This is a genomic window from Pantoea sp. CFCC18177, from assembly GCF_059412425.1.
Genome location: NZ_JBNBPL010000023.1, coordinates 1 through 57,671, shown reverse-complemented (window position 1 = coordinate 57,671; position 57,671 = coordinate 1). Strand labels below are relative to the sequence as shown.

Below are 57,671 nucleotides of genomic sequence, written 5' to 3'. Positions count from 1 at the left end.
GCCCTTTCCTTGCCCGAACGCGAAAATCTCTGCCATGCTAATTTTGGACCTACTGCATGGCTATGCACGTATAGAAAAAAGGGCGGTCACAACAGATATTTTTTCGCCGATGCGGCATTTGAGGAATATATCCATCACGTGTTAAGTAATATGTGATTCGTCACTCCGCATCACTCTTATAAGACATCCTGGCACGGTAAAAAGTCGGCTGAGAGTGATGACATGTCGGTGCATGAGTAGAGAACTTAATACAGCCGACTGAACCAAATGATTTAGTTCTGTGTATCTGAAGCTGCGTGAAGGAAAACTAAAGCTGATGCGCGCACTTAATTCAAGTTCAGTAAAACTTATCCCCTCATTCTTATTGATATCCTTCGGGCTAGTATGTAAGTGTAAAAAAACACCCTGGCATAAGAACTGCCAGATCTGAGTCAATTTAGAAGATAGGTTTTATGGATGACGACAACGGATTGAGAGTTGCGCTATCGCCGGTGCAGATGGCTGCGGTTCTCTCAGACAGAACTGTTAGTGAAGGGGAAACCCTGAGTAATCGAATATACGGCGGCCTGAATCTTGCTGGTGGCGTTGTTGAAATGTTCGGTGCCGGTGCAATGTGTGTAGTGCCTGAACCCACAATGCTCTCCAAAGCTGGATGCATTTTCGTCGGTACGCACAGTCTGGATACCATACAGGCTTCAATCAGACAGGTCTGGACGGGGCGCAAGATAACGACGGACACCTATAATTCCACCGTCGAGCTTGCAGAGGAACTTGGCGCTGACACCAAAACCGCAATGAAAGTCGGTACAACAGTTGACCTAACGCTTCCCCTCGGCTTTGCATTAGCTGTGGGGGCCGTGCGCATCGTGTCAATCCGCTCCGGAAGTATCAGCCTGGCCGCGCATGAAGCTCTTTCTTCTGGGGCAACCGGCGGTCATACACTCGAACGCCATATTGGAAAATCTGCTGAGGAGCTTATTGCACGGCTGGAAAGGCGTCCTGCATTATCTGCGACAAGTAGCTTTCGTACCCAGCGCGAAGCTGAGCAGATAATAAGCCGCGTCATCAGAGATAATAAGAACCAAATTGAAATGTGGGTGAAGCATCTCCCGGCAGGCATGAACGCTAAAATGGAGCTGGAAAGCGTTTTTGCCGGGCAAACCGGGATAATGGTTCGCAGGGGCTCATCTGAGGTCATCCGTTGCTATCGCGTTCGGCTGGTACTGCGTTTTCAGAACTGGCACGGTAAACCCTATTTCGTACTCACCGCTTTTCCAAAGGCCTGATATGCACCGTTCCGATTTCAACGAGTTAAGCTGTTTCATTACAATATATTTCGGTCAGGACTACGACCTGATTGATGATACGGTTCAAGTTGAGCCGAAAATACGAATTTTTCTAGAACAAGAGCACCGGGCAAGCTGGTATGGACTTGTGGCCGATATAGAACTCTTTCTTAGCAAAAGTGATGCCCCTGGAGCATTGTTTAACCATTACTTCCGAGATGAATTTGCTCCGGAACTGTGGGGTACGACCGCAGAAGACTTTCTTCATTTGGTTCTCAGAATGGTTAACGATGCAATCAAAGAGTATGAGGATAATCAGGACCAATAATAATCCACTGAAAGCTGTACGCTTGAGTGCGGGGGGCAGCTATGAGCGATCAGCAGACTTTGGGTAAAACCTTAGGTACGGTGGGGGCACATTTTATAAAAATGTGATTAAAAGTTGCTGTTAAATGTTTCGATAACTTAAATTTTAATCATCGGCCTTTAACGATAGCCATTACGAAACCATCCCATCCTTTTTCACCTACAGTCTGCACCGCCGTAGCTTCAAGTAGCTCATTTTCAGAGAGCATCTGAATAAATTCTCGCAGACCTTTTATGTTTGGATCTTCACTACTGAAGTCGATTACGCCTCCTCCACGAACCGTATTATCTCCTACGATAACCGTTCCTTGTCTAGACAGTTTGATTGCCCATTCAAGATAGTGTGGATTATTCACCTTATCAGCATCGATAAAAATCAGGTCATAGGGAGCTTCAAGTGTCGGTAAGACATCAAGTGCAGCCCCCGTATGCAACGTAACACGCTCAGCAATCCCCGCATTAATAATATTCTGACGAGCAACCGCTGCATGGTGCTCGTTGAATTCAATGGTCGTTACAGTTCCATGGGGTGGTAATGCTTTAGCCATCCATATAGTGCTATAACCTCCAAGTGTGCCTATTTCAAGAACACGAACAGCACGTGACATTTGTATGAAAATGGCCAGCATTTTTCCCTGTAAAGAGGATACGTCATGCGTAGGCAAGCCTTGTTCTGAATTATTAACGAGAGCGAATTTTAAATCTGAATCTTCAGGGGCCAGTTTTTCAGAAAACCAAGCATCAACCTGTGCCCATTTTTCTGAATCTTGTGAGCGATAATCGGGGGTTCGCATATGAAATCTACTCTCCTTTAAATGTCATATAAAAAGTTTAAAAGTCATTTGTTACAGCTGTACCAGCACCACAGAAGGTCAGATCATTTATGTCCGCTTTTGGCACAGGCTGTGTGAAAACTGTTTTGGTCGCTTAATCTGCGTAAAACAGGGTTGAAAATAGCGATCATACGTAAAATTCGGCTCAACTAACCTGTCGATTAATTCCAGATTTTGCGTAGATGCGCGCACTTAAGTTTTAGGTCACAGTTTTCACACAGCCTGGGCACACAGCAGACATTGCCACGGCAATCCGCGGGCATTCCTGACATTGCCCTTTCATGACACAGGCCTTCAGAATTACTCATTTCACATTTAGGCAGCTTTACCACCTCCTTCAGCCCAATCCTCAAGCAATCCACAAATTCACTCATCCACTCTGCCACTTCTGAGTAAGTGCACCATTCTTGCCCTGCACCGGATCGCTCTCAGGAAAGGGAAGGTGGCGCATCCGCTGTATCATTGATGCCGTTGGCGCTTCGCGGCAGATATCCCATTGCTGGCCGGGCGGGTAAGCGCCGACCACCTGGAAATCATCGCTGCTTCCTTGGTTGCAGTGACCTGTGCCGGTGGGCAGCAGTGCCACATCTCCTGCGTTCAGGGTCACTATTTCTCCCCCCGGCCCACCCAACATCACTTTTGCGGTTCCGCTGACACACCCGAGCACCTCATGTGCGGTGCTGTGATAGTGGTGGTAGTTAAAGATGCTCGCCACCCACTGTGGCGGCCAGTTGTTCTTCTCAAACTGCGTTTCGGTGGAATCAGTCATATCAGAGCTGGGCATTAACGCGTGATGGTAAAAAATGACGGGAAGCTTTGGATTGTTGGGCACCCAACCATTTGGCTCCAGATGAAGTAGCTGGATATTCGATGTGGTCGCTGCCGTTGCCGATAAGTGCTCAAAGATAGCGGGCGCAGCGATTGAACAGGCTGAGACCCAGCGCATAAAGTGCCTACGTGACAGATTTCCCATGTCTACCCTCTGGAAATAATGAGATGTAGATCACATTATAGCCGCCACACCGATTGTGGTGGCGGCTACGGCCGCCTTATCAGCTGAACCAGCATCGCGTTCATCACAATCAATTACTTCTCCACCGAACTCTCCATCCCCGGTTCCGTCAGTGTCGCTCTCAGCCGCGGCAGGCTCTGTGGATAATTTTGCTGCACAAACTCAATCATCTTTTCGCGCACGTAGCAGCGTAAATCCCATGCGGTGGGGGAGTTTTGTGCTGTCATCAATAAGCGAATGGTCATGGTTTTATCCGTCGTATCGGTCACCTGCAGTACCTGGGTCTGTTGATCCCAAAGCTTGGTTTCACTGAGCACTTTTTCAAAATGCTTTCGCAGTGGCTCCAGTGGCATGGAGTAATCCAGGTAAAGAAATACCGAGCCTAATATCTGCGCGTTATTACGCGTCCAGTTCTGGAAGGCGTTTTCGGTAAAGTAGGTAATGGGCAGCACCAGACGTCGCAAATCCCAAATACGTACCACCACATAAGTCAGGTTTATCTCCTCAATCCAGCCCCACTCATTTTCCACCACCACCGCATCATCAATTTTAATCGGCTGCGTAAAGGCAATTTGTATGCCTGCAAACAGATTGACCAGCGACTTCTGCAAGGCAAAGCCGATGATGATGCCCGCCACGCCCGCACCGGCAAGGATAGTGGTGCCGAATTTTCGCACTCCAGGGAAGCTGAGTAGAATCAGAGTGAGACAGAATGAGACCAGTATGACAATCGCGACCTTTTTGACATAGATGATTTGCGTGCGAATTTTACGGGCGCGAAGATTATTCGACAGGTTGATATCATAGCGAATAAACAACATATCCTGTGCGACATTGGTCAGGCGAATTAAAATCGAACACAATGACAATATAGTAAAGATATTCAGCGTGGTGGTAATAAAGGAGAGCGAGTCCGGTCGGACATTAACGTAATTCACCCCAACATTGATCAACAGTAAAGGGATGAATAAAAACAGGGAGCCACGCAGGTGCTTTTCAAGTGATTTGAAGAGCTTTCGATCACGACTCTGCCAGTAGCGGATGAATCGGAGGAGTAAGAATCGGGCCAGGAAACCCACGGCTAATGAGAGGGTGACAAGCAATACAGCAGGCACCCACGATGGCGCGCCAGATAACTCATCAAATATCAACGGCATTATTTCCCCTTATATTAATCTCACAACCTAAAGTTGTCAGATAAGTCCCAAAAATCAGTCATCGATGTTTTCTCGTTTATCTGTGAATGACGGGATTCACATCTATTAGTTTATGAAAGATTGGGCTTATTGGTTTGATTCACGCGTAAATAATCTGCTGGGTGAGTGATTTTAATATTTAATGCCCTGATATATATAGAGTAAATAAAATTTGTGAGTAGGGCATTCGACTTTACGCTAACTTTTACTGACATCAGAACACGTCAAAATGGCCTGCCAGGTGCAGCAGGCCAATGTGCCTGAAGGATATTGTGCGCAGCGGCTTCGTTACGCGGAAGCGTTATTAAATTGTCGGTTCGTTCATCGTTAATGGCGTATACGCAGGGTAATCACTGTATCCTTTATCATCGCCTCCAAAGAAATGCTCCCGCTGATAAGCCGTTAAAGGGTAGCCATGACGAATGCGATGCGGCAAATCAGGATTCGATGTAAACAGGCGACCAAAGGCAATTAAATCGGCATCGCCATTTTGCAGCATGTTTTCTGCATCACCTGGCTTGAACCCGCCCGCTGCGATAATGGTCCCCTGATAAAATGCGCGCAAATCATGGCTGGCAACCGGCTCGTTATAATAGCCAGCCTCCCGATCTTCCGGCCCCACGATGCGCGGTTCAATAATATGCAGATAAGCCAGACCAAATGGGTTGAGCTGTTCTGCGAGATAACGGAATGTTGCGCCGGGATCGCTGTCATGCATATCGCCATAAATTCCGCTGGGCGAAATACGCACGGCAACGCGTCCTGTGCCCCAAATCTCCGTCAGCGCTTCAACCGACTCCAGCAAGAAGCGCGCCCGGTTTGCCAGGGAACCGCCATAGTTATCGGTGCGTGTATTACTGCCATCCAGCAGAAACTGCTCGGGTAAGTATCCATTGGCAGCATGCAGTTCGACACCATCAAAACCCGCCGATTTTGCGCGTAAGGCTGCCTGGCGTAACTCCGCCATCAGCCCCTCAATCTCACTGACATCCAAAGCGCGTGGAGTAGGGAACAGCTTACCCTCATAGGCACCTTGCGCGTTTTTGACAACGCCATAGGTCTCTCTGGCAATGAGTGCCGAAGGGGCAACAGGTTGGCGTCCAGATGACAGTTCAGGCAGTGACTGGCGGCCGGGGTGCCAGAGCTGAAGGATGATTTTGCTGCCGCGAGCGTGCACGGCGTCCACTACACGCTGCCAGCCTGCCTGTTGCTCGTCGGTAAAGATGCCGGGGGCATCCTGATACGCATTGGCGAAAGGCGAAACCGCTGTGGCTTCCGCGATAAGCAGGCCGCCTTGGCTCGCCCGCTGACGATAATACTCAATCATCAATTCGCCAGGCACGCCGCCTTGTTCGGTTCTCATGCGTGTAGTGGGCGCCATGACGACGCGATGAGCTAACTCTAATTTTCCTGCTGTAACCGGTGACATTAACGTTTGCATTCGCTTCTCCTGGTGGCCGCGCAGGAGCCCCTGGCGGCATCAATTTTTAGCAATCTAAGAGGGGATCACTGCGTGTTCATGGAGTGAGCAACCTGAGCAGCGCTAATGCCTTCCAGTGCAAGGCCGTAGCCAATCCCTTCGTCTAACAGACGTTTCAGGCGTTGAGTCAGCGCGATGCGGGTATAGCGAGAGGTCAATGGTGGCAGTGCAGCAATGCCGTCGGCAATTTCATGGGCACGACTCAGCAGTCTATCGGCTGGAACGATTTCGTTGACGACACCCCAGTCTTTCGCCGTCTGAGCATCCAGTTCCTGCCGGGTGAGCAGGAAGTAGCGACCGCGAATCGATCCGATTACCTCTGGCCACAAGATGTGCACACCATCACCGGGCACAATGCCGAATTCGAAATGCGGCTTGTCCTGGAAAACCGTTTCTGGCGTGGCGAGAATGATATCGGTCAACAGAGCATATTCGCTGTGCAGCAGAACCGGGCCGTTCAACGCGGTGATCATTGGGACTTCGATATCCAGAATATTGCTCAGCACTTTTCTGCCTTCGCGCAGAATTTTGTCGAAGCCTAATGGGCTGAAGAAATCGAAGCCTTCCGGGCTGATGGCGTCCATAAAGGCATCGCCTGAGCCGGTTAGGATCACTGCGCGGTTTTCACGATCTTCGCCAATCGCATGGAATAGGGCCACGAACTGTTCATGGGTGTGGCCATCAAACACCAGTTTCTCACCGGCGGTATGGAATTTGACTTCCAGCACACCGTTCGGTTTGCGGGTCAGGTGAGCGTTAGGGAAGCGATGACGATAAGTTTCGAACGTTGACATGGTGGCGATCCTTGTTGTTACCAGTCCGGAGTGGCTGGCCGTGAAACAACAATATTCCATTCCATTAAGAATGGGATCGCCGCGAAATTAGATAACGCCTATTCCGTTAAGGAATGGGGTGTTTTCACTGCTCCGCCATGACGTTTTCGACAAAGCCAGCGAACTGCCGTGCTTTAGCACTCGCCAGCCGGCCATGAGGAAACACGGCCCACAGATCGATGGCAGGCAGTTGCCATGACGTCAGGACTTTCTGCACCGTCCCGTTTTTTAACTCATCCGCAAACATCCAGTCGGAAGCAATACATAATCCCATATGGCTGAGGACGGCAGCGCGTTGTCCTTCTGCGGCGCTTACCCGAATGCGCCCTCGCAACGCCGTAGAGACCACCGCATCCTGACAGGTGAATGACCAGACGCTGGGCTGCGGGTTATACAGCACCGCCTCATGTTCGACTAAATCAGCCGGTTTTTTCGGCTCCCCTTTTATCGCGAGGTATTGCGGTGTCGCCATCACCGACCGCGGCCCCGTAGCCAACTTGCGTGCCACTACACCGGAGTCAGGTAAATTTCCCATGCGCAGTGACACATCGATACCTTCGGCAATCAGATCAATCACCCGATCATCAAGAATGACATCCACCTCCAGCTCCGGATGCTCCTCAAGAAACCGAGGGAGTTGAGGGATGATATGCAGCCTGGCAAAGGTTGTGGCGGCGGAAAGCCGTAATTTACCGGATAACCCTTTTCCGGCTCCTCTGGCGGCCAGTTCAGCTTCGTCGGCTTCCTGAAGGGCGGTAAGGGCGCGTTCGTAATAGCGTTGTCCGGCTTCGGTGGGGGTCAGACCATGGGTCGATCGGGTCAGTAAACGGGTTTGTAAGCGCGACTCCAGCTGAGCAACGATTTTAGATACCGCTGGCTGGCCGACATTAAGTTGTCTGGCCGCTGCAGAGAAGGAGCCGGTATCCACCACCCGGATATAGGTGGCCATGGCCTGAAAGCGATCCATATCATTCCTCAAAAGAATAGATGTTATCCCAGCAGCATATCTACCATTCCCAATGGGCGCCAGCCAATATCCGGATCACGTTGTCGGGGCTGGCCCGGCAAAATCTTGATAAGGGATTCACCATGATTGATGTCTATGCATTTGCCACGCCCAACAGCATTAAAGTGCCTGTCGCACTGGAAGAACTCGGTGTTGATTATGTTTTGCATGCGGTGAATGTGCGCAAAGGCGAACAGAAGTCAGCCGAATTTATTGCGTTGAACCCTAACGGAAAAGTCCCGGTATTGGTTGATAGCGAGGCTGCATCTGAACCTTTCGTTCTGACGGAATCAGCGGCCATTCTGGTTTATCTTGCCGAGAAAACTGGCAAGCTGTTGCCGACTTCTGGTGAGGCAAGGGCGCGCGTATTCGAACAACTGTTTTTCCATGCTTCAGGGTTGGGGCCAGCCTTTGGTCAGTCTGGTTTCTTTCAGCGTCAGGCATCCGAACCGCAGCCGCTGGCGATCCAGCGCTTTACCACCGAAGCGGCTCGTACTCTGAACGTGCTGGATAAGGTGCTGGCTGATCATCATTTTGTGGCGGGAGAAGAGATGACCATTGCGGATATTGCGCACTTTGGTTGGTTGTGGCGTCGTGAATTTGCCGGGGTAAGCTTTGAGCATGCCCCTAATGTGGCTCGATGGTTTGATGAGATGGCGGCCCGGCCTGCGGTTCAGCGCGCTATCGAACGCGTTAACGCGCTTGCTCCACAGTAAGTACTGTTAATCGGAGGACATGATGAAGAGAACGTTTTTAATTACGGGTGCCAGTAAAGGCATTGGCCTGGCGTTGGCGCATCGCCTCGCGAACGCGGGCCACCAGGTGGTGGGCATTGCCCGAGCAATCCGCGATGATTTTCCGGGTACCTTGATCAGCGCAGACCTGGCAGACACAAATAAAACGCAGAAGATGTTTGACCAGCTCAGTCAGCGTTTCACCTTTGATGGCATCGTGAACAATGTGGGATTGGTTAAACCGCAGCGGTTAGGCGAGGTTGATTTAGCCGCTTTCGAGGATGTGATGCGAGTGAATCTTTACCCGGCAATCCAGGGAACGCAGGCCATTCTCGCCGGTATGAGAGAGCGGGGCTGGGGACGCATCATCAATATTTCCAGCCTTACAGTGCTCGGCAGTGTTGAGCGAACCGCTTATGCAGCCGCTAAATCGGCTCTACTAAGCTTCACCCGTAACTGGGCGCTGGAACTCGCACAGACAGGGATTACCGTTAATGCGGTTGCGCCCGGGCCGACAGAAACGGAGTTATTCCGTGCTAATAATCCGCCGGGAAGTTCAGGTGAAGCGCGTTATCTGAAGAGCGTGCCAATGAATCGGTTTGGCAAACCGGATGAGATTGCCGCGACCATTGCTTTTCTGTTGTCTGAAGATGCCGCCTTCATGACCGGGCAAACATTGTATGTTGATGGCGGCGCATCGATAGGCAATCTTATTTTCTGAAAAGATAAAATGCGGGGGAATAGGGGATAAAGCGTTCCCCCGCTGGTCACTTCAGCACTTTTGGTCGCCATAAATAGCAGCAATAAAGTCTAACAACTGACTCGCCACCTTTTCTGGGGCCTCTAAAGGCAGGAGATGTCCAACACCGGGGATGATCTGCATAACAGCATGTGGAATGTGCGGCAGTAAATCGCTTTGCAATGTCGAGGGAGGATCGACGCGGTCCAGTTCCCCAGAAATGACCTTCACCGGAACCGTTATCGCAGCGACTTCCTTGCGAATATCATCGCTGATCGCCACGTTTGGCCAACCCTCTTTGGCCCCAGGGGAAGCGCTCAGGCTATCTTCAATAACCTGCTCACGCAGTGCAGGACTTAATGCGCCTACAGTCAGAACATTATCGATCACATAGCTGACCGATTCGCGGCTGCAATAGGCGCTGGCTAACGTCTCACGCTGTTCGGTGGTCAGGCGCATTGGCGCAGGTGGGGAAGGCGCGACCAGCATCAGGCCCTCAAGACCCGCAGGGCGACGCGACGCCATCAGTTGGGCCACTTTTCCTCCCATCGAATGACCCACCAATATGTATCGTTTTAGCTCAAGTGCTGAAATAACCCCTTCGGCATCCTGGGCAAGATCAGCAATCCGATATCCGGAGGACGGTGCGTCAGACTCGCCCCAGCCGCGGTGGTCGATAGCCACGGTGCGGTAACGATCGGGTAACTGATGTATCACTTTCTCCCAGGTACGGGACGAGCCCCCATAATAATGGAGAAACACCAGCGCTATTTCACCGCTGCCCTGCTGCTGCACGTTAATCCCAATCCCATTCACTACCATTTTCATCGTTCATACCTCTTCAGGAAATTGAGGTCATGGTAATTATGATTTCGGTGGATGATAATTAGCGAAAATGTATCGACAGACGATATCCAGAGTATCGAATGGTTGAGGTTAATGGACAGATTTACCAGCATGCAGATCTTTATCGCGGCAGTCGAGGAAGGCAGCTTTGCCGCCGCCGCCAGACGTTTTCAGCTTTCGCCTGCCATGGCAGGAAAGCATGTCAGCGCGATAGAGTCCGATTTAAATGTCCGGTTGCTACAGCGTTCGACCCGCCGTCTCAGCATGACCGATGCCGGTCAGCGATATTACGTTCGTTGCAAAGCGATTCTTGAGGCGATGGAAGAAGCGAACCGGGAAGCCAGCGATATTCAAACCACTCCACGAGGCTTGCTTCGCATCGCCGCGCCGGTCGCCTTCGGTGCCATGCATTTAGGCCAGATCGTCTCACGCTATCTTGAGCAATTTCCGCAAGTCACTCTGGATGTGGTACTGGATGACAAATACGCAGACCTGCTGGAAAACCGCATTGATGTGGCTATCCGGGTTGGGCGTCTTGATGATCCGTTGCTCGTTACGCGGCGGCTGGCACCTTGCAGGATGATGTTGTGTGCCTCACCCGCGTACTTGCAACAGCAGGGTACACCTGAGACGCCAGAGGAACTTTCCCGTGCGCCTCGTCTGGCGTTTAGTCAGGCGGTATCAACAGGCGACTGGACGATCTATGACACTCAAGGCCGGCCACACACTATTGAAGGCGCATGCCGTATGACGGCCAATAACATCCAGCTGCTGCTTGAAGCCGCGTTGGCTGGAACAGGCATTGCGTACGGCCCAAGCTTTGTGTTTGGCGAACATATAAAGCAGGGCAGGCTGATAACCCTTCTGCCTACATATCGCACCACTGAACTCACCCTGCAAGCGGTTTATCCCAGCGCGATTCGTATTCCATCTAAAGTGCGCAGCTTTGTGGATTTTATTGCTGAAGCCTTAGGTGATGCCCCGCTGTAACGTCATGGGTTTTAACGACAGCCGCTATTTTCAGGCAATGAATATCATGCAGTGGCGTTTGCCCCTCTGAATCTGTCGTGATGCTTTCACTCCCGTGCGGCATTCGGCGTTCTTTCTATATCCAGTCAATCACTGTCAAAAAGACAATGAGAATCATTAACTTCCACGTTTTTTCGTGAACGAAATGTAGTGAATTCACTGGGATAAATAGGATGGAATAGTGTTGCTACTTTCAACTTTGTAGAGGAGTGACGTCAAAGATTAATGCATTAATGACTGAAATTTAACGATTATATTTTTATGGATGGCACCGCTTTTTCCTGAATATTGATGACGCAAACCTGTAGTGTTAAGACCGACATTGCATATTTACTACTACATCAAATCATGATGAAATGATTATCACTTGCATTTGGATGTGCATTTTTTCGAAAAAAATACCGGACCTGCCGACCACGCTACCCCGCTCAATCACAGACGGAAGCATGACAGGATGGGGTCAAACCATAAAAAACAGTTTGTGTTAATTTCAGGGGATAAGAGTCAAGAATGAGCCAATATAAATCCGCTCAGCGCCGCAAGCATTCCATGGGGAAAATATGGCTTGCGGTTTACAGTGGTGCATTATTATCTTCAGCCAGCAGTTTTGCCGCTGATGATAATAATACCCTTACTGTTACCGCTGCTGAACCAACGGTACAAGCTGATAATGGATACTCCAGCCCGACCACCTCCGTCGCCAGTAAAACACCGACGTCGAAACTGAATGAAGCGCAGTCAGTCAGTGTCGTGACACAAAAACAGCTGCAAGATTATCAGTCTACTACTGTGTCCGACGCCATGCGTTTTGTTAGTGGTGCGTCGCAAGCGAATACATTGGGCCAGACAGAAGACGGCATTGTTCGTCGCGGCTTTGGTTCAAACTCTGATGGATCTGTTTTCCGTGACGGTATCCGTAGCAGCCAGGGGCTTAATCTTGATGCGACTACGGATCATGTCGAGGTATTAAAAGGATCCTCCTCGCTGTTATACGGTATCCTCAATCCCGGCGGGATGATTAATGTCGTCAGTAAAAAACCACAATATGACTGGCACACCATTGTCGGTGGGCATTACAACAGCACCGGCGGCGGGGCCGGAAATATTGATATTACGGGACCACTGGGCAATGGTTTTGCTTTTCGTCTGATTGCTGAGAAGCAAGCGCAGAACTACTGGCGTGGATACGGTAATGAAAAACACAATTTACTGGCGCCTTCATTACAATGGTATGGCGATAACGCCAGCTTTTATATCAGCTATGAAAGCTATCAATACGATATTCCGTACGACCGTGGTACGGCATTTATTGATGGAAAACCGATTGATATCGGCTACAAAACCCGTCTGGATGATTATTCGAACCGAGCGTGGGGGCGTAATCAGACATTTAATACCCATTGGGATTATCAGTTTAATGATACCTGGTCGACTCGCGTAACCTTGGGTATGAACCAACGTAAGTACAGCAGCAACACCATGACCACCACCGCCATTAATACTACTACCGGTGTTGTCACTCGGCGTCCGGATGCGTTCCGTGGCTTTAACCATAAAACAAAATATGTTTCCTGGGACGCCATTGGTACGCCAGAAATATTTGGCATGGTGCATAATCTGGTGGTCGGCACTGATTATGAAATGAACCAAACCTATCGTGCTCACGCTTATAACGGTACAAAGAATAACGACTTCACCCTGAGCAATCCGGTCTATGGCCTGGATACCATCACTGACAGCAGTACGGAGAAAACCGCTGACAGTAATCTGCTCAACCGCATTCACAATCGTTCCGTCTATTTTAAAGACAGTATTGACCTGACTTCGCAGTGGACTGCTGTCGCCGGTGCCCGTTATCAGCATTATGAGCAACGTGAATCAAGAGGCAGTAATTCCACACTGACTTACAGCGACGAAGGGAATAAGTTCCTGCCGCAAACCGGGTTGATTTATAAGCTGACACCGACCGTCTCTTTCTATGGCAGCTTAAGTAAATCGTTTACACCTTCTACTAACCCGGATGACAGCGGTGACGTCGAAGCACCGGAACAGGGCACAACCTATGAAGTGGGCAGTAAATGGCAAATGACACCAGCCCTGCTGGCCACGGTTGCGCTTTACCGTATCGATGAGCGCAATGTTGCCTTAGCGTTAAACGAGGGAACCTATGCCGTGGATAAAGCCCGCTCCAGCGGCGTTGAGCTAGAGCTGAACGGAGAGATTTTGCCGGACTGGGATATCAGTGCCAATTACAGCTACAACCAGGCGAAAATTGTTAACGATAAAACCGATCCGACGAATAATGGCAACCGTCTGCAAAACGCACCACGAAATTCCGGGGCGGTCTATTTAAGCCATAATCTGCACTTAAATCTGTTGCCGGGCAGTTTCCGTCTCGGCGGAGGGGTGCGTTATATGGGCACGCGTACGGGCGATCCAAGCAACAGCTTTACTCTGCCTGCATATACCGTTGCCGACAGTTTTATTGGCTGGGATAACCAACTGCTGGGTAAAAAAACGCATCTGCAGTTGAATCTCAACAATATCTTTAACAAGCATTATTACACCTCGAGCGGCGGTAATCTGCGCGTAGCGGAAGGCGAAACACGTAACCTGGTGCTCAGCGCCAGCGTGGAGTTCTAACCCCGTTATCCCTGACGTCAGGCGGTGCCCGCTAAGGCACCGCCTGTTCCGTGTGGGATGGTGGTTAATCCACTGTCAAACGCCGATCAAACTAAATCTTCTTTCCTGCCAATCGGTTTGCACAACCCCCCAAGATCTGAGTTGATCAAACCGAGGGGATTGGTAATACTGTTTTTATATACAGTATTATTGAAGGCCATCATCATGGTGTTTTATCAGCCCGCGGAAATCCGCGCCATCCTCAGCTTGCCCCTGTTTATCAGCCGTGTGCCCTGTGGTTTTCCCTCGCCAGCCCAGGACTACGTTGAGCAACGTATTGACCTCAACGACCTCTGCGTCGCGCATCCCAGCGCAACCTATTTCATTAAAGTCAGCGGTGACTCGATGATTGAAGGTGGGATCAGTGACGGCGATATGCTGATTGTGGATAGCTCGCTAAGAGCAGAGCAGGGCGATGTGGTGGTGGCCGCCATAGACGGTGAGTTTACGGTGAAGCAGTTGATGCTGAAGCCTTACCTGCATCTCAAACCGATGAATGCCGCACACGCCATCATTCCCGTCTCTGACCCAGACCAGTTTGAGATCTTTGGAGTTGTGCAACATGTCATCAAAACGTTGAAAAAATAATGTTCGCGCTGGTGGATGTGAACTCATTCTATGCCTCATGTGAGACGGTGTTTAGACCCGATCTCAAAGGCAAGCCGGTGATCGTGTTAAGCAACAACGACGGCTGTGTCATCGCGCGTTCTGCGGAGGCCAAAAAGTTGAAGATTGGTATGGGCGGCCCCTATTTCAAAATCAAAGATGAGCTACGTCGCCATAACGTGCATGTGTTCAGTTCTAACTATGCGCTCTACGCAGACATGAGCCTGCGCGTGATGACGATACTGGAAGAGATGGCACCCGCCGTTGAGATCTACTCGATTGACGAAGCGTTTATGAATCTCACGGGGGTGCGTAATTGCTGTGTGCTGGAAGAGTTTGGCCGGGAAGTTCGTGAACGGATCCAACGTGAGACGCATTTGACGGTTGGGGTAGGCATCGCGCCCACCAAAACCCTGGCCAAACTGGCCAACCATGCGGCAAAAAAATGGACGAAAACCGGTGGTGTGTTGGATCTCTCCAACCCTGAACGACAAAAGAAACTGTTGGCACTGGTGCCGGTGGAAGAGGTATGGGGTGTCGGGCGTCGTATCAGTAAAAAACTGAACGACATGGGCATTATCACTGCCAAAGATTTGTCCGAGCAGAGTACCTGGGTTATCCGCAAGCATTTCAATGTGGTGCTGGAGCGCACCGTGCGGGAACTGCGTGGTGAACCTTGTCTGGAGTTGGAAGAGGCTGTGCCAACCAAACAGCAGATCATCAGCTCACGCTCTTTTGCCGGGCGCATCACTGACTATGCCGATATGCGAGAGGCCGTGTGCAACTATGCCGTGCGTGCCGCCGAAAAACTGCGTGGAGAGCGGCAATATTGTCGACAGATTGGCGTGTTTATTCGCACCAGTCCCCATGCTGAAGGTGAAGTTTTTTACGGTAATCAGGCAATTGGTTCGTTGCTGACGCCGACTAACGACACACGCGACATTATTCGTGTTGCTCTGGAAGCATTAGATCGTATCTGGCGGGAAGGATGTCGCTATATGAAAGCAGGCGTCATGTTGGGTGACTTTTACAGTCAGGGCATCGCGCAACTGGACCTGTTTGATCGCATCCAACCGCAGGCCAACAGTGAAGCACTGATGCATGTGATAGATGACATCAATAAAAAAGGAAAAGGTCATCTTTGGTTTGCTGGACAAGGGATACAGAAAGCCTGGTCGATGAAACGCGAGATGTTATCTCCGGCTTACACGACCCGATATGTTGACTTGCCTGTTGCAAAGTAGATTTGCTAAACCAGAAGAAGATGAGTAGAAAATAATGTAGAGGGAATCCAGGAATGACCCGTAATTTTAGTCAGGGCTGTAAAAAAATGGGCATTTTTGCTTTAATTATCAGATGTAGAATGATGAGAGGACAGTATGACAAAAGCCTATATAACAAAATATGCATTAACCCGGGGCATCTACATCGCGGAAGGTGAGCTTAAAAATGACGGTGACGTATTTGTACAGCAGCGTGACCGTGAGTATAACTTTGAGCAGTTTTTTAAGAAGAAAGAGTTTCAGTTGACCGAGGAAGAGGCCTTGGCGCGAGCAGATAAGATGCGTGCAGCGCAACTCAAAAAACTGGCGAAGGAATATCAAAAGCTCAGTGAATTAGCGTTCACCATTAAAGCGTAAGTCAGAACTGCCGCAAGGCACGCCAGTCGAGGCTTGGCGGTCAGACAGAGTGAGTTTCAGTATTGCGTAAGGAATTCGAAAAAATAATGAAACTCTGTTTCAAGGTTTTCCGAAAAATTCACTCAGGCCGCCGCTCACTGGCGGCATTTTTATTTCATCGGGACATCAGCATTGCGCTGTGCCGCAGAATAAAACAACGAATGTGTGATAATAGCGAAGCGGCGAAAGGTTCTGCCGATTATGTTAACCCGAGTAGTTGAGTTATTGTAATAAAATGGACCAATAATAAGCAGAGGTTCGCGTGCGCGAGAACGAAATCGATATCAATTATTACGCCACCGAGATCCGGAAATTAGCGGCAGCCCATCAGGCCGGAGAAACATTGAACGAAGTGAAAACGAGAGTAGATCACCTTATTCAACAAATGAAAGAGACGCTCGGTAGCGATAAAGTCTGGCAGGCTAAACAATGGGAAGCGTTGTTGAGCGAGTTAAATATCTATCTGACCAATAAGGTCGATCCGAAGTGGATGACGGTGATTTCGCATGCCAAATTCCGCATTAAAAGCCGCAGGCAAACCGCCATCTACTCGCGCAAACATTTTCGCCAGTAAGGGGAGAATAGTGTGAACGTTGAGCAATAATCGGTCGCCATTAATGGCGACTTTACAAGAATGGATGTGGTTTTTCGTTGGGTGCGCATTGATGCGCACCGACATGAAAATACTCTTCTCCGCCGTTCCTGATAGGGGTTACCCCAAGAAGTGGTGCACCGCGAGGTTAATCGCACCGCCACCGACAATCAGCCAGATAAACAGCATCAGCCCTAACAGCAGCGGGCGTAAACCGGCTTTTTTCAACTGACTGATATGGGTCGTCAGGCCGAGAGCGGCCATCGCCATCGCCAGTAAAACGTTATCCAGTTGATTGATCATCGCAATAGCGGAAGCGGGAATCAGGTGCGCAGAGTTGAACAGCGCCACCAGGATAAACGCCAGTGCAAACCAAGGGAAGGTAATGGGTTGTTTCTCGCCGCCAGTGACGGGTGAGGTACGACGCATCATCAAGCCAATGACCACCAGGAACGGCGCCAGCATCATCACGCGCAACATTTTGGCGATCACTGCCGCGTTCTCGGTTTCCCCACTGATGGCGTGCCCAGCGGCAACCACCTGCGCCACTTCATGCATGGTTGAGCCGGTGTAAACACCAAATTCGCTCAGACTGACACCTGGCAGCAGCGGAGAGACGCTATGCCAGATGAGCGGGTAAAGGAAAATCGCCACGGTACCAAAGATCACCACGGTCGCCACCGCGACGGCCACTTTGGATGATTCGGCTTTGATCACCGGCTCAGTTGCCAGTACCGCAGCGGCACCACAAATGCTACTGCCCGCACCAATCAACCACGCGGTTTCACGATCCAGTTTCAGTATCTTACGCCCCAGCCAGCAGGCGAGGGTAAAGGTACTGGTTAACATCAGGATATCAATGACGACACCGCTTACACCCACATCCAGCACCTGCTGAAAAGTCAGCCGAAAGCCGTAAAGAATAATGCCGAGACGCAGCAGTTTCTGTTTTGCAAACTGCACGCCAGCATCACACTGACCGTGCACGGTGGGGTAGAGGGTGTTGCCCAAGATAATCCCGCCGATAATCGCCAGCGTCAGCGCACCTAAGCCGAGTTGCGCCACCGAAGGTACGTTGCCGAGCCATGCAGTTGCCAGTGCAATAACAGCGGTAAGCAGCAAGCCGGGCGCAAAATGCGCGATGCCGTGTGAGTGTTTTTGAAGAGTAATATCAGCCATAACAGCCTCCTGTGTTGCTGTTATGATGCGGAGGAAGGGCTTAAAAGAAAAACTGATTATATCGTTATAATAAACCTGAATAATTGGTAAGGGAGGGATGGCGCGGCAATATCAGACTCGCAGCGCCAACAGAGGGATTAGATCACCATGCCCAGAATTTGCAGCGTGCTTCGCTGCGAGGCGGTGATAAACGGAATATCTTTGATGTGCTGCATGCCAAAGGCTTCCCAGAATTTGCGGGCGCGCACATTTTCCGCCATCACTTCCAGCCACATGTAACCTTCGCGCTTGTCACGGGCCTCACGGATGATGCTCTCAAACATGATTTTTCCGTAATTTTTACCGGTCTGGTCAGGATTAAGATAGAGCTTATTTAGCATCGCTCCGGTCATGCCGGAATCGGGTACGGGCGAATTCCAGGTCACTTTAGCGAAGCCCACGGGGTGATCGGTTTCGGCAATCAGCCAGCTTTCATTTTCTGCCGCAAGACTGCTGTGTAACACGGCCAGCCCATATTCTTTATCGATAAACGCATCCATCTCGTCGGCCGAAACCCACATATGTTTGAAATGGGCGCTGTAAGTCATGCGTCCCAACTGATGGAGCAGTTGCGCATCCTCGGCGTGAGCTTTGCGTATGGTGAAATTCATATCAGATGTCCCGTGTTTATGCTGGCGCAGCTGGAGGCTCCATATGCTGGCTTTTCAATGTGTTATTTTTACATTATGACCACATTGTTACACAGAACACGTAACATTTCTGTTGGTGAAATGCTGAATCGGCGCGGGGTGTTAGCGGAACACAGAGAAAACCAGCCCCGCCGATGCGTCCGACAGGGTTTGGTAACGGATATCAGAATAAATAACGAGCACCCAGCACAAACTGGTTTTCCACCAGACGGGCCTTCATCTGCTCATCTTTTAACCCACGGGCATTAGCGAAAGTGTTGTAACCGCTCTCAATTTTGCCCATATCCACATAGCGATAACCCAGGTCCAGACTGATCTGCTCAATCGGGGTATAACTGATGCCAGCGCCGATGCTGTAAGTCAGGTTGTTTTGGGTGGTGGAAGCATATTGACGTGAGGTGTTGCCCTGCCAGCCGCCCGCTTTAATCTTGCTGACACCCACGCCCGTCGTACCGTACAGCGCCACGTTATAGCCGATTTGATAATCACGATACACGTTGAGCATCAGGCGCTGGACGTCAGTTTGCAGATGGTTATAGCTGGTGGCAAACGTGGATGAACCGCTGGTGAACTCAGATTTCTGACCAAAGGTATATTCGCCTTCTGTACGCCAGCCGTTACCCCATTGATAACCCGCTGCGAGTGCTGCTGCCGCATTGCTGGCCTTTTCATTGCCTGCCACAAACTGCCCCACGCCAGGACGTGCGCTGGTATCCATCTCTTTCGCGCGTTGTTGGCTCTGCAGATATTTTGCGGAAGCGTAGTAGCCTTCGCTGGTGTCGGATGCAGCGGCTGTTCCTGCAGCCATGACCATCGGCAGGCCAAAGATAAATGCTTTGAGTTTCATATGATTCCGTTCCCTTGTTAATAGAGAACGCATCATAGAAAAGGCAGGGCGCGGGAAAAATTCGGTTGATTACCTGGGCAACCAGGTAGAGTTACGTAGGGGAGTTTACGATCCTAATCGCATGGTCTCTGCGCGTTTCGCGGTGTCATAGACGTATTGCAGCATTGGTTCTAAATCGGCGTCCGGGCCAGCACTGATAATTTTGCCGCGCAGCCAATCAATTTCGCTGGTGATATCGGGGTGAAAAATGGTGTTGTTCTGCGCGTTGCGCAGCCATTTCAGCAAAAAATTATTCTTGCCGCGCACGCCGCCTGATTTACGCGATTTGGCATTGATTTTCAGCGCCACCAGAATGCAGTAATAGAAATGGACGCGCTGACTGTAGCTCTGAGGGATCATCAGCAGCCACCTGCCATAACATCACCAAAATGTGAACTTGATCGGATTCTCATCTTCCTGAATGCCTGCCTGAAGGCGTCAAATGACGCAGATATAGGCCTTTTCCGGCCTTATTTCCGCCTTAACACGCGCGGTAGACGCACCATATGCTAATCGGCGGCGCGGATGCAAGTGAGGAAAATCTGGTAATAAAGGCAAACCCAAGCGAAGCGTATAAAAGAGGCTGTCTTGATTTTTTGCCGCTGAAAGGCACGAAACTGTACCTTAAATGGCGAATAAACCCTGTGTGCCTGGCAAAACTGTGATCCCGGTCTACACTTAATGCTGACGATGTTCGCAGTCAGGTTGCAGTGAATACGATAAAGTTGTTTGTTTGTGGAGAGTTACCTAGCGAATTGCCCTGTTATCGACAAAATCTCCTCGCATTCAGTCCCGTGATCCATTTCACCTTCCTGGACTGAAAAACACCCAGCCTGACTCCGAACATCCTGTTGCAGCCAAAATACAGGAGGAGACGTGACCCCTGCGGTTAACCAGAACACTATCTTACCGTCGTTAAGCGGTGGACTTTATGCCTTCTTTTTTGATGTCGACGGTACGTTGGCGGCGATTCAATCGCAGCCCGAACTCGTTTCCATTCCCGCATCAGTGCGTCAGCATCTGCAACAAATCTCCAATTTGAGCCACGGCGCGTTGGCGTTAGTTTCCGGCCGTCCCATTACGCAACTGGATGCACTGGTGGCACCACTGGAAGCACCTGCCGCCGGTGTTCACGGTGCGGAGCGGCGTGATGCCAGTGGGCGAGTGCACCGACAAACATTGCCGGGTGACATTGCACAAACGCTGCAAATCGAGTTGCAGCAGGCGCTAGATCAGTGGCCGGGTACCTTGCTGGAGGTGAAAGGGATGGCGTTTGCCCTGCATTATCGCAACGCACCGGACTATGAAAAATCGATCATGCAGCTGGCGGAAGACGCCGTGACACGCTTTCCTGCACTGGCGTTACAGCCCGGCAAGTGCGTGGTGGAGTTGAAACCGCAAGGCATCGATAAAGGTGCCGCCGTGCGTGAGTTTATGCAGGAGCCACCCTTTATCGGGCGCATTCCGGTATTTGTGGGTGACGATCTGACAGACGAAAAAGGATTTATCGCAGTGAACGCCATGCAGGGCATCTCTGTCAAAGTCGGAGAAGGCGCCAGTCACGCGCGCTACCGTCTCAACAGTGTTGATGCGGTATGGCAGTGGCTGGCGCAACTATTATTACAACTAGAACATGACATCGTCGGTAAGGAGTCAAGGTTATGAGTCGTTTAGTCGTCGTATCTAACCGTATTGCCATTCCGGATGGGAGCAAAGCCAGCGCGGGGGGACTCGCAGTAGGCATTATGGATGCATTACACAATACCGGAGGCTTGTGGTTTGGCTGGAATGGGGAGATCAGTGAGTTCTCAGGGGAAGAGCAAGATGAACTTTCGCAGGTCGAACATGATGGCATTACTTATGCGTCCCTCCCGCTCAATCAAAACGATTATGATCAGTACTATTGCCAGTTTTCCAATACGGTCATCTGGCCGGCATTCCACTATCGTCTCGATTTAGTGCAATTTCAGCGTGAAGCGTGGGAGGGTTATTGCCGCGTTAATACCTTGCTGGCGCAGCGTCTGAAACCGCTGCTGCAACCCGATGACGTTTTATGGGTGCATGATTACCACCTGCTACCGTTTGCCGCAGAGCTGCGCAAACTGGGCATCAATAACCGTATCGGATTCTTTCTGCATATCCCGTTCCCGACGCCTGAAATCTTCAATGCGTTGCCGACACATCAGGAATTGTTGGAAATGCTTTGCGACTACGACTTGCTGGGTTTTCAGACAGAATCCGATCGCGTGGCTTTCCTCGACAGCTTGAGCCAGTTAACGCAGTTGCAGAATAAAGGCGAGAAGAAACACCGTGCCTTCGGCAATACCTTTATGACTGAGGTCTATCCGATTGGGATTGAGCCTGACAGCATTAAAGAGATGGCAGAAGGGCCCTTGCCGCCGAAAATGGCCGCGATGAAGCGTGAGCTGGGGGACTTACAGAATATTATTGCCAGTGAACGTCTGGATTACTCCAAGGGCTTGCCTGAGCGTTTTCAGGCTTATGAAGCGCTGCTGGAGAATTTCCCGCAGCATCGCGGCAATATCCGTTATTCGCAAATTGCGCCCACCTCACGAGGTGACGTACAGGCTTATCAGGATATTCGTCATCAATTGGAAACCGAAGCCGGGCGTATCAACGGTAAATACGGCACCCTGGGCTGGACGCCGCTCTATTACCTGAATCAGCACTTTGACCGTCGCTTGTTAATGAAAATCTTCCGCCTGACGGATGTCGGCTTGGTGACGCCATTACGTGATGGGATGAATCTGGTCGCCAAAGAGTATGTTGCGGCGCAGGATCCTGACGACCCCGGCGTACTGGTGCTGTCACGATTCGCGGGTGCGGCAAATGAGCTGACATCGGCACTTATCGTTAATCCTTACGATCGGGATGAAGTGGCAGCCGCCATGGACCGGGCATTAACGATGCCACGCACCGAGCGTATCTCGCGTTATAACGACATGATGGCAGTGCTGCGCAAGCAAGATATCACTCACTGGCGTGAGAGCTTTCTTCAGGATTTAAACACATTGCCAGTGCGCAGTGACGATCACGGAACCGCCAACAAGGTCGCCACCTTTCCAAAGTTAGCCTAATTGTCAGGTGCGCAGGGATGCGCACCGTTTCCACACCCCATTATTAATCCACGCAATCGTTTGCTTTTCATGATGCGTTAACTGCCTGACACCACAGTTAAAACGCACATTTTGGTTAAAAACCGTGCAATCAGACCCTCAAAAAGCTTTTTTTTCATCTCAACCCTAAAGATTTGGTTGGCCAGGCCGATAGTTTGGTTACATCAATACGTAAAATCCTCAATTCATTCGTTTCTCTAATGTAACGCACTGTTACATCCACTGCCGTTCACTAAACACTCCCTACAAAGACCTAACAGTTCCCATGCAGGCTGCGCTCAGTCTTCACGCTTCGCTATCGACCTCCCGTTAATGTCCTGCAGCAATATTCCCAGTAAGTGATTAATTTAAAAGCGATTAGTTTTAGGCTGAGTTGGAGTTTTATTCTGTGTTTTTTCTGATTTTTGGTTCGTTATAGCAATCTAAACACAACGTGACAGATAAAAGATCGCATTGTAATGACAATATTCCGCAGAGGCTAAAACCTTCTGTTTAGCTGTGAAATATTAGCGAAACAATTCAAATTTGCTTAAAAAACGCACAACAGAAAAGCAATCCTGAAGCTTCCAGGAAAAAATTTGCCTTAAAAGTGTGATGTAGATCACACTTTATCTAAAATTTCGCGCCACTCACGTTGTATGTAGAAATCAGACGATATAGATTTGCGTTGTTTTCGGATTAGTCTTAAAAAACTGTAAGCAGACGTCACGGAAGATGGTTACAACTCAAGAAAAGAATGGCCTGGAGTTTTGACTACTACTGATCAGTGTCCCGGCGGGAAGTGAAACAGTTCAGTACACGTTGGCTTTGCCTGATTATTTTTTGCCATCTTTAGATTTACCAACCAGCAACCCGAACCATAGAAACTTTAATTCTGTGGCCGTATATGTGTCGCGTCTATCAGGATGGAAAAAAATGGGTACATCAGAATTACTAAAACATATATATGACATCAATTTGTCATATTTGCTTCTTGCTCAGCGTTTAATTAACCAGGAAAAAGCTTCAGCAATGTTTCGTTTAGGCATCGACGAGTCGATGGCAGATGCATTGTCGCAATTAACTTTGCCGGAAATGGTGAAGTTAGCAGAAACTAATCAATTGGTTTGCCAGTTCCGCTTTACTGACCACAATCATATTAATCGTTTGACGCAAGAATCACGCGTGGATGACTTGCAGCAAATCCACACCGGTATTTTATTATCCAGCCGTTTACTGCGAAGCACGTCGAAGGATGATGCTTCTGCGAAGAAGAGGGCGGTGTAATGACCGAAAAAAGTATTGTTCAGGAAGCGCGCGATATTCAGCTGGCGATGGAGCTGATTACATTGGGCGCGAGACTGCAGATGCTGGAAAGTGAAACCCAGCTAAGCCGTGGTCGCCTGATTAAACTGTACAAAGAGCTGCGTGGTGCGCCACCACCGAAGGGTATGCTGCCATTCTCTACCGACTGGTTCATGACCTGGGAACAAAATATTCATGCATCCATGTTCTGTAATGCCTGGCAGTTTCTGTTGAAAACCGGGCTGAGCAATGGTGTTGAAGCCGTTATCAAGGCGTATCGCCTGTATCTTGAGCAATGTCCGCAATCGGACGAGGGCCCGCTGTTGGCGCTAACGCGCGCATGGACCCTGGTGCGATTCGTTGAAAGCGGCATGCTGGAACTTTCTGACTGCAAATGCTGTGGTGGAAGCTTTATTAACCACGCTCATCAGCCAGTGGGCAGCTTTGTCTGCAGCCTGTGCCAGCCGCCATCACGTGCCGTAAAAAGACGTAAACTTTCTGCAGATTCTGCCGATACCTTTCCACAACTGCTGGATGAACAGGTTAAACGCGCCGTTTAAATTTGTTCGCATCGTGGAAAACATCCAGCAGCGGTTAATCCCGCTGCTTTTTTTTTGCCCACGATCACCGAATAACACCTGCGGCTCTCTGGCTTAACTTCTACCAACACGTTACGGACGTAAGGATTTTTTGTGCTGATTATTCTGGGTTATATCGTGGTCGTCGGCTCCGTGTTGGGCGGCTATATGATGGTCGGTGGCCATTTAGGCGCACTTTACCAGCCTGCTGAACTGATCATTATCGGTGGGGCCGGTATTGGTGCCTTTTTGGTGGGTAATAATGGCAAGTCGATCAAAAAAACGTTAAAAGCGCTGCCTTTGTTAATGCGCGGCTCGAAATATAACAAATCTGTATACATGGATTTAATGGCTCTGCTTTATCGCCTGATGGCAAAATCACGCCAGCAAGGCATGTTGTCATTAGAACGTGATATTGAAGATCCCAGCCAGAGTGAAATTTTTGCTAACTATCCGCGTATTTTGGCCGATAAACAGTTGGTGGATTTTATTACCGATTATTTACGATTAATGGTCAGCGGGAATATGAATGCTTTTGAAATTGAAGCATTGATGGACGAAGAGATTGAAACCTATGAGCACGAGTGTGAAGTGCCGGCACAAAGTATCTCAGCCATGGGGGATGGATTACCGGCTTTTGGCATCGTCGCAGCCGTTATGGGCGTGGTCCATGCGCTGGCTTCCGCTGATCGTCCTGCTGCGGAATTAGGTGCGCTGGTGGCTCATGCCATGGTGGGAACGTTTCTCGGTATCTTGCTCGCTTACGGCTTTATCTCTCCACTGGCGTCGGTACTCCGTCAGAAGTGTGCTGAAACCACCAAGATGATGCAATGCGTCAAAGTGACTCTGCTTTCCAGTCTGAATGGTTATGCCCCGCAAATTGCGGTCGAATTTGGACGTAAAACGCTGTACTCCGCTGAGCGTCCTTCGTTCTCAGAACTGGAAGAGCACGTACGTAACGCCAAAAACCCAGCGAAACAGACTTCGGATCAGAACTCATGAAGGCAGGCAATCGCCCCATTGTGCTGGTTAAAAAGCGCAAACATAAAGGTCACCATGGCAGCCACGGTTCGTGGAAGATTGCCTATGCCGACTTTATGACGGCGATGATGGCGTTCTTTATGGTGATGTGGCTGCTCTCGATCTCCAGCCCAAAAGAGTTGATCCAGATAGCTGAATACTTCCGCACGCCGCTGAAAGTGGCATTAACCGGCGGGCAGCGCAGCAGCGACAGTGAAAGCCCGATTCCGGGTGGCGGTGACGACCCAACGCGTAAAGACGGTGAAGTGAAAAAAGTGGTCGATATGGATGCGCAGAAGAAGAAGCTGGAAGAGATTCGTCTGAATCGCTTGCGCGAAAAATTAGACCAACTCATCGAAGCCGACCCACGTCTGAAGGCACTGCGCCCGCATTTAATCATCAATATGGTGGAAGAGGGGCTACGCATTCAGATTATCGATAGCCAAAACCGTCCGATGTTTAAAACCGGTAGTGCGGAGGTGGAGCCTTATATGCGTGACATCTTGCGTGCTATCGCACCGGTGTTGAACGATATCCCTAACAAAATCAGCCTGGCGGGCCATACCGACGATTTCCAGTACGCTAATGGCGATCGTGGCTATAGCAACTGGGAACTGTCTGCCGATCGTGCCAATGCTTCGCGGCGTGAGTTAGTTATCGGCGGTCTGGATGGTGGAAAAATGCTGCGTGTCGTTGGCATGGCCGACACCATGAAGCTGAAAAACCGTGGTTCAAATGACGCCGTAAACCGCCGTATCAGCCTGCTGGTGTTGAACCACGACACCCAGGCTGCGATTGAAAAAGAGAACTCTGAAAGCGATGCCGCGCAGGTAACTGACCCGGCACAAATTATTCCCGACATTACCGCACCCACCGGCCCGGCAGCCTCCACTGCACCGGCAGGTTCAACCGCGAAGCCGGCAGCGCCGACCAACGTGGTGACACCTGCTCCAGCGGATAAGCCAGCGGCGAGCGCGGTGACACCAGACCAACCCTCACAGCCGAGGTGATCCCGTGAGCATGGACATCAGCGATTTTTACCAGACGTTTTTTGATGAAGCCGATGAGCTGTTAGCGGATATGGAGCAACACCTGTTGGGATTGGATCCCCAGGAGCCCGATTCCGAGCAGTTGAATGCCATCTTCCGCGCCGCCCACTCCATCAAGGGCGGAGCCGGTACATTTGGCTTTACGGTTTTACAGGAAACCACCCACATCCTGGAAAACATTCTGGATGGTGCGCGCCGCGGCGAAATGCAGCTGAGCACCGACATCATCAACCTGTTTTTGGAAACCAAAGATATTATGCAAGAACAGCTCGATGCCTATAAAACGGCGCAGGAACCGAATGCAGAAAGCTTTAAATACATCTGCGAAGCACTGCGTCAGTTGGCGCTGGAAGCCAAAGGCATAGCGCCGGAAGCACCGAAAGTGGCCGAAGTGGTGGAAATCGCCGCCCCTGTTGCAGCGGCCGGTCTGCGCTTAAAACTGGTGGATTTGAAAGAGAAAGAGCCTGAGTTGATGCTGGAAGAGCTTGGCAACTTGGGTACCGTCAGCAACGTAGTGAAGGGCGCGAACACGCTGGAAGCCACCGTTGATGGCGTGGGCAAAGATGACATCGTCGCGGTGCTGTGCTTTGTACTGGATGAAGCGCAGATTCAGTTCCCTGAGGGCGCAGTAGCAGAAGCGCCAGCCGAGGCGGAAGTGGTACCAGTGGCCGAACACACCGCCACCGTGACAGATATTACGCCGCCCGCTAAACGCGAAGCGAAACGCGCGGCCGCACCAGCAAAAGCTAGCGAATCCAGCAGCATCCGTGTTGCGGTTGAGAAGGTCGATCAGTTGATCAACCTGGTCGGCGAATTGGTTATTACCCAATCGATGCTGGCGCAGCGCTCAGGCGCACTGGACCCGGTGGCACATGGCGACCTGCTGAATAGCATGGGCCAGTTGGAGCGTAATGCCCGTGACCTGCAAGAGTCCGTGATGTCGATTCGTATGATGCCAATGGAGTATGTCTTCAGTCGCTTCCCTCGTCTGGTGCGTGACCTGGCCAGCAAATTGGGTAAAGAAGTGGAACTGACGCTGCTCGGCAGCTCCACCGAACTGGATAAGAGCCTGATTGAACGCATCATCGATCCGTTAACGCACCTGGTACGTAACAGCCTTGACCACGGCATCGAAACCCCAGAGAAACGTCTGGCTGCTAACAAAACGGGCGTCGGTAACCTGACGCTGTCAGCGGAACATCAAGGCGGCAACATCTGCATCGAAGTGATAGATGACGGTGCCGGATTGAACCGCGAGCGCATTCTGGCCAAGGCCATGTCTTCAGGCCTGCCGGTTAGCGAGAACATGAGCGATGAAGAAGTCGGCATGCTGATCTTCGCGCCAGGCTTCTCTACCGCTGAGCAGGTCACCGATGTATCCGGTCGTGGCGTGGGTATGGACGTAGTGAAGCGGAATATTCAGGAGATGGGCGGACACGTCGAGATCTCCTCGAAGCAAGGCAAAGGCACCACCATCCGCATCCTGCTGCCGCTGACGCTGGCGATTCTGGACGGCATGTCAGTCCGCGTAGCAGATGAGGTCTTCATTCTGCCGCTGAACGCCGTGATGGAATCACTGCAGCCTACCGCAGAAGAACTGAAACCGCTGGCCGGTGGCGAGCGCGTGCTGGAAGTGCGTGGTGAATATCTGCCGCTGGTTGAGCTGTGGAATGTGTTTGAAGTGCAGAACGCCAAAACCGATGCCACCCAAGGCATTGTGGTGATTCTGCAAAGCGCAGGCCGCCGTTATGCACTGCTGGTCGATCAGTTGATTGGTCAGCATCAGGTGGTGGTGAAGAACCTGGAAAGCAACTATCGCAAAGTGCCGGGCATTTCTGCTGCCACCATCCTCGGCGATGGCAGCGTGGCGCTGATTGTGGATGTCTCTGCACTGCAATCGTTAAACCGTGAAAAGCGTGTGGCCGGTGCCGCAGCGTAATAGATAATTAAAGGGCAAAAAAATGACTGACATGGCAACCGTGACCAAAATCGCTGGCGAAACCGTGGGCCAGGAATTCTTAGTTTTCACTCTGGGTGACGAAGAGTACGGCATCGATATTCTGAAAGTGCAGGAGATTCGTGGTTACGATCAGGTAACGCGCATCGCCAACACACCGGAATTCATCAAAGGCGTGACCAACCTTCGTGGCGTGATCGTGCCTATCATCGATCTGCGCGTGAAGTTTGCGCAGCAGGATGTGGAATACAACGAAAACACCGTGGTGATCGTCCTGAATCTCGAACACCGTGTGGTCGGTATCGTGGTGGATGGCGTGTCTGACGTGCTGTCTCTGACGCAGGATCAGATTCGCCCGGCACCGGAATTCGCGGTGACCATGTCCACTGAATACCTGACCGGTCTGGGTGCGCTGGGTGAGCGTATGCTGATTCTGGTCGACATTGAAAAGCTGCTGAGCAGCGAAGAGATGGCGCTGGTGGATACACTGCGTAGCGCGTAATGCCCCAAACGGGCCGCATCTCTGTGGCCCGTTATCATCACCAACCTAAATTAATTACTTGTAATTCAACAAAAAAAATCCAAAAGCCCCCGCATTTACTCTCAATATTCCTCGCCATGGGTCGATAACTGTACTGCGTCATTTTTCTTCTTTTTCCAGGGCAAACTATGTTTACAAGAATCCGTGTTGTCACCAGTTTATTGCTGGTGCTATTAGTGTTTGGTTTTCTGCAACTGGCATCCGGCTCGCTGTTTTTCAAAGCACTGAGTGATGACAAAAACAGTTTCAACGTTTCACAGCTGGCGAGTAAAAATACGGCTGCCATCAACGATGCCTACATGAGTCTCAACCAGAGCCGTGTGGTGCTAACCCGCATTCAGTTGCGTATGGCCACCAGCAAACTGAACGGTTCTGAGCCGGATATTGCTGGCCTGTATGACGACAGCAAGGCGTTTCAGAAAAGTGCAGCACATCACTATCAAGAGTTCAAAACGATTCCGGATACACCGGGACAGAATGTCGAGCTGAATCAGCATCTGGACCAGACTTACACCGCTTATGCCAGTGCACTGAGCCAGATGCAGGACGCGCTGCTGGCGAAAGATCTGGTGCTGGCGGGTAAAGTGCCGGTAGCACCAAGCCAGAGTGCCTTCCTGAAAGATTACAGCCAGTGGCGTGCCGATCAGGATCGTCTGACCGAAGCCGGTGTGCAAGCCAACGTGTCAGCTTACGAGCATATGATGTGGTTGTTGGGTGCCGTGATGGTAGTGGTGATTGCTGTGATTGCACTGTGCTGGGTAGGTTTACGCAAGGTGCTGATTAAACCGCTCAATGACAACATTCAGCATATCCAACATATTGCGCAGGGCGATCTGACGCAGACTATTGCGATAGAAGGTCGCAATGAGATGACGCAGTTAGCCACCAGTCTGCACGATATGCAGCAGTCGCTGGTGCGCACCGTCAGTAACGTGCGTGATGGTTCTGACGCCATCTTCACCGGTGCCAGTGAAATCTCAGCGGGTAACAATGACCTCTCAGCACGTACCGAAGAGCAGGCGGCATCGCTGGAGCAGACCGCTGCCAGCATGGAGCAGCTCACCGCAACGGTGAAACAGAACGCCGAAAATGCCCGACAGGCATCGCAGCTGGCACTCAGCGCGTCCGAAACGGCACAGAAGGGCGGCAATGTTGTCGCTGGTGTGGTACGCACCATGAGCGATATCGCCGGTAGCTCGAAGAAGATTGCCGATATCATCAGCGTGATTGATGGCATCGCTTTCCAGACCAATATTCTGGCGCTGAATGCGGCGGTTGAAGCGGCCCGTGCCGGTGAGCAGGGGCGTGGTTTTGCCGTGGTCGCGGGTGAAGTGCGCAGTCTGGCACAGCGCAGTGCACAAGCCGCGAAAGAGATTAAGAGCCTGATTGAGGACTCGGTGAGTCGTGTCAACAGCGGCTCTGAGCTGGTGGGCACCGCGGGTGACACCATGAGTGAAATCGTCAGTGCGGTGACGCGTGTGACCGACATTATGGGCGAGATCGCTTCTGCATCGGATGAGCAGAGTCGCGGTATTGATCAGGTCGGTCAGGCGGTCACCGAGATGGATCGCGTAACACAGCAGAATGCTTCGTTGGTGGAAGAGTCTGCCGCTGCTGCCGCCTCACTGGAAGAGCAGGCCAGCCGCCTGAGCCAGTCTGTAGCGGTATTCAAGGTTGCGCGTGCAGCACAGCCTGCAGTGGCCAGCGCAGTGGTTCGTCATCCACAGATCGCGCCACCGGTGTTGAGTGCGCCGCGTAAGGCCGTGACTGCACCTGTGAGTGACAGCAACTGGGAAACCTTCTAACCAATTGCGGGAGCGGGCGGACGGCACAAGTGCCGTACCCTCCAGACAGCAAGTTACAGCCGGGCTGAGAATGGATAACAACGATGCGCCTTTATCGCTCCCGCGGTAAAGGCGCATTTTTTTTAATGACAATTTCTTTAGTTATAAAACTCTGTAAAGAAACTTATTGGCAGAATTATATTTCGTAAAACCCGTTAAAGCCCCTCAAATTTTAACAACTGCGGTCGATAACAGCGGAAGCCGAAACGCATCATCCTTTGGAGAACCCATGTTAAAACGAATTAATGTCGTCACCAGCCTTATCACCGTCTTGCTGGTGTTTGGCGCTTTGCAGTTACTGTCGGGCGGGCTGTTCTGGTCTGCTTTACAGAAAGATAAAGAGGCGTTTGCCGTCGCGCAGACCTCCACCAATAACGTTGGCGCGATGTCCGATGCCTGGATTGAGCTCAACCAGACCCGTACCGTATTGAACCGCGCCATGCTGCGCATGCAGGGCACTATGGCGGCACAGTCCAACGGTGGCCAACTCCAGGCGCTGATTGCGCAGACGGAAAAGCAGCTCGATGTCGCCGCAGGACACTATCAGCGGTATTACGATCTGCCGGGCACGCCAGGTTTACCGGATGCGTTGCGCGACCGGCTGGAAGCGGACTACGCGGCGTTTAACGATGGCTTAAAAGCGATGCTGGAACGTCTAAAAGCCAACGACCTGCAGGGTATGTTTGATCAGAATATCGAAGCCAAACAGGTGAAGATGAAAGCGACTTATGCCGAGTGGCGCACCGCACAGAGCGCTCTGGCGGCGGAAGGCGTGGCGCAGAACCAGCGTGCCTTCCACACCATGATGTGGCTGCTGGCGTTTGTTGCACTGGTGGTGGTGTTTGTCATTGTCGGCTGCTGGTTTGGCTTGCGTAGCGTGCTGATCCAACCGCTGCATCAGCTGCTGGGGCATATTCGCCATATCGCTTCTGGCGATCTGACGCAGAACATCACAGTGGAAGGGCGCAATGAGATGAGCCAGCTGGCGGCCAGCCTGCATGAGATGCAGCAGTCGCTGGTACGAACCGTCAGCAACGTGCGTGACGGTTCCGATGCCATCTTTACCGGGGCGAGTGAAATCTCAGCGGGTAATAACGACCTCTCTGCGCGTACCGAAGAGCAAGCGGCCTCGCTGGAGCAGACGGCAGCCAGCATGGAGCAGTTGACCGCTACCGTGAAACAAAATGCGGAGAATGCCCGTCAGGCATCGCAGTTGGCACTGAGCGCTTCCGATACGGCACGTAAAGGCGGAGAAGTGGTCGATGGCGTGGTGCGTACCATGCATGACATTGCAGGCAGTTCGAAAAAAATCGCCGATATTATCAGCGTGATCGACGGTATTGCCTTCCAGACTAACATCCTGGCGCTCAACGCCGCGGTTGAAGCCGCACGTGCGGGTGAACAGGGGCGTGGATTTGCCGTGGTGGCGGGTGAAGTGCGTAATCTGGCACAGCGCAGTGCCCAGGCCGCCAAAGAGATCAAAGGATTGATTGAAGATTCGGTCAACCGCGTCAATAGCGGTTCACAGCTGGTGGGCACCGCCGGTGAAACCATGAACGATATCGTCGGGGCGGTCACTCGCGTCACCGATATCATGGGCGAGATTGCTTCAGCCTCTGATGAACAGAGCCGGGGAATCGATCAGGTCGGTCAGGCCGTCACTGAGATGGACCGCGTGACACAACAGAACGCTTCGTTGGTGGAAGAGTCCGCTGCTGCTGCGGCTTCACTGGAAGAGCAGGCCAGCCGCCTGAGCCAGTCGGTGGCGGTCTTCCGCGTGCCGCGTGCTGCGCAGGCAGAGGCGGTTGTGCGTCATCCGCAGATCGCGCCGCAAGCCGTGAAAACACCGCGTAAAGCAGTGACAGCACCGGTGAGTGACAGCCACTGGGAAACGTTTTAAGCGTTGAGGGAGGGGGGGAATCTACCCCTCTCCCGCTTATCTACCCCCTAAAGCCAATTTGTCCCGATTCCTCCCTAATTCCCGCTGGTCCAACCCGTCACATCATCCGTAAAGATCCCCCCGCGAAGGCCGATAACAGGAGCGATCCGCCAACCAATGAGGTGTTTATGTTTAGTCGTATTCGAGTCGTTTCCGGGCTGTTGTGTGTGCTGGCCTTGTTTGCCTTGCTGCAGCTGTTTTCCGGAGGGATGTTTTTTACCACGGTGAAAGCCGATAAAGAGAATTTTGCTTACAACCAGCGTCTCAGCACGCTGCAACGGGCAATGGGCACCTCTTGGGTATCACTGGTTCAGGCGCGTAACACGCTGAACCGTGCAGGGATCCGCTATCTGCTGGACAGCCAGCAGGCTGGCTCAGGCGCGACCGTGAAAGAACTGGTGGCACTGGCCAATGAGGAGTTACAAACCGCTGACAAAGGGTTTGCTGAGTTCAACGCCAACTTGTCTGAAAAAGGCAAGTCTGCCGAAAACGTGCTGACGTTACAGGCGAACTATAAAGCCTTCCGTGGTGCACTGGCTGAGCTGATTGATTTCTTGGGTGCAGGAAATTTCAAAGGTTTCGTCGACCAGCCGACGCAGGGTTTCCAGAATAAGTTTGAAACCGATTACAACGCCTGGCTGGCCCACAACATCGTACTGGCCAAGCAGGGTATCGATGCCAACGAAAGTGCTTATCAACACTCCATCATGTTGGTGCTCGGCACGTTGCTGGTGACCTTCCTGGTGATTCTGCTGGTGTGGAATGGCATGCGTAACGTGCTGATCCGTCCTCTGAAACAGAGTATTGAGCATATCCGCCATATCGCGCGTGGTGATCTCACGCAGCAGATTGATGTCAGCATGCGTAACGAGATGGGCGAATTGCTCAGCTCGCTCCAGCATATGCAGCAGGAGCTGTCTAACACCGTGCGTACCGTGCGTGATGGTTCAGACGCCATCTATACCGGCGCCAGTGAAATCGCCATGGGCAACAACGATCTCTCCTCTCGCACCGAGCAGCAGGCAGCTTCGCTTGAAGAGACTGCCGCCAGTATGGAGCAGTTAACCGCCACGGTGAAACAGAACGCCGAAAACGCCCGTCAGGCTTCACAGCTGGCGCTGACCGCCTCAGAAACGGCGCAGCACGGCGGCAAAGTGGTCGATGGCGTGGTCACCACCATGAAAGAGATCACCGGTAGCTCGAAGAAAATTGCCGACATTATCAGCGTCATTGATGGCATCGCCTTCCAGACCAATATCCTGGCGCTGAACGCCGCGGTTGAAGCCGCGCGTGCCGGTGAACAGGGCCGTGGTTTTGCGGTGGTCGCGGGCGAAGTGCGCAGCCTGGCACAACGCAGCGCCCAGGCAGCAAAAGAGATCAAAGGTCTGATTGAGGATTCGGTGAGCCGCGTGAACACCGGTTCGGTGCTGGTAGAAAGCGCCGGCGAAACCATGACCAACATCGTTAATGCCGTCACGCGTGTGACCGACATCATGGGTGAAATCGCCTCTGCGTCTGATGAGCAGAGCCGCGGGATCGACCAGGTTGGCTTAGCGGTGAACGAAATGGATCGGGTTACTCAGCAGAACGCCGCGCTGGTGGAAGAGTCCGCGACGGCAGCGGCGGCACTGGAAGATCAGGCCAGCCGACTGAAACAGTCGGTTGCCGTGTTCAATATTGGTAAAGAATTTGTCGCTCAGGCCGTTAACGTAACTACAGCGCCAAAAATTTTGCGTTCAGCCGCGCCAAAAGCGCTGGCGCAACCGGCAGGTACACGTAACGCGGACGAAAACTGGGAAACCTTTTAATCCGAGTGGCCGCCGCAAGGCGGCCCAACTGGCAGCACAGCAGTAACCGCAGTATCACAATTTAATCAGTTTGTTGCCGGGTGACCTGACATGAAGAAATCGACGTTATTGGATCAAAGTGAAGCGACAACGCTGCTCTCGCAAATGGTGCAGCGCCTGCCGCTCTCAGATACTCATTTTCGTCGTATCAGCCAGCTGATCTATCAGCGCGCAGGTATTGTGCTGGCCGATCATAAGCGGGAGATGGTTTACAACCGCTTAGTGCGCCGTTTGCGCATGCTGAATATTGATGATTTTGGTCGTTATCTGGCGTTGCTGGAGCAAGACCAGAACAGTGCTGAGTGGCAGGCGTTTATCAACGCGCTGACCACCAACCTGACCTCATTTTTCCGCGAGGCGCACCATTTCCCGATCCTCGCGGATCATGCGCGTAAGCGCAGTGGCAGTTACAGCGTGTGGAGTACCGCCGCCTCAACCGGCGAAGAGCCGTACTCCATCGCCATGACGCTGGCGGAAACGCTAGGCACCGGACCGGGTAAATTCCAGGTGCACGCCAGCGACATCGATACGCAAGTATTGGAAAAGGCCGTGGCGGGTGTCTATCGCCAGGAAGAGCTGCGCACCTTGTCGCAATCACAGCTGCAGCGCTTTTTCCTGCGCGGCACCGGGCCACATGAAGGCATGGTGCGTGTGCGCTCTGAGCTGGCTGGCATGGTGAATTACTCGCAGTTGAACCTATTGGCTAACGACTGGGCGTTGCCGGCTCCGTTCGACGCAATATTCTGTCGTAACGTGATGATCTATTTCGATAAAGAGACGCAGGAGAAAATCTTGCGCCGTTTCGTTCCCCTGCTGAAGCCGGGCGGCTTGTTGTTTGCCGGCCATTCAGAGAACTTCAGCCAGATCAGTAAAGAGTTCTGGCTGCGTGGACAGACAGTCTATGGATTGACCAAGGAAAGACGATGAGCAAAATCACCGTAATGTGCGTGGATGACTCTGCGTTAATGCGCCAGTTGATGACCGAGATCATCAATAGCCATGCCGATATGGAGATGGTCGCGACGGCACCGGACCCCCTGGTGGCGCGGGATTTAATCAAACAGTACAACCCACAGGTGCTGACGCTGGATGTGGAAATGCCGCGTATGGATGGCCTCGACTTCCTTGAGAAGCTGATGCGTCTGCGCCCGATGCCGGTGGTGATGGTCTCTTCGCTGACCGGAAAAGGTTCGGAAGTCACCCTGCGCGCACTGGAATTAGGTGCGGTGGATTTTGTCACCAAGCCGCAGTTAGGCATTCGTGAGGGCATGCTGGCCTACAGCCAGATGATCGCTGACAAAATTCGTGCCGCGGCGCGGGCGAAATTGCATGCGCGGCCTGCTACGCCAGCCCAGGTGACGCTGAAAGCCGGTCCGTTGCTGAGTAGTGAAAAACTGATTGCCATCGGATCGTCAACCGGCGGCACAGAGGCAATTCGCCATGTGCTTCAACCGCTGCCTGCCACCAGCCCAGCACTGCTGATCACGCAACATATGCCACCGGGATTCACGCGTTCCTTTGCCGAGCGTCTGAACAAGCTGTGCCAGATCACCGTAAAAGAGGCGGAAGATGGCGAGCGTATTTTGCCCGGTCACGCCTATATTGCGCCCGGTGCAATGCACATGGAGTTAGGCCGTAGTGGCGCAAACTACGTGGTGAAACTTAATGATGGACCGCCCGTGAACCGCCACAAGCCGTCAGTTGACGTGCTGTTTCGCTCGGTTGCGGTTCATGCAGGACGAAATGCAGTGGGCGTGATTCTGACCGGGATGGGGAATGACGGTGCCGCCGGGATGCTGGAAATGCATCGCGCGGGTGCCTGGACCATCGCGCAGGACGAAGCCAGCTGCGTCGTATTTGGTATGCCGCGCGAAGCAATTGCGATGGGCGGTGCCAGTGAAGTCGTCGATTTAGGACACATCAGCCAGCATATGCTGGCGAAAATTAGCGCCGGACAGGCATTGCGAATTTAACGAGCCGGTCCTGCCGGACAAGACAACACAGGAGTAGATATGGCTGATAAAAATATGCGCTTTTTGGTGGTGGATGATTTCAATACGATGCGTCGTATCGTCCGTAACCTGCTGAAAGAGCTGGGATTCAATAACGTTGAAGAAGCAGAGGACGGTGTAGATGCACTGACCAAACTGCGTGCTGGCGGCTTTGATTTTGTCGTCTCTGACTGGAATATGCCAAACATGGATGGTCTGGAACTGCTGCAGACGATTCGTGCCGATGCCGCATTGAGCAAACTGCCGGTGCTGATGGTGACGGCAGAAGCCAAGAAAGAGAACATCATCGCAGCCGCACAAGCCGGTGCCAGCGGATACGTCGTGAAGCCATTTACTGCGGCAACACTCGAAGAGAAATTGGGCAAAATTTTCGAAAAACTGGGTATGTAAGGAGATGTGATGAGCGACCTTCCGAAACCAACCGAAGAAGCCTCGGCACACGACATTATTACCCGTATCGGCTCGCTGACGCGCATGTTGCGTGACAGCCTGCGCGAATTGGGGTTAGACCAGGCGATTGCCGAAGCGGCGGAAGCCATTCCGGACGCGCGTGACCGTCTGGATTACGTGGTGCAAATGACGGCGCAAGCGGCAGAACGCGCGCTGAACTGCGTAGAAGCCGCGCAGCCACACCAGGACCAAATGGAATCCAGCGCCAACCAGCTGAAAGGCCGTTGGGATGCGTGGTTTGAAAATCCGATTGAACTGACTGATGCGCGTGAGTTGGTTTCGGATACGCGTCAATTTTTGACCGACGTACCGGGGCACACGTCTTATACCAACAAGCAATTGTTGGAAATCATGATGGCGCAGGATTTCCAGGACCTGACCGGTCAGGTAATCAAGCGCATGATGGATGTGATCCAGGAGATCGAACGTCAACTGCTGATGGTGCTGCTGGAGAATATGCCAGAAGCCAATGCAGCGGCGCGTAAAGATGCCAGCAGTCTGCTGAATGGTCCGCAGATCCACGCCAACGCACCCGGTGTGGTGGCGAATCAGGACCAGGTCGATGACCTGCTGGATAGCTTAGGGTTCTGATGCGGCGGGCGGTCAGCTGGCCGCCCCAACAGGCCATAACACGGCCCATTTTCGTCAGCCGCCGTTAAAATACGGCGCGCTTTTTCATCTCTTCAACTCCTGCCACCAATACCTGCACACCCAACGCCTCAAATGCGGCAATCTGAGCGGCGGTAATCCCGCTGTCCGTGATCAAATAATGAATCTTGCTCCATTCGCACGGCAGCGCAAACATCGACACCTTATCGATTTTGCTGGAGTCCGCCACCACGTAAACCGTACTGGCTGAGTTGATCATCGCCATTTTGACTTTGATATCGGTTTCACTCGGGAAGCTGAGGCCGAGGCGTGGCGAGATGCAGGCGGTGGCGAGAAACAGTTTCTCTGCCAGCACGTTCTCGAAGAAGGAGGCGGCTTTTTCCCCTGAGGTGGAGAGCGTCGGGAACTTAAAGGTGCCTCCCGTCAAAAGGATGTTTATGCCGGGCTCCCCACCAAGCTTCAGTGCGATATTCACCGCCGTGGTGATCACTGATAAACGACGGATATGCCCAATCGCCTCAGCAATCGCGGTGGTGGTGGTACCGGAATCGAAAATCACCGTGTCGCCATTTTCCACATGCTGCGCCGCCAGGCGGCCAATGGCTTCTTTTTCTTCGAGATGCGTCTGACGTTCCAGTAGCAGTGCACCCGTATTCTGTTTACCGGTCATGAGGGTGGCACCACCGTGATAGCGCTGGACGTGTCCAGCCTTTTGCAGCATGCGTAAATCAGTACGGATAGTGGCTTCGGTCAGGCCAAAGGTATCGGTCAAGGCTTTTACCGTGACGGTGCCGTCTTCACGGATCATCTCCAGGATCTTCTCACGGCGCTGTTGCATATCAGCCAGCTGCTCAGTTTTGCTTTTCAATCGAAATGCTCCCTCTTTCCAATCACGGTCTGGTTTTGCCCATAAGAAAACCCGTGATGATTTTACTCTGCGTCTTGAGGATTTGCGAGGCAACCTGCACAAATGTACATTTTCGAATGAAAATAAGATAAAGCCATGCGATTGATTTCTCATTGCCGCTGCAGCCGATATTTCTATATCAAAAATGACAGTTATTTATTATTTTCAATAAAAACAGTGATGTAAAATTAATTCATATCATTTGTATGAAATTTGATCTCCTCCACAAACCATTGCGAAACGATAGTTTATATTTTTGTTCGAAAATCAATAAAGCCATGTACTCACACGGCCAGACATTATCAGAGCTGCCGGGCACGCACAGGAGAGAGAGGATGAGTGGGGAATACGATGTCAACCTGCGCTACGGCGTAAACACCGACCTGGATTTAACCGGCAAAGTGGCGGTGGTCACTGGCGGGCTGGGTGGGATTGCCATGGCGAGTAACGCCATGTTGCTGGAGAAAGGGGCAAGGCTGGCACTGCTATACCCGCCTTTCGAAAGTGACAAAGTGGCGGCAGTGCAAGATCAGTTCTCCGCCGATAGCGTGCTGCTGGTGTGCTGTGATGTGACTGACGCTGCGTCTGTCGAGGCGGCCTTTGAACAGGTTGAACAGCACTACGGCCACATCGATATTCTGGTGAACTGCGCCGGATATGTGATGTTGCAGCCGGTACTGGAAACCGACGTTGCCGAATGGCAAAAGCAGATAGCCGTTAACCTCACCGGCCCTTTCCTCTGTTCACAGGCGGCGGGCAAGCGCATGGTACGCGCCGGTAAGGGCGGCAAAATCATCAATATCGCCTCTCAGGCTGCGTCTATCGCTATTGATAATCACGTGGCTTACACCTCCGCAAAAGCCGGCCTGCTCGGCATGACCAAAGTGATGGCGAAAGAGTTCGCGCCGCATCGCATCAACGTCAACACCCTGTCACCCACCGTGGTACTGACGCCGATGGGGGAAAAAGCCTGGCGCGGTGAGAAGGGCGAGCAGATGAAAAAACTGATCCCTTTAGGCCGCTTTGCTTACACCGATGAAATCGCCGCCGCCGTACTGTTTTTCGCCAGCAACGGCAGCGACATGATCACCGGCGCAGATTTAATGATCGATGGCGGTTTCACCATCTGGTAACACCGCGCCAGCACCAGTAAGGCCTCACCCCTACCATAACGACAAAACAATGAGAGAACACGAAGATGAAAAAACGTACGCTGCTGTTCACCGCCATTGCCAGTTGCCTGTTTGCTCAAGCCAGTTTCGCTGCCGATAAAGGCACGATCATGATTCTGGTTAACTCCCTTGATAACCCTTATTACGCCTCCGAAGCCAAAGGTGCCAACCTCAAAGCACAAGAGCTTGGCTATAAAACCAGCGTGTTGTCGCACGGCGAAGATGTGAAAAAACAAAGTGAGTTGATCGATGCCGCTATCGGTAAAAAAGTGCAGGGGATCGTACTGGATAACGCTGACTCAACCGCCAGCGTAGCCGCCATCAAAAAAGCGAAAGATGCCGGTATTCCGGTGGTGCTGATCAACCGTGAAATCCCGGTGGATGACGTGGCGCTGGTACAAATCACGCACAATAACTTCCAGGCCGGTTCCGATGTCGCCAACGTATTTGTTGAGAAAATGGGCGAGAAGGGCAGCTATGCCGAGTTGACCTGTAACCTTGCTGACAACAACTGCGTGACGCGTTCTAAATCCTTCCACCAGGTGCTGGACCAGTACCCCGACATGAAAAGCGTGGCGCGTCAGGATGCTAAAGGCACCCTGATTGATGGCAAGCGCATCATGGACAGCATCCTGCAGGCGCATCCCGATGTGAAAGGGGTGATTTGCGGCAACGGTCCGGTGGCATTAGGTGCGATTGCCGCGCTGAAAGCTGCAGGCCGCACCGATGTGACGGTAGTGGGCATTGATGGCAGTAATGATGAGCGTGATGCGGTGGAAAAAGGCGATCTGAAAGCCACTGTGATGTTACAGGCGCAAGCCATTGCCGCGCAGGGAGTGACGGACCTCGACAACTTTATCCAGAAAGGCGTCAAGCCAGAGAAACAGCGCGTGATGTTCCGCGGCATCTTGATTACCCCAGACAATGCCAAAGGCGTACAGGACTTTAACTACAAGTCGTAATTAATCATCGGTACGCCCGCATTGCGGGCGTCCAGGAGTAAATGATGCACAAACGACTCTGGTTACTGCTTCCTGTCGTGATCCTTAGCGGTTGCCGCATTGTGTCGCAGCAGGAGCTGGCCGACCTGAAAAATCCCCCGAATCCTAAGATGGCCAACATTGCACAGACCTGGCAGCAAAAACTGGTACCGCAGGTCGAGCATGATGCGAAACCGGTCGCTGAGCTGCTGAATGCCTTGAAATCGACCAACGATTTTGACAGCGCCTGTAAAACCTATGGCTACCGTTCGCAGGAAGAGAACCCCTGCGTATTCAGTGTCAAGGTGAGTGGCGAAGTGACGGCAGTTAACACCACGTCACGTAACGGCCGCATGACCGTGAAGGATGTCTCCGGTGACGATGTGATGGTACAAATCGGCCCGATTTTCCCAGGCACGGTTCTGCGTGATGCCTATAAAGGGGCGAGCTATCAGGATTTCAACGATCAGGTGCTGTTCGGTGATTACAGCCGCGCGATAAACCAACAAGCGGCCACCATGATGAATAACTTCAAGCCGAAGGTGGGCGATAAAGTTCAGATATCTGGTGTGTTTAGTAGTTTTGATATCCCACAGCAGGTGCCGAATGTGACGCCCGCTGCCATCACCCGGCAGTAAGGAGCGGGCATGCAGAATCCTCAATCGGACGTGATTATCGAGACCCGCAATGTGTCACGCATTTATCCCGGCGTGACGGCACTCGATCAGGTGAATTACCGCGTCTATCGCAACAAAGTGAATGTGCTGATCGGTGAGAACGGTGCGGGCAAATCCACCATGATGAAGATGCTGGCGGGGGTCGAAACGCCTTCCTCGGGCGACATCCTGTTGGATGGCGAAGTGGTCACGCTGAACTCGACGCATCAGGCGGAAAAACACGGTATCAGCATTATTTTCCAGGAGCTGAACCTGTTCCCCAACATGAACGTGATGGACAACATCTTTATTGCCAATGAGTTTTTCCAGCGTGGCGTGATCAACGAGAAGTATCAGTACGCACTGGCGAAATCCCTGTTGGAGCGACTGGAGCTGGATGTCGATCCTTATGCGCCTTTAGGGGAACTGGGCATCGGTCATCAGCAACTGGTGGAGATCGCGCGGGCGCTGTCGAAGGACACGCGCGTGCTGATCATGGATGAACCCACCAGCGCACTGAGCCAGTCTGAAGTGAAAGTGTTGTTCAACGTCATTGACCAGCTCAAACGCCGCGGTGTCACCATCATCTACATTTCCCATCGGCTGGAAGAGTTGATGGAGATTGGTGACCACATCACCATTTTTCGTGACGGACGCTTTATCAGCGAGCGCGACGTGCGTGACGCCTCGGTGCCCTGGATCATCGAACAGATGGTGGGCGACAAGAAAAAACACTTCGATTACCAACCGGCCCCGCAGGGTGAAACCGTATTGAACGTCAACGGCCTGACCGCGCTGCATCAGAACGGCGGCTACAAGCTGAATGATGTGTCGTTTTCACTGCGCAAAGGGGAGGTGATCGGGATTTATGGCTTGTTGGGGGCGGGACGCACTGAGCTGTTTAAAGGGCTGATTGGCATGATGCATTGCCAGTCCGGCAGCGTCAGCCTCAATGGCGCCACGCTGGATAAAAGTAACTTCCAGCAGCGGCTGAAAAAAGGCATCGCTTTAGTTCCCGAAGATCGACAGACCGAAGGCGTGGTGCAGCTGATGTCCATCACCGCCAACATGACCTTGAGCGACCTCAGCCTGCGCGGTTTTCGTCGCGCCTTGCGGCTGCTCAACCCACAAAAAGAGCAATCGCGGGTGGATGAAATGATTGGCCACCTCGCCATCAAGGTCAGCGACCCAGAACTGCCAATCACCTCCTTAAGCGGCGGCAACCAGCAGAAAGTGGTGTTGGGTAAGGCATTGATGACCGGCCCGCAGGTGGTGTTGCTGGACGAGCCAACGCGCGGCATTGATGTCGGGGCGAAAACCGATGTTTACCACCTGATTGGCAACCTCGCACAGCAGGGTCTGGCGGTGATGTTCTCCTCTTCCGAACTGGACGAGGTGATGGCACTGGCCGATCGCATTCTGGTGATGGCGGATGGCCGCATTACCGCCGATTTACCGCGCAGCGCGGCGACACGTGAAGCCCTGATTAGCGCCTCGACGCCGCATGATTGAGCCGCAGGAGAATAACCGATGAACCAGAAATACCTGCTCTATATGTACTTACTTAAGGCGCGTACCTTTATCGCCTTACTGATCGTGGTCGGCTTTTTCAGTTTTATGGTGCCGAATTTCCTGACCACCTCCAATTTGCTGATTATGACGCAGCACGTGGCCATCACCGGTTTACTGGCGATCGGGATGACGCTGGTGATCCTCACCGGCGGTATCGACCTCTCGGTGGGTGCCGTGGCGGGGATTTGCGGCATGGTCGCAGGGGCGTTACTCACCAACGGTGTGCCGCTGTGGGGGGGCAATACGCTGTTCTTTAATGTCCCGGAAGTGATTCTGGTGGTGGCACTGTTCGGTATCGTGCTGGGTTTAATCAACGGCGCGGTGGTCACCCGTCTCGGCGTGGCGCCGTTTATCTGTACGCTGGGGATGATGTACGTCGCCCGCGGTGCGGCACTGCTGTTTAACGATGGCAGCACCTACGCCAATCTGGTGGGCATGCCTGCACTGGGCAACACCGGTTTTGCCTTTCTCGGTTCTGGCAGTCTGTTGGGCATTTATATCCCCATCTGGCTGATGGTGGGCTTTTTACTGCTGGGCCTGTATCTGACACGAAAAACACCGCTGGGGCGTTACATCTATGCCACGGGTGGCAATGAATCCGCTGCTCGTCTGGCGGGTGTGCCCATCATCAAAGTGAAAGTCTTTGTGTACGCCTTCTCAGGCCTGTGTGCCGCGCTGGTGGGGCTGATCGTCGCCTCGCAATTACAAACAGCACACCCGATGACCGGCAACATGTTCGAGATGGATGCCATCGGGGCAACGGTATTGGGCGGGACGGCGCTGGCGGGAGGTCGAGGTCGTGTATCAGGCTCGATAATCGGTGCCTTTGTCATCGTCTTCCTCGCGGATGGCATGGTGATGATGGGCGTCAGCGATTTCTGGCAAATGGTGATTAAAGGGCTGGTGATTGTCACCGCCGTGGTCATCGATCAGTTCCAGCAAAAATTACAAAGTAAGGTGGTGCTGCTGCGCAGACATGAAAAAAAGCAGCAATCGGCCGCCCTGCCTGAAGCAACGCATGGATAACAGGAGGCAATATGACACGCGATTTTAGTGGAAAGACAGTGGTGATAACCGGCGCATGCCGTGGCATAGGGGCCGGCATCGCCGCCCGCTTTGCGCGCGATGGGGCAAAACTGGTGATGGTGTCAAACTCAGAGCGGGTCTTCACCACGGCAAAAGAGATTGAAGAAAAATTCGGCAGTGAAATCTTACCGTTGCAGGTGGATGTCACCGATGAGGCCGACGTGCAGCGCTTGTATCAGCAGGCCGCACAGCGCTTTGGCACCATCGATGTCTCAATCCAGAATGCCGGGGTGATTACCATTGATCGCTTTGACGCGATGCCGAAAAGCGACTTTGAAAAGATTTTGGCGGTCAATACCACCGGTGTCTGGCTGTGCTGTCGCGAGGCGGCCAGGTACATGGTGAAACAGGGCAGCGGCAGTTTGATCAACACCTCGTCAGGGCAGGGAAGGCAGGGATTTATCTACACGCCGCACTACGCCGCCAGCAAAATGGGGGTAATTGGTATTACCCAGAGCCTGGCGCTGGAATTAGCGCCCTGGCATATCACCGTCAATGCCTTCTGTCCCGGCATTATTGAAAGCGAGATGTGGGATTACAACGACCGCGTGTGGGGGGAAATCCTCAGCAGTGATAAAAAGCAGTACGGTAAAGGAGAGTTGATGGCCGAGTGGGTGGAAAATATCCCGCTGAAGCGCGCCGGCCAACCCGAAGATGTGGCCGGGCTGGTGGCTTTCCTCGCTTCTGACGATGCACTCTATATCACCGGGCAGACTATTAATGTGGATGGCGGGCTGATTTTCTCTTAATTAATCAGCGGTTTGATGTGGGAAGCATTGCTCCAGAATTAAAAGAATTTTTAAGCAACCCGCAGTGACGCCGATAAGCAGGCTGATGGCGTATCGGGGCAGGCATCCGCAGCGCTGAACGGAGTGAGTATGCCAGGAGAGCNAAAGAATTTTTAAGCAACCCGCAGTGACGCCGATAAGCAGGCTGATGGCGTATCGGGGCAGGCATCCGCAGCGCTGAACGGAGTGAGTATGCCAGGAGAGCCCGCAGGACGCGGGCGAAAGGTGGCGCTGGAACATGGATGTTCCATCGGCACCGGTCCGTAAGGCATACGAGTGAAGTGAAGGCACCGCGCTAGCGGCGCGAGGACCGCCAGCCCCGGTGCGACACCTGCTTGCGTTATTACCGTTACCACCGTGTGTGTCATCCCTGACTTCCTTGACCCACGATATCCGTATGTAAAATGTCCGAATTACCCCAGTGTTTTCGGCATCAACGGCAGAATGTGCTAGGGTATTCCAGTAGGAATTTGTGATCTACCTCTAATTCTTAACTGGATAAAAGCCTGTTTTTGTTATGTTACCTGTTTTGTTTACCTTCAAATCTCTGCGCATCCTGCCCGCTGCCATGGGCTTAATCTTGTCGGCGCCAGCTTTGGCTCTGGTAACAGACACCCATGTCGCAGAAACGCCGTTCAGCGATCCAACACGCTTCCAAAAAATGGCGGAGGCGCTGCCTGCGCTGGGTTATGAGGATCAGAATGCCGCCTTCAGTAAACAGCTGGCAACCATCGCAAAAAGCATTGGGGAGGCAAGCCAGGACAGCAGCAATGACAGTACCTTTGGCCATCAGGCGGGGATTTGGGCCTTCAATCACTTTCGTGATGAACTGGGGGATCGCGTTGTCGATGAAGGGCAGTCGCTACTGTCACCCTATGGCAAAGCGCAGATCGACTTCAACGTCGATATGGACGGCAACTTCACCGGTAGCGGGGCGTCCCTGCTGACGCCGTGGGCCGATCGTTATCAATATCTCACCTTCACTGAAGTGGGCTTCCATCAAACTGATGACGGGCTGGTGGGCAATCTGGGGCTCGGACAGCGCTGGACGGCAGGAAAATGGCTACTAGGCTACAACGGCTTCGTCGACCGGATGTTCAACAGCGGGTTGCAGCGAGCATCACTGGGAACAGAAGCCTGGAGCGACTACCTACGCTTCTCTGCTAACTACTACACGCCACTTTCAGGCTGGCAAAACCGCGATCCTTTTCAACAGGAACGCCTGGCGCGTGGCTACGACGTCACGACGCAAGGCTACTTACCGTTTTATCGCCAGTTAGGCATGTCGGTGAGTTGGGAGCAGTATCTCGGCAACGACGTGGATTTATTTAATACCGGCAACAGCTACCATAATCCGTCGGCATTGACCTTTGGTGTCTCCTACACGCCGGTGCCATTGATCACCTTCTCTGCCAGCCACAAAACCAGCAATGAAGGTGAGAGCCAGGATCAACTTGGCCTGCATCTCAACTATCGCTTTGGCGTGCCGCTCAGCCAGCAGCTCAGCGCGGATAATGTAGCCGAGGCGCGATCGCTGCGTGGCAGCCGTTACGATATGGTCACCCGCAACAGCACGCCGGTGATGGAGTATCGCCAGCGTAAAACCCTATCGGTGTTCCTCGCCACGCCACCGTGGCAGCTTAACGGCGGGGAGAGCCTGCCGCTGAAGCTACAAATCCGCAATGCCAATCCGATTACTAAAGTAGTCTGGCAGGGGGATACGCAGGCACTTAGCCTGACGCCGGGCAGTAACCCTAATGATCCACAGGGCTGGAGCATCATCATGCCCGCATGGGACGCCACCTCAGGAGCCAGCAACCGCTATCGTCTCTCGGTGACATTAGAAGACAGCAAAGGCAGCCGCGTGACGTCCAACTGGATCACCCTGCAGCTACAGGAGCCTTTCTCGATTGACTCAGGAGAGGACAACCGCTTCAACGTCATGGCACCGTAACTCTGCCAGTAAACGACGAAGAAATTGCTGCCGGATGAGGGTTGATCCTGTGTATCATGGCGGCTGAATCTCAGGAATGGACTTCCTAGCTATGCCATCAATTCCACTGCCGCTGGTCACGCTGTTGGTGCTGCTGATCTTAATGTTGACGCTATGGATTGGCGATCGGCAACGTCATCGCCATACGCTACGCTTCCTCCTTTTATGCTCGCTATTACTCACGGTGGGAATAGTGCGTTGGGTCTGGCCCTCGCCGATGCTGATGCTGCTTCGTGTCTTGATCGCAACGGTGCTGCCTGCGCTGGCGTGGCACTGTTTCAGTCATCTCACCCAACATAGCGTTTCTCGTTGGCACATCGCGCCAGTGATACTGGCTATTATTATTCAGCAATGCTGGCCCCCAGCCATTGATGCGGTGCTGTTTGCACTCTATCTTGCCTACGGCATGGCACTGATCCATGTAGGGATATGCGGCAGCGAGAAATTGACTGAGGTGCGTATTAGCGAAGTGCCATTCGCGGCGAAGATGGCGCTGGCGACTGGTATTTTTCTCTGTTTCTCCGGCGTCACTGACCTGTTAGTGGCAGTGGAATTTGCCTGGCATCAGGGTAAATTTGCGCTTCCACTCATAGCGCTGTTGCAAACATTCATGCTGCCTTTTCTGGCACTGGCCATTGCGCTTGCCGCACGTACACGCCCAATTGCCGAAACGTCAGTGCCCGAGGCTGAGGTTGTTGATATCCCTTCCCCTGAGCAGGCCGCGCTTTGCGAACAACTGGAAGAACGGCTGCGTAAAGATGCGCTGTTTCTTGAGAACAACCTGACGTTGAATATGTTGGCGCGGAAAGCCGGCATTCCTGCTCGTCAGATTTCTCGCGCCGTGAATACGACTTACCACTGCAATGTCTCACAGTGGATTAATGGTCTGCGTATTTCTCACGCACAGCATTTACTTCGTAACAGCTCTCTGCCGATTACGGAGATTATGTTGGCATCAGGTTTCACCACCAAATCTAACTTCAATCGCGAGTTCCTACGTATTAGCGGGATGACGCCGAGCGCCTTTCGGCAGCTGGGAAATTCAGCGCCTGAGCGAGAAAGGGTGTGATTCGCTGAATGATATCTTGATGAATGGCCACACGACTGCGGCTGCCCTGATCGTTACAGATAATGCTATCGCCGGGTGAAAACTTATCAATCAGCGCTGCGGCATCAGGTTTACAGCGCTGCATAAAGCTGAAGTGGGTTGCGCCACGAACACGTGAGAACTGCACCCAGCGCGGTGGAATATGCTGTGCCAGATAACCGGATTCCAGCGAGGCAGGTAACTCAACGCTATCCTGTTCTGCGGAAAGCACCATCACCGGCACGTTGATATTGGCCAGGCTCTCTGGCGTGAATCCGCGAGCTAAACCCAGATCGAGCGACACGGCTGCTTTAATGACGGGATTGCGCAAGGGCGCATCCAGTAATGCATGATTGGCGGTGTGATTGATCCCCAAGGTTTCAATTAGCTTACAGTCTGAGAGTTGCTGACGGTGCTGGCAATCTTGAATATAGGATGCCGATGAAAATTGTGCACCCACCAATTCCAGCACCGTCCAACCACCCAGTGAATGTCCGATGGCCGCAATACGCGTGGTATCCACTTCGCCTGCCAGCTGCGGGTTCGCCTGCAACGCAGCGATTAACTGATTAATATCCTGCGGACGAAGCCACAGCTGTTGAGCAAATTGCGGTTCAGTATTTGCCGTGGTGGTGCCCGGATGATCGGGAGCGGCAACCATATAACCCTGCGCCACTAAGGCAACGGCTAACCAGTTCAGATTGCGCCAGCTACCACCATATCCATGGGACAGCATAATTAAGGGATGAGGTTGATGCAGAGGAGTGGCATTACGTAATACTGACTCGCCGTAAAACGCTGCATTTTCTCCTGCCTGCTCGGACGCACCTGCCGGGTTGCTGGGGTACCAGAGGGTCACGTTGAGTGGTCGAGCGGTTTGCGCTTCTAGCGTCAGTTGGCGGAATCCGGTTCCAGCTTGTGCATAAGAAGAGATGAGAATCAGTAACAGCGCCAAAACATAAGGTCGAATCATTTATTGCAGTCTCCATGAGTTGAGTCATGAAGATAAATAGCGAATACAGACGGTTAGCGCGTCCTGAATCACGATCCAGTACTGATTTTTTAGCTTATACAAAAGAAAAGGGCAGCTTTCGCTGCCCTTGGCTCATACCCAGCCGACACTAGCCGGTATGCAATGAGGGGAAACCAACTTAGAACTGATACACCAAGCCTACAGCGGTAACATCGTCAGTATTGATGTTCAACGGATTATTATCTTTCAACAAGTTGATCTTATATTCCGCGTAAGCAGACATGTTTTTGTTGAAGTAATAGGTCAGGCCAACGGCAACGTATTTGAACAGGTCAGTATCACCGACATTGTTTTCCAGATCTTTAGCACGAGAAGAAACATAAGCTAAAGAAGGACGCAGACCGTTCAAGAACTGATACTGTGCAACGGCTTCAAAATTCACCGCTTTATTCGCAAAACCAGTATTGCCGACCGGAGTCGCGTTCTGGGTTTCGCCATAGATGGTCGCCAGGTAAATCTGGTTCGCATCATACTTCAGACCGGTTGCCCAACTCTGCGCTTTGTCGCCTCTGCCGTAGGTCGCGGTATTTTGTGCCGTGACACGGTCCAGGTTAGCGTAAGCACCTACGATGCTTAAACCAAAGTCGAAATCGTATGAAGTTGAAAGTGCGAAACCGTCACCATTTGAACGACGCACTGCCAGATTGCTCGCGGTGGCGCTGTCAGAACGCTCATTTTTACCTTCATACTGTGCCGCAAAGTTCCAGCCTTTCACCAGACCGAAGAAATCTTTGTTGCGCCAGGTCAGCACGCCCGTTGAGCGGCCAGAAAGGAAGGCATCGGTATAACCCGAGTCACCACCGAAGTACGGCAGCATATCGGTGTAACCCAATACGTCGTAAACCAGACCGTAGTTACGACCGTAGTCGATTGAACCGAACTGAGCGATTTTCAGACCAGCAAAACCAAGACGGGTTTTGTTGCCTGAGTTCGCATCGCTGCCTTCAGAGTTGCTCAGGCTGTACTGGTATTGCCACTGACCATAACCGGTCAGTTGGTCATTAATTTTGGTTTCGCCTTTAAAGCCTATACGGGTGTAAGAAGACACGTCGCCGTTTGAGCTGTCGTTGTCAGAGAACAAATGCGAAACGTTAATTTTGCCGGTCAGATCCAGTTTGTTGCCATCTTTGTTATAGATTTCGGCGGCGTGAGCCGAAGAAAGTCCCAGCAGTAAAGGCATCACTGCTGCCAGTAAAGAGCGCTTCATCATTTATTTTTACCCTGTGATATTTTTTAATTGTATCCCCGCTTTCGGGGTGAAAAGAAAATGACACAAAAAGTTCAAGATCAAAAGTGCAATATATGTAACTAAATATTTCCTATTGGTTTTTTGTGTGATTTTTAATCTTAACTTCCAATATGTGGGATTTTACATTGGATAAACTTATCCCATTCATGAAGAGTTAATGGGTTGATAAAATAACTAAGATATTGAAAATAAATGCTTTAATGTAGGTTAAAGAACGGTCAGTAAAATTTTAATTTTGTGAGTTAAATAGCACAAGCCTATGCGTTATTGTTCAATAACAAATATCCAGAACCCCCTAATGATTAGCATGGTAATTATCAAGTTCACCACTTTGTATCTGTTTATTTCCGATTTGATAATAACCTTAGTCACTAAATGTTATTTAGGATCCGTTTAATTAACCCTGATTAAAAAACATTCTATTGGCCTCGGTTAATTGTTAATAAAGTTCACAATTAGCGGGCTTCAACAGCGATCGGCCTCTGCACAATTCCTGCACTCCCGCGCACCATTGGTGCACAACTCGCCCCAAAAAGAGGCATTGCGCGCGTCATTTTGGCGAAATATTTCATGTTCGATCACAAAAGCATGATTTCATTTTGCGAATGCATAAATCCGCTAAAGAAATTCCTGCACATCAATCCACATCAGACAAGTATTCACTTTTTATGCATTTAAAGTGAATATCGACATTGCTTAACTTATTGATATTGCGTTACTCAAAGCCATTTATGCATTTTTTCTGCTAGCTGGCACGCTTACTGCACTCTACAGTAGAGCTGCAATACAACAGCTTTTAACAATTTTAAAACAAAAGCTTCACCTGAAGTGGAGCAGGAGAAATGGCTATGTCACTGCAAGTTTCGCGTCACGATTTCGATCAATGGATGATGCCGGTTTATGCCCCAGCGGCTTTTGTACCGGTGCGCGCTGAAGGTTCAACACTTTGGGATCAGCAGGGAAAGGATTACATCGACTTTGCAGGTGGCATCGCGGTCAATGCCTTAGGACATGCGCATCCTGCTTTGCAACAGGCTCTGACAGAGCAAGCGAGCAAACTGTGGCACACCGGTAATGGTTACACAAATGAACCGATCTTGCGTCTGGCTAAGCAGTTAATAGATGCCACCTTTGCTGACCGTGTGTTCTTCTGTAACTCCGGTGCTGAAGCCAACGAAGCGGCACTTAAGCTGGCGCGTAAAGTGGCGCACGATCGATTTGGTGCGGAAAAAAATGGCATCGTGGCTTTCAATAACGCCTTCCATGGCCGCACGCTGTTCACGGTGTCCGCCGGCGGTCAGCCCGCTTACTCGCGCGACTTCGCGCCGCTACCTCCCGCAATTCAGCATGCCCACTTCAATGACCTTGCCTCTGCTGCCGCTCTGATCAATGACCAAACCTGCGCCGTCATTGTTGAACCGATTCAGGGGGAAGGTGGGGTGTTACCTGCCGATCCGGCTTTCCTGCGTGGTTTACGCGAGTTGTGTGACAAACATCAGGCCACGCTGATTTTCGATGAAGTGCAAAGCGGTGTGGGCCGTACCGGTTCACTTTACGCCTACATGCACTATGGCGTGATGCCAGACGTTCTGACCACGGCGAAAGCGTTGGGTGGCGGCTTCCCGATTGGTGCCATGCTGACGCGTGAAGATCTGGCGCTGGTGATGGGTGTGGGCACACACGGTACCACTTATGGCGGTAACCCATTGGCGGGCGCTGTGGCGGGCAAAGTGATGGAGCTGATCAATCAGCCCGATTTTATGGCCGGTGTTTCTGAACGCCACCAGTGGTTTGTCGCAGCGTTGCAGGAACTGAATCAACGCCTGCCAATCTTTAAAGAGATCCGTGGGCTGGGTCTGCTTATTGGCGCGGTGCTGAATGAAGATTTTGCTGGTAAGGCCAAGCAATTTAACCTCGCGGCTGCTGAAGAGGGCGTAATGGTGCTGATTGCCGGTGCTAACGTGGTGCGATTCGCGCCCGCGCTCAACATCAGTGAAGCAGAAGTAAAAGAAGGGCTGGCTCGTTTTGAACGTGCCTGCGCTCGCGTGCTATCAGGAGCCGCATCATGATGGTGATTCGCCCCGTTGAACGTGACGACCTTGCGCAGTTGCTGTCGCTGGCGGGCAAAACCGGGGGCGGTTTAACCTCGCTGCCTGCCGATAGCGAAACACTGAAAGCGCGAATTGAGCGGTCACTGCAGACCTGGCAGGGCACGTTATCCCGCGCTGAGCAGGGCTATGTGTTTGTGTTGGCCGATAGCGAAGATAACCGCGCCGTAGGCATCTGTGCCATTGAGGTAGCGGTAGGTTTGCAGGATCCCTGGTACAACTTCCGCGTTGGCACCCAGGTGCACGCCTCCAAAGAGTTAAATGTGTATGCCAGTTTGCCCACTCTGTCGCTGAGTAACGATCACACCGGCAGCAGTGAACTCTGTACGCTGTTTCTCGATCCTGACTATCGCGACGGGAAGAATGGCTATCTGTTATCAAAATCGCGCTTCCTGTTTATGGCGAATTTCCGTGACCGCTTTATGAAACATGTGGTGGCAGAGATGCGCGGCGTCAGTGACGACAATGGTCATTCCCCGTTCTGGGACAGCGTCGGCAGCCGCTTCTTCTCGATGGAGTTTAGCGAGGCCGATTTCCTCAGCGGCACCGGGCAAAAAGCCTTTATTGCCGAGCTGATGCCTAAGCATCCTTTGTATATCCATTACCTGACTGAAGCGGCACAAAAGGTCATTGGCGAAGTGCATCCAAAAACTGCACCGGCACGCGCCGTACTGGAAGCCGAAGGGTTTCGCTATCTCAATTATGTCGACATTTTTGACGGTGGCCCAACGCTGGAGTGCGAGATCGATCGCATCCGCGCCATCCGTAAAAGCCAAATGCTGCACGCGGAGGCGGGTGAAGCCGACGAAAACTGGCCGCTGTGCCTGGTGGCTAACAGCGATTACCAACATTTCCGTGTCGCATTACTGCCGGTGGATATCGCATCCGGCAAGGTACGCATAAATGAAGCACAGCGCACCGCGTTGCGCTGTGAATTTGGCGATGCACTGCGTGTCGTTACGCTGTGCCGCGAGGAGAAAAAAGCATGACGCACTTTATTAATGGTCAGTGGGTGACGGGCGGCGCGGAGAGCTTTAGCAAACAGAACCCCGTCACGGGTGAAACCCTCTGGCAGGGTAAAGCCGCGAGCGGTGCGCAGGTTGCTGCGGCCTGTGAAGCGGCACGTGCAGCCTTTCCGGCATGGGCACGGAAACCGGTCGCTGAACGTCAGGCGTTAGTGGAGGCTTTTGCCAAATTACTCGACAGCAATAAAACCGCACTGGCAGAAACCATCGCCCGCGAAACCGGCAAACCACGCTGGGAAACGCTGACTGAAGTGCAGGCAATGATCAATAAGATTGCCATCTCGGTCAAAGCCTACCACACGCGTACCGGTGAGCAGGCCGAAGGTGAGAGTTCGTTGCGCCATCGCCCCCACGGCGTGCTGGCCGTGTTTGGCCCGTACAATTTCCCAGGGCATCTGCCAAATGGCCATATTGTTCCTGCGTTGCTGGCCGGGAACTGCGTGGTGTTTAAACCCAGTGAACTGACGCCGATGACCGCCGAAAAAACCGTCGCGCTGTGGGAGCAGGCAGGCTTGCCCGCTGGCGTGATGGCGCTAGTGCAGGGCGGTCGTGAAACGGGGCAGGCGCTGGCCCATGAGCCGCAAATCGATGGTTTGCTGTTTACCGGCAGCGCGGCCACCGGTTATCACCTGCACCGCCAGTTCGCCGGACAGCCGGAGAAGATGCTGGCGCTGGAGATGGGCGGCAATAATGCTTTGATTGTGGAAGATCCTGCCGATCTGGATGGTGCGGTACATATCGCTATTCAGTCTGCCTTTATCACTGCCGGGCAGCGTTGCACCTGCGCACGGCGTTTGCTGGTGAAACGGGGTGCCGCAGGCGATGCCTTCCTGCAACGTTTGGTTGAAGTCACGGCGCGTTTGCAGCCTGGCGCATGGAACGCGGAACCGCAACCCTTTATGGGCAGCGTAATTTCACCTACGGCTGCTGGGCACATTTTTGCTGCCTGGCAACAATTAATCGCTTCCGGCGGTAAAGTGCTGCTGGGCATGCACTGGCCAGACCGTGACAGCGCTATCCTCACACCGGGTATCATCGAGATGACTGGTGTGGCCAATCTGCCGGATGAAGAGGTGTTTGGGCCGCTGTTGCAGGTCATCCGTTACGACGAGTATGAGCAGGCGATTAAGATGGCAAACAACACGCGTTACGGGCTGTCATGCGGCCTAATCTCTCCGCAGCGTGCGCAGTTTGATCAGCTGTTACTTGAGGCGCGTGCCGGGATTGTGAACTGGAATAAACCGCTGACGGGCGCCGCCAGTACCGCGCCGTTTGGCGGTATAGGCGCTTCCGGCAACCATCGCGCCAGCGCCTGGTATGCAGCCGACTATTGTGCGTGGCCGATGGCTTCGCTGGAAAGCCCAAGTCTGGCGCTGCCAGGCAGCCTGTCACCGGGCCTCGATTTCTCCGCTGAGGAGTCATTATGATGAAGGCGTTTGAAGCCAATTTCGATGGGTTGGTCGGCCTGACGCACCATTACGCGGGATTGTCGTTTGGTAACGAAGCTTCGACGCGCAACCAGTTGCAGCCCTCTAATCCGCGTCTGGCGGCAAAGCAGGGACTGCTGAAAATGAAAGCATTGGCTGATTTGGGCTTTGTGCAAGGGGTGATCCCGCCGCATGAGCGGCCCAATCTTCCTTTACTGCGCCAACTGGGTTTTAGCGGCACGGATGAGCAGGTATTGGCCAAAGCGGCACAGCAGGCGCCGCAGCTATTGTCTGCGGTGAGTTCGGCCTCCGCCATGTGGGTGGCGAACGCGGCAACGGTATCTCCTTCGGCAGACAGTGCCGATGGTCGTGTGCATTTCACCGTCGCTAATCTGAACAATAAGTTTCATCGCGCAATCGAAGCGCCGGAAACGGCCGATCTTTTGCGGGCCATTTTCCGCGATCCACAGCATTTCAGTGTGCATGACGCGTTGCCGCAAGTCGCGCTGTTCGGCGATGAAGGGGCCGCGAACCATAACCGCTTTGGTGCCGAGTATGGTGATGCGGGCGTACAGCTGTTTATTTATGGCCGTGACGGGCAGCAGCAGGGTAATGTTCCTGCACGCTATCCGGCGCGTCAGACACGTGAGGCCAGTGAAGCGGTGGCGCGGCTGCATCAGCTGGACGGCAGCCGCACTGTGTTTGCGCAGCAGAATCCTGCGGTGATCGATCAGGGCGTCTTTCATAATGATGTGATCGCGGTAAGTAACCAGCAGGTGCTGTTCTGCCATCAGGAAGCCTTTGTCGATCAATCGCAGCTACTGCAACAACTGGCGGAAGCGGTGCCCGGTTTCCAGCCGATTGTGGTGCCGAGCAGTCAAGTCTCTGTCGCCGATGCGGTCAATACCTATCTGTTTAACAGCCAACTGTTGCGCCATCCTGACGGCGGTATGCTGTTGGTGCTGCCAGAGGAGTCGCGCCAGCACCCGGGCGTGTGGCGCTATCTGACGGAGCTGGTGGCAAGCGGGGGGCCGATTCGCGAGCTGAAAGTCTTTGACCTGCGTGAAAGCATGTACAACGGTGGCGGTCCGGCGTGTCTGCGTCTGCGTGTGGTGCTGACTGAAGCAGAACGGCAGGCGCTTAACCCTGCGGTGATGATGAACGACCGACTGTTCGCCACGCTGAATCAGTGGGTTGATCGTCATTATCGCGATCGTTTAACCCAGGCTGATTTGGCCGACCCCCAATTGCTGCGTGAAGGACGTACCGCGCTGGATGAGCTGACTCAGCTGCTAGACTTAGGCAGTGTCTACGCATTTCAGCGTTAACACCGGAGGCGGGCGACAGGTCCGCCTCTGAGTGAGAAAGGAGAAATCATGCAGGACTTTTTACAGCAAACCTTGTCCGGTCAGCCGCCTCGCCAGCGAGAAGGCCGTAATGACCATTTGAGCTGGCAGTGGCTCGACGAAGGGATCTTATCGCTGACCCCGCATCATGCGACTCATCAAGCGCTGGTACTGTCTGCCGGTATTCACGGTAACGAAACCGCGCCAGTCGAAATTCTTAATCTGTTGCTGACGCCGCTACTGCAGGGAGAAAAGCCGCTGGCAGTGCGTCTGCTGGTCATTTTAGGTAATCCCGAGGCGTTACGCAGTGGCAAGCGTTATCAGCAGTACGATATGAACCGGCTGTTTGGTGGACGCTGGCAGAAGGTGTCGGAACTACCGGAAGCGCAGCGTGCGCTGCGGCTGGAGCAAGCGCTGGAGAACTTCTGGCGTACCTGTCGCGATCATGAGGTGCGCTGGCATCTGGATCTGCATACGGCGATTCGCGGCTCTTACCATGCGCGCTTTGGCGTGATGCCGCTGAATCCCCAGCCATGGCCAGAAGCGTTCCTGCATTGGCTGGCGGCGGCAGAGCTGGAAGCGCTGGTGTTCCACCGCTCCCCTGGCGGAACCTTCACGCATTACAGCTGTGAACATCATGATGCAGCGAGCAGCACGCTGGAGCTGGGTAAAGCCTTACCCTTTGGTGAGAATGACCTTAATCAGTTTAGCGCGGTGCAGCGTGCCTTAGCGGCGCTGCTGTACGGTGAGAAACTGCCTGAGGTGCATGAAACACCGCGCCGTTATCGCGTGACGCAGCAAATCACCCGTCATGGAGACGATTTTGTGTTGCACATGGGGTCGGAAACCCTGAACTTTACTGCCTTCCCGCAGGGGACTTTGCTGGCAGAAGAGGGTGAGACACGCTATTACGTGCAGCAAGCGCGAGAGTATGTATTATTTCCCAATCCTAAGGTGGCGGCGGGATTGCGTGCGGGATTGATGCTGGTCGAAGAGAACGAACAGACTCAGGCGCTGTAAAAGCGCCGATCATGTAGCTAGCGCCACGAACGTCAAGCCGTAGCGGCGCAATTTATTGCGTAATGCTCGTCAGTTAAGCGACTGGTTATAACGCCGTCTGGGGCAGCATAGGGGCTGGCGGTCCTCGCGCCGCTGACGCGGTGCCTTCACTTCACTCGTCTGCCTTAACGGACCGGTGCCGATGAACTGAACCCCTTAACCTGGACTCTTTAAGTCAGCTTAATTTGATTATGAGTCCGGTACTCCACCGGACTCAGTCCGCCCAGTCCCATCTTTATCCGC

General features: G+C 52.4%; 52 protein-coding genes. 38 read left to right on the top strand and 14 right to left on the bottom strand.

What is annotated here, in order from left to right; all coding sequences use genetic code 11:
• The first annotated feature begins 452 nt into the window (after positions 1–452).
• Both ACPUC8_RS20040 and ACPUC8_RS20035 read left to right on the top strand, forming a co-directional pair.
• Positions 453–1,286 (top strand): RNase A-like domain-containing protein, encoded by an 834-nt coding sequence (locus ACPUC8_RS20040; protein WP_039334820.1) that lies wholly within the window; start codon positions 453–455, stop codon positions 1,284–1,286.
• 1 nt (position 1,287) lies between these two features.
• On the top strand, positions 1,288–1,614 hold the full coding sequence (locus ACPUC8_RS20035) for a contact-dependent growth inhibition system immunity protein (protein ID WP_494927156.1): 327 nt from the start codon (positions 1,288–1,290) through the stop codon (positions 1,612–1,614).
• A gap of 148 nt (positions 1,615–1,762) precedes the next feature.
• On the opposite strand, the gene ACPUC8_RS20030 is transcribed toward ACPUC8_RS20035, so the two are convergent.
• From ACPUC8_RS20030 to ACPUC8_RS20005, 6 genes are all read right to left on the bottom strand, one after another.
• Positions 1,763–2,446 carry an O-methyltransferase gene (locus ACPUC8_RS20030; protein ID WP_494927155.1) on the bottom strand — a complete coding sequence of 228 codons (684 nt, stop codon included), beginning with the start codon at positions 2,444–2,446 and terminating at the stop codon, positions 1,763–1,765.
• A gap of 409 nt (positions 2,447–2,855) precedes the next feature.
• Positions 2,856–3,254: a cupin domain-containing protein gene (locus ACPUC8_RS20025; RefSeq protein ID WP_494927154.1), complete on the bottom strand. Its 399-nt coding sequence runs from the start codon at positions 3,252–3,254 to the stop codon at positions 2,856–2,858.
• A gap of 317 nt (positions 3,255–3,571) precedes the next feature.
• Positions 3,572–4,654 (bottom strand): mechanosensitive ion channel family protein, encoded by a 1,083-nt coding sequence (locus tag ACPUC8_RS20020; protein ID WP_494927153.1) that lies wholly within the window; start codon positions 4,652–4,654, stop codon positions 3,572–3,574.
• Between the two features lie 343 nt (positions 4,655–4,997).
• Positions 4,998–6,134 carry an alkene reductase gene (locus ACPUC8_RS20015; RefSeq protein WP_494927152.1) on the bottom strand — a complete coding sequence of 379 codons (1,137 nt, stop codon included), beginning with the start codon at positions 6,132–6,134 and terminating at the stop codon, positions 4,998–5,000.
• Between the two features lie 65 nt (positions 6,135–6,199).
• Positions 6,200–6,967, bottom strand: a complete 768-nt coding sequence (locus ACPUC8_RS20010; RefSeq protein ID WP_494927151.1) for an enoyl-CoA hydratase/isomerase family protein — start codon at positions 6,965–6,967, stop codon at positions 6,200–6,202.
• A gap of 124 nt (positions 6,968–7,091) precedes the next feature.
• Positions 7,092–7,973 carry a LysR family transcriptional regulator gene (locus ACPUC8_RS20005; RefSeq protein ID WP_494927150.1) on the bottom strand — a complete coding sequence of 294 codons (882 nt, stop codon included), beginning with the start codon at positions 7,971–7,973 and terminating at the stop codon, positions 7,092–7,094.
• Positions 7,974–8,095: 122 nt separating this feature from the next.
• Here ACPUC8_RS20005 and ACPUC8_RS20000 point away from each other — a divergent pair, with 122 nt between their 5' ends.
• Both ACPUC8_RS20000 and ACPUC8_RS19995 read left to right on the top strand, forming a co-directional pair.
• Positions 8,096–8,728, top strand: coding sequence for a glutathione S-transferase family protein (locus ACPUC8_RS20000; RefSeq protein WP_494927149.1), 633 nt, complete (start codon positions 8,096–8,098; stop codon positions 8,726–8,728).
• Positions 8,729–8,750: 22 nt separating this feature from the next.
• A complete protein-coding gene (locus ACPUC8_RS19995; RefSeq protein ID WP_197063345.1) occupies positions 8,751–9,467 on the top strand; it encodes an SDR family oxidoreductase in 717 nt (238 codons plus the stop codon).
• A 51-nt stretch (positions 9,468–9,518) separates the two neighbouring features.
• On the opposite strand, the gene ACPUC8_RS19990 is transcribed toward ACPUC8_RS19995, so the two are convergent.
• Positions 9,519–10,313 carry an alpha/beta fold hydrolase gene (locus ACPUC8_RS19990; protein ID WP_039333432.1) on the bottom strand — a complete coding sequence of 265 codons (795 nt, stop codon included), beginning with the start codon at positions 10,311–10,313 and terminating at the stop codon, positions 9,519–9,521.
• Positions 10,314–10,424: 111 nt separating this feature from the next.
• On the opposite strand from ACPUC8_RS19990, the gene ACPUC8_RS19985 reads away from it, so the two are divergent.
• The 6 genes from ACPUC8_RS19985 to ACPUC8_RS19960 all read left to right on the top strand — a co-directional run bounded on the left by ACPUC8_RS19985 (position 10,425) and on the right by ACPUC8_RS19960 (position 16,901).
• Positions 10,425–11,321: a LysR family transcriptional regulator gene (locus ACPUC8_RS19985; RefSeq protein ID WP_231568877.1), complete on the top strand. Its 897-nt coding sequence runs from the start codon at positions 10,425–10,427 to the stop codon at positions 11,319–11,321.
• Between the two features lie 588 nt (positions 11,322–11,909).
• Entirely contained in the window at positions 11,910–14,003 is a 2,094-nt protein-coding gene (locus ACPUC8_RS19980) for a TonB-dependent siderophore receptor (protein WP_039333430.1), read from the top strand.
• Between the two features lie 204 nt (positions 14,004–14,207).
• Complete coding sequence (gene umuD / locus ACPUC8_RS19975; RefSeq protein ID WP_039333427.1) at positions 14,208–14,630, top strand: translesion error-prone DNA polymerase V autoproteolytic subunit; 423 nt, start codon at positions 14,208–14,210, stop codon at positions 14,628–14,630.
• On the top strand, positions 14,630–15,892 hold the full coding sequence (gene umuC, locus ACPUC8_RS19970) for a translesion error-prone DNA polymerase V subunit UmuC (protein ID WP_283227657.1): 1,263 nt from the start codon (positions 14,630–14,632) through the stop codon (positions 15,890–15,892). Before umuD ends, umuC begins: the two co-directional genes overlap by 1 nt.
• A 135-nt stretch (positions 15,893–16,027) precedes the next feature.
• Positions 16,028–16,288, top strand: a complete 261-nt coding sequence (locus ACPUC8_RS19965; protein ID WP_039333423.1) for a hypothetical protein — start codon at positions 16,028–16,030, stop codon at positions 16,286–16,288.
• Positions 16,289–16,589: 301 nt separating this feature from the next.
• Complete coding sequence (locus ACPUC8_RS19960) at positions 16,590–16,901, top strand: hypothetical protein (protein WP_039333421.1); 312 nt, start codon at positions 16,590–16,592, stop codon at positions 16,899–16,901.
• Positions 16,902–17,039: 138 nt separating this feature from the next.
• Here the strand turns inward: ACPUC8_RS19960 and ACPUC8_RS19955 are convergent, their stop codons facing one another.
• From ACPUC8_RS19955 to ACPUC8_RS19940, 4 genes are all read right to left on the bottom strand, one after another.
• Positions 17,040–18,098: a YeiH family putative sulfate export transporter gene (locus ACPUC8_RS19955; protein WP_494927148.1), complete on the bottom strand. Its 1,059-nt coding sequence runs from the start codon at positions 18,096–18,098 to the stop codon at positions 17,040–17,042.
• 137 nt (positions 18,099–18,235) lie between these two features.
• Positions 18,236–18,748: a GNAT family N-acetyltransferase gene (locus ACPUC8_RS19950; RefSeq protein WP_494927147.1), complete on the bottom strand. Its 513-nt coding sequence runs from the start codon at positions 18,746–18,748 to the stop codon at positions 18,236–18,238.
• Positions 18,749–18,950: 202 nt separating this feature from the next.
• On the bottom strand, positions 18,951–19,634 hold the full coding sequence (locus tag ACPUC8_RS19945; RefSeq protein ID WP_039333414.1) for an outer membrane protein: 684 nt from the start codon (positions 19,632–19,634) through the stop codon (positions 18,951–18,953).
• Between the two features lie 105 nt (positions 19,635–19,739).
• On the bottom strand, positions 19,740–20,033 hold the full coding sequence (locus tag ACPUC8_RS19940; RefSeq protein WP_494927146.1) for a hypothetical protein: 294 nt from the start codon (positions 20,031–20,033) through the stop codon (positions 19,740–19,742).
• Between the two features lie 516 nt (positions 20,034–20,549).
• Here ACPUC8_RS19940 and otsB point away from each other — a divergent pair.
• From otsB to cheZ, 15 genes are all read left to right on the top strand, one after another.
• Positions 20,550–21,338, top strand: a complete 789-nt coding sequence (gene otsB / locus ACPUC8_RS19935) for a trehalose-phosphatase (RefSeq protein ID WP_494927145.1) — start codon at positions 20,550–20,552, stop codon at positions 21,336–21,338.
• Positions 21,335–22,771: an alpha,alpha-trehalose-phosphate synthase gene (gene otsA, locus ACPUC8_RS19930; RefSeq protein ID WP_494927144.1), complete on the top strand. Its 1,437-nt coding sequence runs from the start codon at positions 21,335–21,337 to the stop codon at positions 22,769–22,771. Before otsB ends, otsA begins: the two co-directional genes overlap by 4 nt.
• Positions 22,772–23,725: 954 nt before the next feature.
• Entirely contained in the window at positions 23,726–24,076 is a 351-nt protein-coding gene (gene flhD / locus ACPUC8_RS19925) for a flagellar transcriptional regulator FlhD (RefSeq protein WP_494927143.1), read from the top strand.
• Positions 24,076–24,654: a flagellar transcriptional regulator FlhC gene (gene flhC / locus ACPUC8_RS19920; protein WP_039333405.1), complete on the top strand. Its 579-nt coding sequence runs from the start codon at positions 24,076–24,078 to the stop codon at positions 24,652–24,654. The genes flhD and flhC overlap by 1 nt, the downstream gene beginning before the upstream one ends.
• Before the next feature lie 132 nt (positions 24,655–24,786).
• Entirely contained in the window at positions 24,787–25,674 is an 888-nt protein-coding gene (motA, locus tag ACPUC8_RS19915; protein WP_039333403.1) for a flagellar motor stator protein MotA, read from the top strand.
• Positions 25,671–26,702, top strand: coding sequence for a flagellar motor protein MotB (gene motB / locus ACPUC8_RS19910; protein ID WP_058972365.1), 1,032 nt, complete (start codon positions 25,671–25,673; stop codon positions 26,700–26,702). The genes motA and motB overlap by 4 nt, the downstream gene beginning before the upstream one ends.
• A gap of 10 nt (positions 26,703–26,712) precedes the next feature.
• Positions 26,713–28,680, top strand: a complete 1,968-nt coding sequence (gene cheA / locus ACPUC8_RS19905; RefSeq protein WP_494927172.1) for a chemotaxis protein CheA — start codon at positions 26,713–26,715, stop codon at positions 28,678–28,680.
• A 22-nt stretch (positions 28,681–28,702) separates the two neighbouring features.
• Positions 28,703–29,200, top strand: coding sequence for a chemotaxis protein CheW (gene cheW / locus ACPUC8_RS19900; RefSeq protein ID WP_039337364.1), 498 nt, complete (start codon positions 28,703–28,705; stop codon positions 29,198–29,200).
• Between the two features lie 167 nt (positions 29,201–29,367).
• The gene (locus ACPUC8_RS19895) at positions 29,368–31,044 is read left to right on the top strand and encodes a methyl-accepting chemotaxis protein (protein ID WP_494927142.1); all 1,677 of its coding nucleotides are present in this window, start codon (positions 29,368–29,370) and stop codon (positions 31,042–31,044) included.
• 268 nt (positions 31,045–31,312) lie between these two features.
• Entirely contained in the window at positions 31,313–32,983 is a 1,671-nt protein-coding gene (locus ACPUC8_RS19890) for a methyl-accepting chemotaxis protein (protein ID WP_494927141.1), read from the top strand.
• A 167-nt stretch (positions 32,984–33,150) separates the two neighbouring features.
• The gene (locus tag ACPUC8_RS19885) at positions 33,151–34,830 is read left to right on the top strand and encodes a methyl-accepting chemotaxis protein (protein ID WP_494927140.1); all 1,680 of its coding nucleotides are present in this window, start codon (positions 33,151–33,153) and stop codon (positions 34,828–34,830) included.
• A gap of 90 nt (positions 34,831–34,920) precedes the next feature.
• Positions 34,921–35,796: a protein-glutamate O-methyltransferase CheR gene (cheR, locus tag ACPUC8_RS19880; RefSeq protein ID WP_494927139.1), complete on the top strand. Its 876-nt coding sequence runs from the start codon at positions 34,921–34,923 to the stop codon at positions 35,794–35,796.
• Positions 35,793–36,842, top strand: coding sequence for a protein-glutamate methylesterase/protein-glutamine glutaminase (locus ACPUC8_RS19875; RefSeq protein ID WP_058972361.1), 1,050 nt, complete (start codon positions 35,793–35,795; stop codon positions 36,840–36,842). Before cheR ends, ACPUC8_RS19875 begins: the two co-directional genes overlap by 4 nt.
• 39 nt (positions 36,843–36,881) lie before the next feature.
• Positions 36,882–37,271, top strand: a complete 390-nt coding sequence (gene cheY / locus ACPUC8_RS19870) for a chemotaxis response regulator CheY (RefSeq protein ID WP_007892562.1) — start codon at positions 36,882–36,884, stop codon at positions 37,269–37,271.
• A gap of 9 nt (positions 37,272–37,280) precedes the next feature.
• Complete coding sequence (gene cheZ / locus ACPUC8_RS19865; protein WP_039337377.1) at positions 37,281–37,922, top strand: protein phosphatase CheZ; 642 nt, start codon at positions 37,281–37,283, stop codon at positions 37,920–37,922.
• Positions 37,923–37,986: 64 nt separating this feature from the next.
• Here the strand turns inward: cheZ and ACPUC8_RS19860 are convergent, their stop codons facing one another.
• Positions 37,987–38,808 (bottom strand): DeoR/GlpR family DNA-binding transcription regulator, encoded by an 822-nt coding sequence (locus ACPUC8_RS19860; RefSeq protein WP_494927138.1) that lies wholly within the window; start codon positions 38,806–38,808, stop codon positions 37,987–37,989.
• 374 nt (positions 38,809–39,182) lie between these two features.
• Between ACPUC8_RS19860 and ACPUC8_RS19855 the strand changes: the two genes are divergently transcribed.
• The 8 genes from ACPUC8_RS19855 to ACPUC8_RS19820 all read left to right on the top strand — a co-directional run bounded on the left by ACPUC8_RS19855 (position 39,183) and on the right by ACPUC8_RS19820 (position 48,163).
• Positions 39,183–39,980 carry a GolD/DthD family dehydrogenase gene (locus tag ACPUC8_RS19855; RefSeq protein ID WP_059109797.1) on the top strand — a complete coding sequence of 266 codons (798 nt, stop codon included), beginning with the start codon at positions 39,183–39,185 and terminating at the stop codon, positions 39,978–39,980.
• Positions 39,981–40,045: 65 nt separating this feature from the next.
• Positions 40,046–40,981 (top strand): D-ribose ABC transporter substrate-binding protein, encoded by a 936-nt coding sequence (locus tag ACPUC8_RS19850; protein ID WP_039337540.1) that lies wholly within the window; start codon positions 40,046–40,048, stop codon positions 40,979–40,981.
• Between the two features lie 44 nt (positions 40,982–41,025).
• On the top strand, positions 41,026–41,637 hold the full coding sequence (locus ACPUC8_RS19845) for a DUF2291 family protein (protein ID WP_494927137.1): 612 nt from the start codon (positions 41,026–41,028) through the stop codon (positions 41,635–41,637).
• 9 nt (positions 41,638–41,646) lie between these two features.
• On the top strand, positions 41,647–43,167 hold the full coding sequence (locus tag ACPUC8_RS19840; RefSeq protein WP_058972356.1) for a sugar ABC transporter ATP-binding protein: 1,521 nt from the start codon (positions 41,647–41,649) through the stop codon (positions 43,165–43,167).
• An 18-nt stretch (positions 43,168–43,185) separates the two neighbouring features.
• Positions 43,186–44,253, top strand: coding sequence for an ABC transporter permease (locus tag ACPUC8_RS19835; protein ID WP_039328841.1), 1,068 nt, complete (start codon positions 43,186–43,188; stop codon positions 44,251–44,253).
• A gap of 11 nt (positions 44,254–44,264) precedes the next feature.
• Complete coding sequence (locus ACPUC8_RS19830) at positions 44,265–45,062, top strand: SDR family oxidoreductase (RefSeq protein ID WP_494927136.1); 798 nt, start codon at positions 44,265–44,267, stop codon at positions 45,060–45,062.
• A 556-nt stretch (positions 45,063–45,618) separates the two neighbouring features.
• Positions 45,619–47,055, top strand: coding sequence for a YchO/YchP family invasin (locus tag ACPUC8_RS19825; RefSeq protein WP_494927135.1), 1,437 nt, complete (start codon positions 45,619–45,621; stop codon positions 47,053–47,055).
• A gap of 91 nt (positions 47,056–47,146) precedes the next feature.
• Positions 47,147–48,163 carry a helix-turn-helix domain-containing protein gene (locus tag ACPUC8_RS19820; protein ID WP_039328845.1) on the top strand — a complete coding sequence of 339 codons (1,017 nt, stop codon included), beginning with the start codon at positions 47,147–47,149 and terminating at the stop codon, positions 48,161–48,163.
• Here ACPUC8_RS19820 and ACPUC8_RS19815 read toward each other — a convergent pair.
• Together ACPUC8_RS19815 and ACPUC8_RS19810 are read right to left on the bottom strand one after the other, a co-directional pair.
• Complete coding sequence (locus ACPUC8_RS19815; RefSeq protein ID WP_494927134.1) at positions 48,096–49,154, bottom strand: alpha/beta hydrolase family protein; 1,059 nt, start codon at positions 49,152–49,154, stop codon at positions 48,096–48,098. The two genes, ACPUC8_RS19820 and ACPUC8_RS19815, sit on opposite strands and share 68 nt — an antisense overlap.
• 178 nt (positions 49,155–49,332) lie before the next feature.
• Complete coding sequence (locus tag ACPUC8_RS19810) at positions 49,333–50,424, bottom strand: porin (RefSeq protein WP_039328849.1); 1,092 nt, start codon at positions 50,422–50,424, stop codon at positions 49,333–49,335.
• Between the two features lie 887 nt (positions 50,425–51,311).
• Between ACPUC8_RS19810 and ACPUC8_RS19805 the strand changes: the two genes are divergently transcribed.
• The 5 genes from ACPUC8_RS19805 to astE are packed head-to-tail and all read left to right on the top strand — an operon-like array spanning position 51,312 to position 57,389.
• Positions 51,312–52,532 (top strand): aspartate aminotransferase family protein, encoded by a 1,221-nt coding sequence (locus ACPUC8_RS19805; RefSeq protein WP_494927133.1) that lies wholly within the window; start codon positions 51,312–51,314, stop codon positions 52,530–52,532.
• Positions 52,529–53,560 (top strand): arginine N-succinyltransferase, encoded by a 1,032-nt coding sequence (gene astA / locus ACPUC8_RS19800; RefSeq protein ID WP_494927132.1) that lies wholly within the window; start codon positions 52,529–52,531, stop codon positions 53,558–53,560. The genes ACPUC8_RS19805 and astA overlap by 4 nt, the downstream gene beginning before the upstream one ends.
• The gene (gene astD / locus ACPUC8_RS19795; RefSeq protein ID WP_494927131.1) at positions 53,557–55,023 is read left to right on the top strand and encodes a succinylglutamate-semialdehyde dehydrogenase; all 1,467 of its coding nucleotides are present in this window, start codon (positions 53,557–53,559) and stop codon (positions 55,021–55,023) included. The genes astA and astD overlap by 4 nt, the downstream gene beginning before the upstream one ends.
• A complete protein-coding gene (gene astB, locus ACPUC8_RS19790) occupies positions 55,023–56,351 on the top strand; it encodes an N-succinylarginine dihydrolase (RefSeq protein ID WP_494927171.1) in 1,329 nt (442 codons plus the stop codon). The genes astD and astB overlap by 1 nt, the downstream gene beginning before the upstream one ends.
• Before the next feature lie 48 nt (positions 56,352–56,399).
• Positions 56,400–57,389 carry a succinylglutamate desuccinylase gene (gene astE, locus ACPUC8_RS19785; protein ID WP_039328858.1) on the top strand — a complete coding sequence of 330 codons (990 nt, stop codon included), beginning with the start codon at positions 56,400–56,402 and terminating at the stop codon, positions 57,387–57,389.
• The last annotated feature ends 282 nt before the right edge of the window (positions 57,390–57,671 follow it).

Coding starts and splice junctions, on each gene's coding strand:
- ACPUC8_RS20040 (WP_039334820.1), top strand. CDS start 453: ATGGATGACGACAACGGATTGAGAGTTGCGCTATCGCCGGTGCAGATG.
- ACPUC8_RS20035 (WP_494927156.1), top strand. CDS start 1,288: ATGCACCGTTCCGATTTCAACGAGTTAAGCTGTTTCATTACAATATAT.
- ACPUC8_RS20030 (WP_494927155.1), bottom strand. CDS start 2,446: ATGCGAACCCCCGATTATCGCTCACAAGATTCAGAAAAATGGGCACAG.
- ACPUC8_RS20025 (WP_494927154.1), bottom strand. CDS start 3,254: ATGACTGATTCCACCGAAACGCAGTTTGAGAAGAACAACTGGCCGCCA.
- ACPUC8_RS20020 (WP_494927153.1), bottom strand. CDS start 4,654: ATGCCGTTGATATTTGATGAGTTATCTGGCGCGCCATCGTGGGTGCCT.
- ACPUC8_RS20015 (WP_494927152.1), bottom strand. CDS start 6,134: ATGCAAACGTTAATGTCACCGGTTACAGCAGGAAAATTAGAGTTAGCT.
- ACPUC8_RS20010 (WP_494927151.1), bottom strand. CDS start 6,967: ATGTCAACGTTCGAAACTTATCGTCATCGCTTCCCTAACGCTCACCTG.
- ACPUC8_RS20005 (WP_494927150.1), bottom strand. CDS start 7,973: ATGGATCGCTTTCAGGCCATGGCCACCTATATCCGGGTGGTGGATACC.
- ACPUC8_RS20000 (WP_494927149.1), top strand. CDS start 8,096: ATGATTGATGTCTATGCATTTGCCACGCCCAACAGCATTAAAGTGCCT.
- ACPUC8_RS19995 (WP_197063345.1), top strand. CDS start 8,751: ATGAAGAGAACGTTTTTAATTACGGGTGCCAGTAAAGGCATTGGCCTG.
- ACPUC8_RS19990 (WP_039333432.1), bottom strand. CDS start 10,313: ATGAAAATGGTAGTGAATGGGATTGGGATTAACGTGCAGCAGCAGGGC.
- ACPUC8_RS19985 (WP_231568877.1), top strand. CDS start 10,425: ATGGACAGATTTACCAGCATGCAGATCTTTATCGCGGCAGTCGAGGAA.
- ACPUC8_RS19980 (WP_039333430.1), top strand. CDS start 11,910: ATGGGGAAAATATGGCTTGCGGTTTACAGTGGTGCATTATTATCTTCA.
- umuD (WP_039333427.1), top strand. CDS start 14,208: ATGGTGTTTTATCAGCCCGCGGAAATCCGCGCCATCCTCAGCTTGCCC.
- umuC (WP_283227657.1), top strand. CDS start 14,630: ATGTTCGCGCTGGTGGATGTGAACTCATTCTATGCCTCATGTGAGACG.
- ACPUC8_RS19965 (WP_039333423.1), top strand. CDS start 16,028: ATGACAAAAGCCTATATAACAAAATATGCATTAACCCGGGGCATCTAC.
- ACPUC8_RS19955 (WP_494927148.1), bottom strand. CDS start 18,098: ATGGCTGATATTACTCTTCAAAAACACTCACACGGCATCGCGCATTTT.
- ACPUC8_RS19950 (WP_494927147.1), bottom strand. CDS start 18,748: ATGAATTTCACCATACGCAAAGCTCACGCCGAGGATGCGCAACTGCTC.
- ACPUC8_RS19945 (WP_039333414.1), bottom strand. CDS start 19,634: ATGAAACTCAAAGCATTTATCTTTGGCCTGCCGATGGTCATGGCTGCA.
- ACPUC8_RS19940 (WP_494927146.1), bottom strand. CDS start 20,033: ATGATCCCTCAGAGCTACAGTCAGCGCGTCCATTTCTATTACTGCATT.
- otsA (WP_494927144.1), top strand. CDS start 21,335: ATGAGTCGTTTAGTCGTCGTATCTAACCGTATTGCCATTCCGGATGGG.
- flhD (WP_494927143.1), top strand. CDS start 23,726: ATGGGTACATCAGAATTACTAAAACATATATATGACATCAATTTGTCA.
- flhC (WP_039333405.1), top strand. CDS start 24,076: ATGACCGAAAAAAGTATTGTTCAGGAAGCGCGCGATATTCAGCTGGCG.
- motB (WP_058972365.1), top strand. CDS start 25,671: ATGAAGGCAGGCAATCGCCCCATTGTGCTGGTTAAAAAGCGCAAACAT.
- cheA (WP_494927172.1), top strand. CDS start 26,713: ATGGACATCAGCGATTTTTACCAGACGTTTTTTGATGAAGCCGATGAG.
- cheW (WP_039337364.1), top strand. CDS start 28,703: ATGACTGACATGGCAACCGTGACCAAAATCGCTGGCGAAACCGTGGGC.
- ACPUC8_RS19895 (WP_494927142.1), top strand. CDS start 29,368: ATGTTTACAAGAATCCGTGTTGTCACCAGTTTATTGCTGGTGCTATTA.
- ACPUC8_RS19890 (WP_494927141.1), top strand. CDS start 31,313: ATGTTAAAACGAATTAATGTCGTCACCAGCCTTATCACCGTCTTGCTG.
- ACPUC8_RS19885 (WP_494927140.1), top strand. CDS start 33,151: ATGTTTAGTCGTATTCGAGTCGTTTCCGGGCTGTTGTGTGTGCTGGCC.
- cheR (WP_494927139.1), top strand. CDS start 34,921: ATGAAGAAATCGACGTTATTGGATCAAAGTGAAGCGACAACGCTGCTC.
- ACPUC8_RS19875 (WP_058972361.1), top strand. CDS start 35,793: ATGAGCAAAATCACCGTAATGTGCGTGGATGACTCTGCGTTAATGCGC.
- cheY (WP_007892562.1), top strand. CDS start 36,882: ATGGCTGATAAAAATATGCGCTTTTTGGTGGTGGATGATTTCAATACG.
- cheZ (WP_039337377.1), top strand. CDS start 37,281: ATGAGCGACCTTCCGAAACCAACCGAAGAAGCCTCGGCACACGACATT.
- ACPUC8_RS19855 (WP_059109797.1), top strand. CDS start 39,183: ATGAGTGGGGAATACGATGTCAACCTGCGCTACGGCGTAAACACCGAC.
- ACPUC8_RS19850 (WP_039337540.1), top strand. CDS start 40,046: ATGAAAAAACGTACGCTGCTGTTCACCGCCATTGCCAGTTGCCTGTTT.
- ACPUC8_RS19845 (WP_494927137.1), top strand. CDS start 41,026: ATGCACAAACGACTCTGGTTACTGCTTCCTGTCGTGATCCTTAGCGGT.
- ACPUC8_RS19840 (WP_058972356.1), top strand. CDS start 41,647: ATGCAGAATCCTCAATCGGACGTGATTATCGAGACCCGCAATGTGTCA.
- ACPUC8_RS19835 (WP_039328841.1), top strand. CDS start 43,186: ATGAACCAGAAATACCTGCTCTATATGTACTTACTTAAGGCGCGTACC.
- ACPUC8_RS19830 (WP_494927136.1), top strand. CDS start 44,265: ATGACACGCGATTTTAGTGGAAAGACAGTGGTGATAACCGGCGCATGC.
- ACPUC8_RS19825 (WP_494927135.1), top strand. CDS start 45,619: ATGTTACCTGTTTTGTTTACCTTCAAATCTCTGCGCATCCTGCCCGCT.
- ACPUC8_RS19820 (WP_039328845.1), top strand. CDS start 47,147: ATGCCATCAATTCCACTGCCGCTGGTCACGCTGTTGGTGCTGCTGATC.
- ACPUC8_RS19815 (WP_494927134.1), bottom strand. CDS start 49,154: ATGATTCGACCTTATGTTTTGGCGCTGTTACTGATTCTCATCTCTTCT.
- ACPUC8_RS19810 (WP_039328849.1), bottom strand. CDS start 50,424: ATGATGAAGCGCTCTTTACTGGCAGCAGTGATGCCTTTACTGCTGGGA.
- ACPUC8_RS19805 (WP_494927133.1), top strand. CDS start 51,312: ATGTCACTGCAAGTTTCGCGTCACGATTTCGATCAATGGATGATGCCG.
- astA (WP_494927132.1), top strand. CDS start 52,529: ATGATGGTGATTCGCCCCGTTGAACGTGACGACCTTGCGCAGTTGCTG.
- astD (WP_494927131.1), top strand. CDS start 53,557: ATGACGCACTTTATTAATGGTCAGTGGGTGACGGGCGGCGCGGAGAGC.
- astB (WP_494927171.1), top strand. CDS start 55,023: ATGAAGGCGTTTGAAGCCAATTTCGATGGGTTGGTCGGCCTGACGCAC.
- astE (WP_039328858.1), top strand. CDS start 56,400: ATGCAGGACTTTTTACAGCAAACCTTGTCCGGTCAGCCGCCTCGCCAG.